This window comes from Paracidovorax anthurii, assembly GCF_003269065.1.
Taxonomy (GTDB): Bacteria; Pseudomonadota; Gammaproteobacteria; order Burkholderiales; family Burkholderiaceae_C; genus Paracidovorax; species Paracidovorax anthurii.
The window spans coordinates 55432-109976 of record NZ_QLTA01000001.1 but is presented as its reverse complement, the minus strand read 5'-3'; the positions used below and the strand labels follow the sequence as shown (position 1 = coordinate 109976).

General features: G+C 70.1%; 54 protein-coding genes and 1 pseudogene (2 of these 55 only partly in view). 31 read left to right on the top strand and 24 right to left on the bottom strand.

What is annotated here, in order from left to right; genetic code table 11:
• From AX018_RS00535 to AX018_RS00500, 8 genes are all read left to right on the top strand, one after another.
• On the top strand, positions 1-763 hold the 3' portion of the coding sequence (locus AX018_RS00535; protein ID WP_111875307.1) for a YoaK family protein. It extends 11 nt beyond the left edge of the window; the window shows 763 of its 774 coding nt (coding positions 12-774); its start codon lies off the left edge, out of view; the stop codon is at positions 761-763.
• A 39-nt stretch (positions 764-802) separates the two neighbouring features.
• A complete protein-coding gene (gene glcF, locus AX018_RS00530) occupies positions 803-2062 on the top strand; it encodes a glycolate oxidase subunit GlcF (RefSeq protein WP_111875306.1) in 1260 nt (419 codons plus the stop codon).
• 167 nt (positions 2063-2229) lie between these two features.
• A complete protein-coding gene (locus AX018_RS00525) occupies positions 2230-3309 on the top strand; it encodes a hypothetical protein (RefSeq protein WP_111875305.1) in 1080 nt (359 codons plus the stop codon).
• A 177-nt stretch (positions 3310-3486) separates the two neighbouring features.
• A complete protein-coding gene (locus tag AX018_RS00520) occupies positions 3487-4278 on the top strand; it encodes a TSUP family transporter (protein ID WP_111875304.1) in 792 nt (263 codons plus the stop codon).
• Positions 4275-5093: an alpha/beta fold hydrolase gene (locus tag AX018_RS00515; protein ID WP_211322338.1), complete on the top strand. Its 819-nt coding sequence runs from the start codon at positions 4275-4277 to the stop codon at positions 5091-5093. The genes AX018_RS00520 and AX018_RS00515 overlap by 4 nt, the downstream gene beginning before the upstream one ends.
• A gap of 196 nt (positions 5094-5289) precedes the next feature.
• On the top strand, positions 5290-6189 hold the full coding sequence (locus AX018_RS00510; protein WP_111875302.1) for a ProQ/FINO family protein: 900 nt from the start codon (positions 5290-5292) through the stop codon (positions 6187-6189).
• A 97-nt stretch (positions 6190-6286) separates the two neighbouring features.
• Positions 6287-6688, top strand: coding sequence for a VOC family protein (locus AX018_RS00505; protein ID WP_111875301.1), 402 nt, complete (start codon positions 6287-6289; stop codon positions 6686-6688).
• Positions 6689-6785: 97 nt separating this feature from the next.
• On the top strand, positions 6786-7520 hold the full coding sequence (locus tag AX018_RS00500; protein WP_111875300.1) for a helix-turn-helix transcriptional regulator: 735 nt from the start codon (positions 6786-6788) through the stop codon (positions 7518-7520).
• Here AX018_RS00500 and AX018_RS00495 read toward each other — a convergent pair.
• On the bottom strand, positions 7478-9094 hold the full coding sequence (locus AX018_RS00495) for a hypothetical protein (protein WP_111875299.1): 1617 nt from the start codon (positions 9092-9094) through the stop codon (positions 7478-7480). The two genes, AX018_RS00500 and AX018_RS00495, sit on opposite strands and share 43 nt — an antisense overlap.
• Positions 9095-9348: 254 nt before the next feature.
• Here AX018_RS00495 and AX018_RS00490 point away from each other — a divergent pair, with 254 nt between their 5' ends.
• Together AX018_RS00490 and AX018_RS00485 are read left to right on the top strand one after the other, a co-directional pair.
• On the top strand, positions 9349-10065 hold the full coding sequence (locus AX018_RS00490; RefSeq protein ID WP_111875298.1) for a hypothetical protein: 717 nt from the start codon (positions 9349-9351) through the stop codon (positions 10063-10065).
• A gap of 14 nt (positions 10066-10079) precedes the next feature.
• Positions 10080-10553 carry a hypothetical protein gene (locus AX018_RS00485; protein ID WP_111875297.1) on the top strand — a complete coding sequence of 158 codons (474 nt, stop codon included), beginning with the start codon at positions 10080-10082 and terminating at the stop codon, positions 10551-10553.
• Between the two features lie 22 nt (positions 10554-10575).
• Here the strand turns inward: AX018_RS00485 and AX018_RS00480 are convergent, their stop codons facing one another.
• The 5 genes from AX018_RS00480 to lplT all read right to left on the bottom strand — a co-directional run bounded on the left by AX018_RS00480 (position 10576) and on the right by lplT (position 15417).
• Positions 10576-11070 (bottom strand): glutathione peroxidase, encoded by a 495-nt coding sequence (locus AX018_RS00480; protein WP_111875296.1) that lies wholly within the window; start codon positions 11068-11070, stop codon positions 10576-10578.
• A 133-nt stretch (positions 11071-11203) separates the two neighbouring features.
• A complete protein-coding gene (locus AX018_RS00475) occupies positions 11204-12064 on the bottom strand; it encodes an isocitrate lyase/PEP mutase family protein (RefSeq protein WP_111875407.1) in 861 nt (286 codons plus the stop codon).
• A 22-nt stretch (positions 12065-12086) separates the two neighbouring features.
• Complete coding sequence (locus AX018_RS00470) at positions 12087-13082, bottom strand: tripartite tricarboxylate transporter substrate binding protein (RefSeq protein ID WP_111875295.1); 996 nt, start codon at positions 13080-13082, stop codon at positions 12087-12089.
• A gap of 97 nt (positions 13083-13179) precedes the next feature.
• Entirely contained in the window at positions 13180-14055 is an 876-nt protein-coding gene (locus AX018_RS00465; RefSeq protein WP_111875294.1) for a DMT family transporter, read from the bottom strand.
• A gap of 81 nt (positions 14056-14136) precedes the next feature.
• Positions 14137-15417 carry a lysophospholipid transporter LplT gene (gene lplT / locus AX018_RS00460; protein ID WP_111875293.1) on the bottom strand — a complete coding sequence of 427 codons (1281 nt, stop codon included), beginning with the start codon at positions 15415-15417 and terminating at the stop codon, positions 14137-14139.
• Between the two features lie 139 nt (positions 15418-15556).
• Between lplT and alr the strand changes: the two genes are divergently transcribed.
• The 3 genes from alr (at position 15557) to AX018_RS00445 (ending at position 19260) form a co-directional block, all read left to right on the top strand.
• Complete coding sequence (alr, locus tag AX018_RS00455; RefSeq protein ID WP_111875292.1) at positions 15557-16663, top strand: alanine racemase; 1107 nt, start codon at positions 15557-15559, stop codon at positions 16661-16663.
• Positions 16663-17523 (top strand): hypothetical protein, encoded by an 861-nt coding sequence (locus AX018_RS00450; protein ID WP_111875291.1) that lies wholly within the window; start codon positions 16663-16665, stop codon positions 17521-17523. The genes alr and AX018_RS00450 overlap by 1 nt, the downstream gene beginning before the upstream one ends.
• Before the next feature lie 156 nt (positions 17524-17679).
• Positions 17680-19260, top strand: a complete 1581-nt coding sequence (locus AX018_RS00445; RefSeq protein WP_111875290.1) for an ABC transporter substrate-binding protein — start codon at positions 17680-17682, stop codon at positions 19258-19260.
• Positions 19261-19383: 123 nt separating this feature from the next.
• Here the strand turns inward: AX018_RS00445 and AX018_RS00440 are convergent, their stop codons facing one another.
• From AX018_RS00440 to AX018_RS00430, 3 genes are all read right to left on the bottom strand, one after another.
• Complete coding sequence (locus AX018_RS00440; RefSeq protein WP_111875289.1) at positions 19384-20010, bottom strand: glutathione S-transferase family protein; 627 nt, start codon at positions 20008-20010, stop codon at positions 19384-19386.
• A gap of 106 nt (positions 20011-20116) precedes the next feature.
• Positions 20117-21094 (bottom strand): 2-dehydropantoate 2-reductase, encoded by a 978-nt coding sequence (locus AX018_RS00435; protein WP_111875288.1) that lies wholly within the window; start codon positions 21092-21094, stop codon positions 20117-20119.
• A 131-nt stretch (positions 21095-21225) separates the two neighbouring features.
• Positions 21226-21528 carry a hypothetical protein gene (locus AX018_RS00430; protein WP_111875287.1) on the bottom strand — a complete coding sequence of 101 codons (303 nt, stop codon included), beginning with the start codon at positions 21526-21528 and terminating at the stop codon, positions 21226-21228.
• A 227-nt stretch (positions 21529-21755) separates the two neighbouring features.
• Here AX018_RS00430 and radA point away from each other — a divergent pair, with 227 nt between their 5' ends.
• The 7 genes from radA (at position 21756) to AX018_RS00395 (ending at position 28301) form a co-directional block, all read left to right on the top strand.
• Positions 21756-23135, top strand: a complete 1380-nt coding sequence (gene radA, locus AX018_RS00425; RefSeq protein ID WP_111875286.1) for a DNA repair protein RadA — start codon at positions 21756-21758, stop codon at positions 23133-23135.
• Between the two features lie 230 nt (positions 23136-23365).
• Complete coding sequence (locus AX018_RS00420) at positions 23366-23827, top strand: glycerate kinase (RefSeq protein WP_111875285.1); 462 nt, start codon at positions 23366-23368, stop codon at positions 23825-23827.
• A 53-nt stretch (positions 23828-23880) separates the two neighbouring features.
• Positions 23881-24819 carry a branched-chain amino acid transaminase gene (locus tag AX018_RS00415; protein WP_111875284.1) on the top strand — a complete coding sequence of 313 codons (939 nt, stop codon included), beginning with the start codon at positions 23881-23883 and terminating at the stop codon, positions 24817-24819.
• Between the two features lie 35 nt (positions 24820-24854).
• Positions 24855-25061 carry a zinc-finger domain-containing protein gene (locus AX018_RS00410; protein WP_111875283.1) on the top strand — a complete coding sequence of 69 codons (207 nt, stop codon included), beginning with the start codon at positions 24855-24857 and terminating at the stop codon, positions 25059-25061.
• 127 nt (positions 25062-25188) lie between these two features.
• Positions 25189-25995: a glycosyltransferase family 2 protein gene (locus AX018_RS00405; RefSeq protein WP_111875282.1), complete on the top strand. Its 807-nt coding sequence runs from the start codon at positions 25189-25191 to the stop codon at positions 25993-25995.
• Complete coding sequence (locus AX018_RS00400) at positions 25995-27293, top strand: O-antigen ligase family protein (RefSeq protein WP_111875281.1); 1299 nt, start codon at positions 25995-25997, stop codon at positions 27291-27293. Before AX018_RS00405 ends, AX018_RS00400 begins: the two co-directional genes overlap by 1 nt.
• Before the next feature lie 33 nt (positions 27294-27326).
• Positions 27327-28301, top strand: a complete 975-nt coding sequence (locus tag AX018_RS00395; protein ID WP_111875280.1) for a glycosyltransferase — start codon at positions 27327-27329, stop codon at positions 28299-28301.
• A gap of 89 nt (positions 28302-28390) precedes the next feature.
• Here AX018_RS00395 and AX018_RS00390 read toward each other — a convergent pair whose 3' ends face one another.
• The 7 genes from AX018_RS00390 to AX018_RS00360 all read right to left on the bottom strand — a co-directional run bounded on the left by AX018_RS00390 (position 28391) and on the right by AX018_RS00360 (position 36654).
• A complete protein-coding gene (locus AX018_RS00390; protein WP_111875279.1) occupies positions 28391-29470 on the bottom strand; it encodes an NAD(P)H-dependent flavin oxidoreductase in 1080 nt (359 codons plus the stop codon).
• Positions 29471-29598: 128 nt separating this feature from the next.
• Complete coding sequence (locus AX018_RS00385; protein ID WP_111875278.1) at positions 29599-30465, bottom strand: branched-chain amino acid transaminase; 867 nt, start codon at positions 30463-30465, stop codon at positions 29599-29601.
• Positions 30466-30505: 40 nt separating this feature from the next.
• Positions 30506-32356 carry a DUF6421 family protein gene (locus AX018_RS25395; RefSeq protein WP_211322337.1) on the bottom strand — a complete coding sequence of 617 codons (1851 nt, stop codon included), beginning with the start codon at positions 32354-32356 and terminating at the stop codon, positions 30506-30508.
• 120 nt (positions 32357-32476) lie between these two features.
• Positions 32477-32692: a hypothetical protein gene (locus tag AX018_RS00375; protein ID WP_146749176.1), complete on the bottom strand. Its 216-nt coding sequence runs from the start codon at positions 32690-32692 to the stop codon at positions 32477-32479.
• Positions 32693-32909: 217 nt separating this feature from the next.
• Positions 32910-34169, bottom strand: a complete 1260-nt coding sequence (locus tag AX018_RS00370) for a HAMP domain-containing sensor histidine kinase (RefSeq protein ID WP_111875276.1) — start codon at positions 34167-34169, stop codon at positions 32910-32912.
• Positions 34170-34483: 314 nt separating this feature from the next.
• On the bottom strand, positions 34484-35203 hold the full coding sequence (locus tag AX018_RS00365) for a response regulator (RefSeq protein WP_111875275.1): 720 nt from the start codon (positions 35201-35203) through the stop codon (positions 34484-34486).
• A 104-nt stretch (positions 35204-35307) separates the two neighbouring features.
• Complete coding sequence (locus AX018_RS00360; protein ID WP_111875274.1) at positions 35308-36654, bottom strand: AmpG family muropeptide MFS transporter; 1347 nt, start codon at positions 36652-36654, stop codon at positions 35308-35310.
• Positions 36655-36841: 187 nt separating this feature from the next.
• On the opposite strand from AX018_RS00360, the gene AX018_RS00355 reads away from it, so the two are divergent.
• Positions 36842-37738 (top strand): M48 family metallopeptidase, encoded by an 897-nt coding sequence (locus tag AX018_RS00355; RefSeq protein ID WP_111875273.1) that lies wholly within the window; start codon positions 36842-36844, stop codon positions 37736-37738.
• A gap of 103 nt (positions 37739-37841) precedes the next feature.
• Here AX018_RS00355 and AX018_RS00350 read toward each other — a convergent pair whose 3' ends face one another.
• From AX018_RS00350 to AX018_RS00340, 3 genes are all read right to left on the bottom strand, one after another.
• Complete coding sequence (locus tag AX018_RS00350) at positions 37842-38804, bottom strand: lactate/malate family dehydrogenase (protein ID WP_111875272.1); 963 nt, start codon at positions 38802-38804, stop codon at positions 37842-37844.
• A gap of 1 nt (position 38805) precedes the next feature.
• Positions 38806-40314: an SLC13 family permease gene (locus AX018_RS00345; protein ID WP_111875271.1), complete on the bottom strand. Its 1509-nt coding sequence runs from the start codon at positions 40312-40314 to the stop codon at positions 38806-38808.
• A 161-nt stretch (positions 40315-40475) separates the two neighbouring features.
• On the bottom strand, positions 40476-41114 hold the full coding sequence (locus tag AX018_RS00340; RefSeq protein ID WP_111875270.1) for an MBL fold metallo-hydrolase: 639 nt from the start codon (positions 41112-41114) through the stop codon (positions 40476-40478).
• Between the two features lie 447 nt (positions 41115-41561).
• Here AX018_RS00340 and AX018_RS00335 point away from each other — a divergent pair, with 447 nt between their 5' ends.
• Together AX018_RS00335 and AX018_RS00330 are read left to right on the top strand one after the other, a co-directional pair.
• Positions 41562-41993 (top strand): hypothetical protein, encoded by a 432-nt coding sequence (locus AX018_RS00335; RefSeq protein WP_111875269.1) that lies wholly within the window; start codon positions 41562-41564, stop codon positions 41991-41993.
• The gene (locus tag AX018_RS00330) at positions 41990-43423 is read left to right on the top strand and encodes an FAD-binding oxidoreductase/lyase (protein ID WP_111875268.1); all 1434 of its coding nucleotides are present in this window, start codon (positions 41990-41992) and stop codon (positions 43421-43423) included. The genes AX018_RS00335 and AX018_RS00330 overlap by 4 nt, the downstream gene beginning before the upstream one ends.
• A gap of 51 nt (positions 43424-43474) precedes the next feature.
• Here AX018_RS00330 and AX018_RS00325 read toward each other — a convergent pair whose 3' ends face one another.
• Complete coding sequence (locus AX018_RS00325) at positions 43475-43858, bottom strand: hypothetical protein (RefSeq protein WP_111875267.1); 384 nt, start codon at positions 43856-43858, stop codon at positions 43475-43477.
• Between the two features lie 126 nt (positions 43859-43984).
• Here AX018_RS00325 and AX018_RS00320 point away from each other — a divergent pair, with 126 nt between their 5' ends.
• From AX018_RS00320 to AX018_RS25565, 3 genes and pseudogenes are all read left to right on the top strand, one after another.
• Positions 43985-44614 carry an NAD(P)H-binding protein gene (locus AX018_RS00320; protein ID WP_111875266.1) on the top strand — a complete coding sequence of 210 codons (630 nt, stop codon included), beginning with the start codon at positions 43985-43987 and terminating at the stop codon, positions 44612-44614.
• A 102-nt stretch (positions 44615-44716) separates the two neighbouring features.
• A pseudogene (locus tag AX018_RS25570) lies at positions 44717-45145 on the top strand (SRPBCC family protein); the annotation flags it as partial.
• 54 nt (positions 45146-45199) lie between these two features.
• Positions 45200-45766 (top strand): flavin reductase family protein, encoded by a 567-nt coding sequence (locus tag AX018_RS25565; RefSeq protein ID WP_170146154.1) that lies wholly within the window; start codon positions 45200-45202, stop codon positions 45764-45766.
• A 560-nt stretch (positions 45767-46326) separates the two neighbouring features.
• Here AX018_RS25565 and AX018_RS00305 read toward each other — a convergent pair.
• On the bottom strand, positions 46327-46995 hold the full coding sequence (locus tag AX018_RS00305) for an epoxyqueuosine reductase QueH (RefSeq protein ID WP_111875264.1): 669 nt from the start codon (positions 46993-46995) through the stop codon (positions 46327-46329).
• Positions 46992-47903, bottom strand: coding sequence for a LysR family transcriptional regulator (locus tag AX018_RS00300; RefSeq protein ID WP_111875263.1), 912 nt, complete (start codon positions 47901-47903; stop codon positions 46992-46994). The genes AX018_RS00305 and AX018_RS00300 overlap by 4 nt, the downstream gene beginning before the upstream one ends.
• A 188-nt stretch (positions 47904-48091) precedes the next feature.
• Between AX018_RS00300 and msuE the strand changes: the two genes are divergently transcribed.
• The 3 genes from msuE to AX018_RS00285 all read left to right on the top strand — a co-directional run bounded on the left by msuE (position 48092) and on the right by AX018_RS00285 (position 50866).
• Complete coding sequence (gene msuE / locus AX018_RS00295; RefSeq protein ID WP_111875262.1) at positions 48092-48673, top strand: FMN reductase; 582 nt, start codon at positions 48092-48094, stop codon at positions 48671-48673.
• Between the two features lie 45 nt (positions 48674-48718).
• Complete coding sequence (locus tag AX018_RS00290; RefSeq protein WP_111875261.1) at positions 48719-49702, top strand: DUF1852 domain-containing protein; 984 nt, start codon at positions 48719-48721, stop codon at positions 49700-49702.
• Positions 49703-49822: 120 nt separating this feature from the next.
• Positions 49823-50866 (top strand): methionine synthase, encoded by a 1044-nt coding sequence (locus AX018_RS00285; protein ID WP_111875260.1) that lies wholly within the window; start codon positions 49823-49825, stop codon positions 50864-50866.
• Positions 50867-50993: 127 nt separating this feature from the next.
• Here the strand turns inward: AX018_RS00285 and AX018_RS00280 are convergent, their stop codons facing one another.
• Positions 50994-51809 (bottom strand): exodeoxyribonuclease III, encoded by an 816-nt coding sequence (locus AX018_RS00280; protein ID WP_111875259.1) that lies wholly within the window; start codon positions 51807-51809, stop codon positions 50994-50996.
• Between AX018_RS00280 and pyrE the strand changes: the two genes are divergently transcribed.
• Both pyrE and AX018_RS00270 read left to right on the top strand, forming a co-directional pair.
• Positions 51808-52548, top strand: coding sequence for an orotate phosphoribosyltransferase (pyrE, locus tag AX018_RS00275; RefSeq protein ID WP_111875258.1), 741 nt, complete (start codon positions 51808-51810; stop codon positions 52546-52548). The genes AX018_RS00280 and pyrE overlap by 2 nt on opposite strands.
• A 16-nt stretch (positions 52549-52564) precedes the next feature.
• Positions 52565-53236 carry a DUF4124 domain-containing protein gene (locus tag AX018_RS00270; RefSeq protein WP_415842078.1) on the top strand — a complete coding sequence of 224 codons (672 nt, stop codon included), beginning with the start codon at positions 52565-52567 and terminating at the stop codon, positions 53234-53236.
• Between the two features lie 213 nt (positions 53237-53449).
• On the opposite strand, the gene gatB is transcribed toward AX018_RS00270, so the two are convergent.
• Positions 53450-54545, bottom strand: the 3' portion of a protein-coding gene (gene gatB, locus AX018_RS00265) for an Asp-tRNA(Asn)/Glu-tRNA(Gln) amidotransferase subunit GatB (RefSeq protein WP_111875257.1). Its footprint extends 356 nt past the window's final position; only the last 1096 of its 1452 coding nucleotides appear in the window; its start codon lies off the right edge, out of view — the gene reads right to left on this strand; it ends in the stop codon at positions 53450-53452.

The following is a 54545-nucleotide window of genomic DNA, read 5'->3' as shown; positions in this document are numbered from 1 at the left end:
GTGGCATCTCACGGGGCGGCACCGCACGCCGGCCACCAACCGGCTGCTGGGCCTGCTGCTGGCCTTCAACGCGGGCGCGGTGAACGCGGGGGGCTTTCTGGTGGTGCACTCGTACACCTCGCACATGACGGGCTTCCTCTCCACCGTGGCCGACAACCTCGTGCTGGGCAACATGGCGCTGGTGCTGGGCGCGGTGGGCACGCTCTGGGCCTTCATGTCGGGCGCGGGCAGCACGGCCATCCTGGTCAACTGGGCGCGCCAGCAGCGGCTGCGCAGCGGCTTCGCGCTGCCGCTGCTGCTGGAGGCGGTGCTGCTGCTGCTCTTCGGGCTCATGGGCGCGATCACGCTGGGCTGGCCCACGCCGTTCTCGGTGCCGCTCACCGTGCTGCTGCTGGCCTTCCTCATGGGGCTGCAGAACGCCGTGGTCACCAAGATGTCGTCGGCCCAGATCCGCACCACGCACATGACCGGCGTGGCGACCGACCTGGGCATCGAGATGGGCAAGATGCTCTACTGGAACCGGCGCGGCACGCCGCCCGAGGCGCACGTGCATGCCAATCGCCAGCGGCTCGTGCTGTTCGCGAGCCTGCTGGGCATGTTCACGGCCGGCGGCATCGTGGGCGCGGCGGGCTTCAAGCACGTGGGCTTCATCTGGGTGGTGCCGCTCGCGGCGATCCTGCTGGGGCTCTCGCTGCCGCCGCTGGCGGCGGATTTCGAGCGGCTCGCGGCGCTGTGGCGCGCGCGGCGCCGGCGCCCCGGCTGAGGCCCGCGGGCCTCCCCACGCAACCCACGAGACACCGCCATGCAAACCCAGCTCGCCCCCGAATTCCAAGGCACCCCCGAGGGCCGCGAGGCCGAGGCCATCCTGCGCAAATGCGTGCACTGCGGCTTTTGCACCGCCACCTGCCCCACCTACCAGCTGCTGGGCGACGAGCTGGACGGCCCGCGCGGCCGCATCTACCTCATCAAGCAGGTGCTCGAAGGCGAGACACCCACGCGCAAGACGCAGCTGCACCTGGACCGCTGCCTCACCTGCCGCAACTGCGAGACCACCTGCCCGAGCGGCGTGCAGTACGGCCGCCTCGTGGACATCGGCCGGCACATCGTCGAGAAGAAAGTGCGCCGCCCGCTGCCCGAGCGCGCGCGGCGCTGGGCGCTGAAGGAGGGCGTGCCTTCGCCGCTGTTCGCGCCCGCGCTCAAGGCCGGGCAGGCCGTGCGCGGCCTGCTGCCCGCCGCGCTGCGCGCCAAGGTGCCGCGCCCGCAGGAGGCCGGCGCCTGGCCGGTGCGCACGCACGCGCGCAAGGTGCTGATGCTCGCGGGCTGCGTGCAGCCGGCCATGCTGCCCAACGTGAACCGCGCCACGGCGCGCGTGCTCGACGCGGCCGGCATCCAGACCGTGATCGCGGCGGGCGAGGGCTGCTGCGGCGCGGTGAAGTTCCACCTCAACGACCAGGAGGGCGGCCGCGCGCAGATGCGCGCCAACATCGACGCCTGGTGGCCGCACGTGGAGGAGGGCGGCGTGGAGGCCATCGTGGTCAACGCCTCGGGCTGCGGCGTCACGGTGAAGGACTATGGCCACCTGCTGCAGGACGACCCCGCCTACGCCGGGCGCGCCGCGCGCGTGAGCGCCCTGGCGCGCGACCTCTCCGAGCTGCTGCCCGACATGCTGCCGGCGCTGGCCGAGCGCCTCGCGGGCCGCGTCGATCCGCCCAAGGCGCTGCTGGCCTACCACCCGCCCTGCACCCTGCAGCACGGGCAGAAACTGCGCGGCGGCGTCGAGGCGCACCTGGCGCGCCTGGGCTTTCGCCTGCGCGTGGCGCGCACCGAATCGCACCTGTGCTGCGGCTCGGCCGGCACCTACTCGCTGCTGCAGCCGGAGATCGCGGGGCAACTGCGCGACCGCAAGCTCGGCGCGCTCGGCGAGGCCTGCGCGGAGGAGGCGCCCGCCGCCATCCTCTCGGCCAACATCGGCTGCATCACCCACCTGCAGGGCGGCACGGCCACGCCCGTACGCCACTGGATCGAGGTGCTCGACGAGGCGCTGCGGCCCGGCGCGGGCTGACGCGGCGCACCCGGGCGGGCCGTGCCCTGGCTGGGTTTTCCCTTAAGGGTTTCTATTATGTTTCGGATAACTTTTGTTTATTAAATGGCATATTGCCATTCAAATAATTGATGATAGATTGCCCGGGCCCGCTGGATGCGGGTTTTTTTATGAGGGTATCTATAAAAATGAGTTTGGTTGTCGAGAATCAAGAACAACAGTCTTTCTCCTCTTCCGTCCAGGAAATCGACACGCTCCGGTTGTCTCCCCAGCAGGCCACCCTGCTGGACCGCCTCGCGGCGGACATCGCCGCGATCGGCGGCATTCAGTCGCCCCAGGCGCGCACCATGGCCGCGCACGCGGCCACCGAACTGCGCTCCACCTTCAGTGCCGGGCAGCAGCGGATCGCGGACCACTATGCCCACGGCGGCATGTCGGCGCTGATCTTCGAGGGCCTGGCCGCCGTGGACGACCGGCCCCTGCCGCCGTCCCTGCCCGCTCCGGAAATGCTGGAGGGCGACCCCGCCATCCTGCGGCTGGGCGCGCGCAGCCAGATCCTGCTGAAGGCGGTCGAGCACCGTGCCTTCGCCTACGACATCGACAACGCCGGCAAGCTCGTGCGCCTGGTCGGCAACTTCAAGGGCGGCGGCCAGGAGAAGCTGGCCCACGAAACCGGCACGGTGGAGCTGAGCTCGCACTCGGGCCTCTCGCTGGGCCCGCACACCGAGGCGCCGTACTGGTGCGCGGTGGAAGACCGCGACGGCCATTCCCCGGCGCCCTCGGCGCTGATCCTCACGGCCCTGTGGAATCCCGGCCAGGAGCCGACCTCGGTCATCCCCCTGCCCGAGATCCTGGAGCGCATCGGCGCGACGAACACCCTGTGCCTCACGTCGCCCAGCTTCAACTTCAGCCGCAGCGATTCGTTCAACGCCGGCCAGGGCGAGGACGGCCGCGGCGTGTCGATCCTCGACTTCGATGCGCGCGTGGGATTCGCGGCCCGCTTCAATTCCTACCGCTTCACGGTGGACGAGGCGGCCTCCCCCCTGGTCAAGCAGGCCTTCGCGGCCTTCTTCCAGGCGGTGGCCGATGCCCGTCCGTTCCAGTACGCGCTGTCGCAGGAATCGACGATCGTCATCAACAACACCCGGGCGCTGCACTGCCGCGACGTCGTGAAGGACAACCGGCGCCTGCTGGCGCGGGTCTTCGGCTACTCGAATGTGGCCCGGGCCGTCACGCTGAATGAATCGCCGCTGATCGTCCAGGGCTGATACGGTTCCGCCATCAAAAGGATCACCGCGTTGCTTCGCTTTTCCGTGCTGTCGCACTGTCTGCGGCTTCGCGCCTTGTGCGCTCTTTGATGGCAACCCCGTAACCCGGAGCGGATCTTTTCCTCCCCATGCTGCCGCGGCCCAGGCGCCGCGGCAGCTTTTATTTTTTGACAGACCATGGATATCGAGACGATTGCGGCGCTGGCGGCGGTGGCCTTCTTCGCCGGCTTTTTCGATGCGATCGCGGGCGGCGGCGGGCTCATCACGCTGCCGGCCCTGTTCCTGGCGGGCGTGGAGCCCGTCAGCGCCATCGCCACCAACAAGTTCCAGGCGGCATCCGCCACCATCTCCGCGACCGCCACCTTCGCCCGCAAGGGGCTGATCGAATGGAGCGAGGGCAAGTACCTCATTCCCTTCGCGATGGGCGGCGGCATGTGCGGCGCGCTGCTGGTCAGCTTCTTCAACAAGCGCTGGCTGGAGGCCAGCGTGCCCGTGCTGCTGATCCTGGTGGCCGCGTACTTCATCCTGGCTCCCCGGCTGGACAACGGGGCCCGCAAGGCCCGGATCTCCATCTTCCTTTTCTCGATGACGGTGGCGCCGCTGCTGGGGTTCTACGACGGCGTGTTCGGGCCGGGCGTGGGGTCCTTCTTCATGGTGGCCTTCGTGCTGCTCTGCGGCCTGGGAACGATGCGGGCGGTGAGCTTCACCAAGCTCGGCAACGCCTCGTGCAACATCGGCTCGCTGCTGGTGTTCATCACCAAGGGCGCCATCCTCTGGCCGCTCGCGATCGCGATGGCCTGCGCCTCGTTCGCCGGCGCCCAGCTGGGCGCGCGCTGCGCGGTGAAGGTGGGCCCGAAGCTCGTGAAGCCGATGATCGTGGTGGTGTGCTGCGTCCTGGCCGCCAAGCTGCTCAGCTCCCCGGGCAACCCCCTGCGCGAGGCCATCGCCGGCGCGCTGTGGCTGCCGTGAACCCCGCCTTCGCCGAATCCCCGCCGGGCCCGGCGGGCTATTTCTCGGAGGACTTCGGCGGCTACCGCCTGGAAGGCCGGGTCCTGCGGGGCCGCGAGGAAGACTCGGCGGCCGCGGGCCCGGTGTTCGCCATCCACGGCGCGCGCTCGGACTACACGCGGCTCAATCCCCTGCTGTTCTGGCTGCAGGGGCAGGGCGTCGGGAGCCTGAGCTTCAACCTGTCGGGCCACGGCCCGTCGTCCCCGGTGCCGCTGCACGCCACGTCGCTGGCGCGCAACCTGCAGGAGGCCGAACGCTTCCACGCGGCGTCGGCGCTTCCCCCGCCGGTGGTGCTGGGCCAGAGCCTGGGCGGCGCGCTGGCGCTCAAGCTCGCCGAGCGCCACGAGGCATCGGTCCGCAAGCTGATCCTGATCTGCCCGGCCGTCTACCCCGAGGCGGCCCATGCCCGCCCGTTCGGGCCGGAGTTCACGGCGGCCATCTCGCGCCCGTTCGGTTTCCTGGATTCGACCTCGCTGCGCTTCCTGGAGCGCTACGCCGGCGAGCTGCTGCTGGTGATGGGCGCATACGACGGCCTGCGCGCCGCGGACCACGGCCAGCCGGCCGGCCGCTCCGCGGGCACGGTGGTCCTGGCGGGCGCGCCGCGCAGCAGCGTGATCCCCCGCGAGGTGGTGGACGCCATCGAGGGCGCCATGGCCCCCTCGCGCCTGCGCAAGATCCTGCTGCCCGGCTGCGACCACGCGGTGTCGCGGTGGCTGCGGGAAGATGCCGCGCGCGTGGACGCGCTGGGCCGCGAGGTCCTGGACTTCCTGGCGTGATGGGCCTTTGCCCCCGTGCGCTTCCCGATGGCCCACCGCATGCATTCCCGACCCGCCCACGCCGCCGCGCCGCCGGGGCGCGTGCCCTCCCGGGCCGCCCGCGCGCGGAGGCTGGCATGATGGCGGGTTTTCCGATCGCCGCCCGGGCCGCGCAGGCCGGCGGCCCGACCGTGCTCCAGGGCCTTCCCTTTCTGCCATGAACGATACCGTGAACGCATCCGATTCCGAGGCCCCAGAGGCCCCCGTGGCCAGCGCCCCTGGCGAGGCGGCTGCCGCCGCCCCCACGCCCGCGGCCGAACGCCGCCCGGCCCGCCGTGGCGGCCGCAACCGGCGCAAGGGCGCGGAAGGCGGCGCGGCCCCCGCGGGCGCGCCCGGCGAGCCGGCCGCGCCGACGGGAGGCGGGCGCCGCACCCACCCGGCGCTCGAACAGCTCGCGGCGCTGTATCCGCGGCTCTTCGGCGCGCAGTTCCTGCCCCTCAAGCGCGGCATCTTCCAGGACCTGCTGGACGCGCATGCCGGCGTGTTCGAGCGCGACGCGCTCAAGGTGGCGCTGGGCATCCACACGCGCTCCACGCGCTACCTGCAGGTGGTGGCCGAGGGCCGCCCGCGCCACGATCTGCAGGGCCGGCCCGTCGAGGCCATGGCGCCCGAGCACGTGCACCACGCGCTGCTGGAGGTGTTCCGCCGCCGCAAGCCGCGCGAGGGCGAGGACCCCGTGGCCAAGCTGCGCCGCCGCATCGCGCAGGCGTTCGAGGCCTCGGGCCTGGACCGTGCCGGCTACGACGCGCTTGTGCGCGGCCGCGACGAGCAGGCCAATGCGCTGCTGGACGAGGCGCTGGCGGAAGTCGCCGAGCGCGATGCGAAGGCCGAGGCCCTGCTGCGCGCCTTCGAGGCCAGCGGCAGCGCCGACGTGGCGCCGTTCGCCGACATGTACGGCATGGACGCGCGGGCGGTGGAGCGTTCGCTGCAGCGTGCGCGCCAGTTGCGCCGCGCCGCCGAGGCCCGCGCCCAGGCGCCGGCGGCCGATGCCGCAGCGGAGTTGGCCGTGGAGGCCGGCAGCGAGGCCGTGGACCGCGGCGCCACGCCGTCCGCCTGATGCGCGGCGGCGGCCGTCCGCCCGGCGCACCCTGCTGACACCACGCTGTCAGCAGGGGCCCCGCACCATGGAGTCCTTCGCAACCCAGGAGCCTTCCATGACCCATAACCCATCCCCCGCCACCGCCGCACGCGTCATCAACTGGTTCGAGATCCCGTGCGCCGACCTCGGCCGCGCGCAGGCCTTCTATGAGCGCGTGCTGGGCCGCCCCATGCGCCGCGAGGATTTCGGCGGCGACCCGATGGCCGTCTTCGCGTACGGCGATCCGAACACCGGCGGCTGCCTGGCGGCGGGGCCCGCGCGCCGCGCGGCCGGCGACGGCGGCGTGCGCATCTACCTCGATTGCATGCCCGGCCTGGATGCCGCCATGGGCCGCGTCGCCGCGGCGGGCGGGGAGGTGATCGACGCCTGCATCGAACTGCCGCACGGCATCGGCTTCATCGCCCACCTGCGCGACACCGAGGGCAATACCATCGGCCTGCATGCCTCCGCGCGCTGAATCGGCCACGGTGGCCGATTGCTATCGAAAACATAGCTAACTATCGAGAAAAACCGGCGACATCCGCCGGTTTTCGATCGGATTCCTCTGCCCGCCCATGCGCCGTGCCGACCGCCTGTTCCAGATCATCCAGCTCATCCGGGGCCGGCGGCTTTCCACCGCCGAATTCCTGGCCGCGCGGCTGGAGGTGTCGGTGCGCACCGTCTACCGCGACGTGGCCGACCTGCAGCGCCAGGGCGTGCCCATCGAGGGCGAGGCCGGCGTGGGCTACCGGCTGGGCGCGGGGTTCGAGCTGCCGCCGCTCATGTTCAGCCAGGGCGAGGCCGACGCGCTCGTGGTGGCCGCGCGGCTCGCGCAGGCGTGGCTCGATCCTGCGCTGGCCCTGCAGGTGGAGGGCGCGCTCGGCAAGATCCTGTCGGCGCTGCCACCCTCGGCCCGGGTGGCTGCCGAATCGCAGGCACTCTACGCGCCTGGCCCCGGCATGGACGAGCGCACCCAGGCGCTGCTCGCACCGCTGCGCGAAGCGGTGCATGCGCGCCGCATCGCGTGCATCGACTACGCCGATGAACAGGGCCGCGCGAGCGTGCGGCGCATCCGGCCGCTGGGCTGCTTCTTCTGGGGCAAGGTCTGGACCGTGGCCGCCTGGTGCGAGCTGCGCGCGGATTTCCGGGGTTTCCGCATCGACCGCATCGCGGCGCTGGAGGTGCTCGGCGAGCGCTTCGCGCCGGAGCCCGGGCGCACGCTCGCGGACCTGATGCGGCAGGTCCGGGGCCGGCACCCGGAGCCCGTTCAGCGGGGCCGTTCCAGCTCTGCGCGGGTGCAGAGGGTGTAGTTCGCGCAGCCGCCCATCACCAGGTACACGCCATCGGCCTCGCGCAGGGTGCCGCGCAGCAGGCCGTCGCGGTCCACCGTGAACTGCTCGATGCGGTAGCGGGTGGCGGTCGTGGCGCCGCTGCCCACGGTGCAGGTGCGCGTGCCCTCCGAGGCCAGTCCGTCGCCGGCCAGGCGGTAGGTGCCCCGGTACTGGCAGAAGTTGCCGGGGCCGTAGGCCGTGGTGTCCATGCGGAACACGTTGTCGCGCGCGACGATGTCGATCAGGGTCTCGACGCCCCCGGTCTGCCAGAGCGGGTACACCTGCGCGCTGTAGGCCTTGTCGAAGCGCACGCTGTGGTCCTCGTACCGGAAGCGCGAGATGCGGCGCGGCGCCTCGCCGGGCAGCGTGACCGTGCCGGTGGTGGGGCTGTCGAAGTCCAGCTGGGCCTCGCCCACGGTGGCGGCCTCTTCGCCGGCCGTGGCCGGCCTGCCGATCGCGGGGCCGTTGCGGAACTCTTTCAGGGTGACGGTGTAGCGCGTCGGCGAGGCGCGGTTCGGCGTGCTGCCCTGCAGGAACAGCGCGGAGCCGTTGGCGCGGTATCCCAGGTAGGACACGATCATCGCGCGGCTGCCCTGCTGGGCGTCGATCTGCAGGCTGCGGCCCGGCCGGCCGTCCTGCTCGTCGTCGAAGCCCCACATGCCCGGCTGCACCGCGACGTCGCTGCGCGAGCCCGTGGCGCAGGTGTCGGGGCTGCCGAGCATGACGGCGCCCGCCAGGCACGGGCCCATGAAGAAGACATCGCGGCCGTCGGAGCGCAGCGTTCCGGCGAAGAGGCCGTTGCCGTCGATGCCGAACCGCTCGGCGCGGTAGGTGCTGCGCTGCTGCGTGCCGGCTGCATCGGTGCAGACCTTCGTGCCCTCGGATTCGATCCCGTTGCCCCGGGTCTGGTAGGGGCCGGAGTAGGTGCACAGCCGCCCGTCGGTGGTGGAGAGCTGGCTCATGCGGAAGCTGCCCTGGGCGAGCCGGATCTCATGGGTCGCGACGGGTGCCGGGATCAGGGTGGTGGAATAGGCCTTGAGGGTGAACCTGTTGCTGAACGGCTCGGACCACAGCGCCTGGTAGGTGAAGCGCGAGATGCGCCGGGGCGCGTCGCCCGGCAGCGTCACGGTGCCGGAGGTGGGCGTGTCGAAGGTGAGCCGGACCGTGCCCGCGCTGCCCGCCGCCTCGCCGTTGCCGGTGCGGCCACCGATCACGGGGCCGTTGCGGAACTCCTGCAGATCGCCCGTGAACGCGGTGCTGCCGGCCGCGCGGAAGCCGCTCGCCTGCAGGAAGAGCGCGGAGCCGTCGGTCCGGTAGCCCAGGTAGGACACGATCATGCCCTGGCCCTGCTGGGTGTCGATCTGCAGGCTGCGGCCGGGCTGGCCGTTCAGTTCGCCATCGAAGGCCCACATGCCGGGCTCGGGCTCGGCGCCCGGGGTGGCCGAGGTCTGGGCGAACACCGGCGCGGCCGCCGCCGCGAGGGCGCAGAGCACGGCCCGGGCCGCATGGCACGGTCCTTGCGGTGTGGTGGAAATCGTGAAAATCGTTGCCATCGGTGGCGCTCTCCCGTGTGAAGTCATTGTGGGTTGTTCGATCGAGGCGCAACTAGACCGCACAGGGCCGCCGCTGGCAACCCTCCCGTGGAGGGGCTTGTGATGCGCATGGCATGGATACCAAAAGACACTTCTTTGACCGGCGGTTGCGGAACGGATGCGGGCACCGCTGGTACGGTCGCCGGACAGGCGCAGCGCGGCCGGAGTCGTCCGCCGCAGAACGGCGCCGTTGCAAAGAAAAGAGGAGAGGAGATATGGCCACAGCCCCCGACAACCCTTCCGACAAGGACCGTTCCGCGTTCGAGTCGGCCATCTGGCTGCTCAAGGTCGAGATGGCCAATGCCGGCGCCTACATGGCCATCGACTCGAATGCCCGGCTGGCCTACACCCGCCAGATCGAGGCCATGGCCAACGAGCTGCGCGCCCAGGCCCTGTCCGGGCGCATCACCTGGCCGCAGGCCGCTCAGCAGGCGCAGGAGGCGCGCAACGTCATCATGGAGGTGATCCGGGGGCGCAGCACGCCGTTCGGCCTGGCAATGGCCCAGCAGCTCAAGGCCGAGGGCAAGACGCTCAACGAACTCGTCGCGCGCAAGGCGCAGCAGATGCACGGGCCGGGCGCGCGGTTCGACCGGCTCACGGCCGCGCAGCAGAACGCGGTGTATGGCGAGATCGTCAAGTCCGCCGGCAAGTCCAATCCGCGCGTGACGCAGGCCATGCGCGGCCTCTCGCGCGCCGGGCGGGGGCTCATCGTGCTGTCCGTGGCGCTGTCGGTCTACAACGTGGCCACGGCCGAGGACAAGGTGGCCGCGGCCGGCAAGGAGGTGGCGGTGGCCGGCGCGGGCATCGGCGGCGGGATCGCGGGCGGTGCGCTCGCGGGGCTGGCCTGCGGGCCCGGCGCGCCGGTGTGCGTGGCCGTGGGGGCCTTCGTGGGTGGCGCGCTCGCCGCCTTCGGCGCCGACCTGCTCTGGTGAGAGAGCGCCGCGCCATGGATGTGCTCTCCGCCGAAGAACTCTCCCTCCACCTCGTACAGGAAGCCAGCGGACGGCAGCGGCCCCGCAGCGAGATCCTGGTGGCCAGCCGCCCCGTGGGCCGCACCGTGGATGCGGCGCTGCTGGAGGCCGCTTTCCACTGCGGTGGCGGCTACCTGCTCTTCACGACCGACGACGTGCCCGGCGAGGAATTCCTGGGCATCCACCTCTACAGCGACACGTTCGACCTGCTCGACACCGCCACCATCGGCGGCATGTACTCCACCGGCAGCTTCCTGCTGCTGGGCGTGGAGGGGACCGACACGGTGCGTTTCCGCTTCATCGGCGGTACCGACTGGCGCCTGCGCGTGCTGCCCCGCCCGCGCCTGCGCGTGCCGCTGCTGCCCGAGGCGCGCGGCGTGTCGCGGCCGCTGGGCTTCTCGCGGCACTTCGAGATCTCCGGCCGGCCGCAGCGCGAGCCGGCCGACTGATTGACGCGCGGCCCGGGGGCGCTCAGGGCGCCGGCTGCGCGAGCGCGGCCTCGATGTCCTGGGCGAGCGATTCGGGCTTGTCGGTGGGCGCATAGCGGCGGACCACCTGTCCGTCGCGGCCCACGAGGAACTTGGTGAAGTTCCACTTGATGGCCTTGGTGCCCAGCAGGCCGGGCGCCTCGGCCGTGAGCCAGCGATAGAGCGGCGCCGCGTCGGCGCCGTTCACGTCGATCTTGGCCATCATCGGAAAGCTGACACCGTAGTTGCGCTGGCAGAAGGCGGCGATCTCCTCGTGCGTGCCCGGGTCCTGGCGGCCGAACTGGTTGCACGGGAAGCCGAGCACCACCAGCCCCTGCCCGGCATAGCGCTGGTGCAACGCTTCCAGCCCCGCGAACTGGGGCGTGAAACCGCAGGCGCTCGCGGTGTTGACGATGAGCAGCACGCGGCCCTCGTACTGGCGCAGCGGCACGGTCTGGCCGTCCATCTGCAGGGCGTCGAAGTCATGGGCGCGGGTCATGGCGGGCATCCTCCGGAAAGCCCCGCATCGCCTGCGCGGTCAGGGGGACCTCGCCACTGCGGGGGCCCCATTGTCGCCAGCCAGGCCGGGGATGGGCATCCGGAGCGCCCCGAGTGCGTGAACCCGCTCCTGTCTATTCGTAGCGGCGGTCCAGGTCGTCCCAGAAGGGCTTGCCCACGAGCCGCTGGCGCTCGGCGAAGGGCGCGACGAGGGCCGGGTCCTCGTCGATGCGGCGGTGGTCGCGCAGGTGGGTCAGGGCCTTCTGCATGCCGGCCACGGCGCCCTGCAGGGCGGCGTTGGCGTAGAGCACGAGGCCGTAGCCCAGGCCGGCCAGTTCCTCCGCGCCGGCGATGGGAGTCTTGCCGCCGATCACCATGTTCATGAGCTGGGGCTTGGCCAGCCGGGTGGGCAGGGCGCGCACGTCCTGGGCGGTGGTGACGGCCTCGACGAAGAGGATGTCGGCGCCGGCCTCGGAGAAGGCCTGGGCGCGCTCGACGGCGGCCTCGAAGCCGTGCACGGCGGCGGCGTCGGTGCGGGCCAGGATGAGCAGGTCGGCGTCGCGCCGGGCATCGCAGGCCGCGCGGATCTTGCCGAGCATCTCCTGGGTGGGGATGACGTCCTTGCCGCTGAAGTGGCCGCAGCGCTTGGGGCTCACCTGGTCTTCGAGCTGGATGCAGTCGGCGCCGGCGCGCTCCAGGGTGCGCACGGCGTGGTAGGTGTTGAGGGCGTTGCCGAAGCCGGTGTCGGCATCCACGATGAGGGGCAGCTCGACGGCATCGCGGATGCGGGCGGTGTGGTCGGCGATGTCGCTGAGGCCCATGAAGGCCTGGTCGGGCAGGCCGAAGGCCATGTTGGTGACGCCGGCGCCGGTGATGTAGAGGGCCTGGAAGCCCAGGTCGGCGGCGATGCGGGCCGAGAGGGCGTTGAAGGCGCCGGGCACGAGGGTGCCGCGCCGGGCCTCGGCCAGCGCGCGCAGTTGCTGCCTGGTGTTCATGGTCATGGGGGTTCCGATCCGATCAATCTTCCTGCATGCGGGCGGCCTTCACGATCTCGCCCAGGCGCTTGCGCTCGGCGTCGGTGAACTGCACGAACTCGGCGCGCGTGCCGCCCACGGGCTCGATGCCCATGCCCTTGAGCTTGGTGGCGGTGGCGGGGTCGCGCATGGCCTTGTCCACGGCGGCGGCCACCTTGTCGAGGATCTCGGGCGGCGTGCCGCGCGGCGCGTGCACGCCCGCCCAGTGCGCGATCTGCAGGTCGGCGAAGCCCTGCTCCACGGCGGTGGGGAGCTGCGGATAGGCCGAGATGCGGCGCGTCCAGGTGGTGGCCAGCGGCTTGAACTTGCCGTCGCGCAGGATGTGCGGCAGCGCGATGATGCTGGCCTCCGACGTGCCCTCCACCTGCCCGCCGAGCACGGCCGTGGTGCTCTCCGAGCCGCTCTTGTAGGGCACGGGCTGCAGCTTGGCGCCGTACTTCACGTTCAGCATCTCGGCCACGAAGTGCGGCGTGCTGCCCGTGCCGGCGGTGGCGAAGTTGAAGCCGCTGCCCTTCCTGGAGGCCTCCACGAAGTCGCGCAGGTTCTGGTAGGGCGCCGACTTGGGCACCACGATCACCGAGGGCGCGAGCCCGATCATGGCCACGGGCACGAGGTCGTCGTCCTTGAACGGCATGCTCTTCTTGATCATGCTGTTGGAGATCACGCCGGCCGCGCTGACGAGGAAGGTGTAGCCGTCGGGCGCGCTCTTGGCCACGATGTCCGCGCCCAGCGTGCCGCCCGCACCGGGGCGGTTGTCGATGATGACCGGCTGGCCGAGCGCCTTGCCGGCGCCCTCGGCCGCGGCGCGGGCCATGAGGTCGTTGGCGCCACCGGCCGAGAACGGCACGACGAAGCGGATGCTCTTGGCGGGCCAGGCCGGCGGCTGCGCCTGCGCGGCCGGTGCCGCCGAAAGTGCGGCCGCGCCCAGCAGGGCCGCGGCCGTGCGGGCGAGCGCCGCGCGCCGATGGATGGGGGTCATGTCGTCTCCTTGGATTTTGTGGGGGTGCGGTTGCGGGCCGCCCGCGCGATGATGGCACGCCGGATGGATGTCGCGGAGGCGACAGCGCCACGCGCCTTCAGCGCCGCCGCAGCGAGGCCAGCAGCGCCGCCAGCACGATCAGCGCGCCGCCCAGCAGCGTGCGCGGCTGCGGCGTGGCGGCCGCGAGCAGCACCGAGGACACGCTGGCGAACACCACCTCCGAGAGCATCACCACCGCCGTGGTGCCGGCCGCGAGGCGGGCCGCGCCATACTGCAGCGCCCAGTTGCCCAGCATCAGCACGCCCGCGAGCAGCAGCGCCGTCACGACCCAGGCGGCATCGGGCGCGGGGAAGGGCTCCACCACCCCCGCCCGCAGGCCGACGGCGCCCGCCGCCAGCGCCATCAGCATGCAGCCGCCGAACATCGCGAACATGCGCGCCTGCCCCGGCACGGCGTGCAGGCGCCGCAGGGTGACGTTGGTCAGCGCGAACATGAAGCCGCCCAGCAGCGCCAGCCCGTCGGCCAGCGAGAGATCGCGCAGCAGGCGCTGCGCCGAGGCGCCCTCGGGCCACAGCACCAGCGCCACGCCCGCGAAGGCGAGCGCCAGCCGCCCGATCGCCTGGGGCGTGGGCCGTTCGCCCAGGATCTTCCAGGCCAGCAGCACCGCCCAGGCGGGCATCAGGTAGAAGAGCAGGATCACGCGCACCACGTCGCCCACCGTCACCGCCCAGTTGAAGGCCACGTTGTTCAGGCCCGAGCTCAGGGCCAGCAGCCAGAGCTGCGGGTGCGCGCGCACCTGCGCCCAGAGGCCCGGGCGCAGCGCCAGCAGCGCGGCCAGCACCAGCGCGTACATCACCGCCGTGGCCCACAGCGGGTGCAGCCCCGCGCCGTGCATCACGCGGAACGGCCACCAGGCCAGACCCCAGACGAAGGCGTTGAACAGCAGGGCGAGGACGGGCAGCGGCGATGTCATGGTGAAACCGGGCCCATGTCGCTGTGCCTGCTGGATTCTTTGCTATTAAAAGAATAGCTTGCGGCCGTGGCGGCGGCAGGCTCAGTGGTGGTGGTCGTGCCGGGCGATGTGCAGCAGGTGCTCCACCTCGTCGGGGTAGCGCGCGCAGTTGTGGAAATGCCAGCGCCGGATGGCCCACATCACGCCGGCCACCACCAGCCCGAAGACCGTGATGGCGCCGAACACCGACAGCCCCAGCTTGAGCGAGAGGCTGTAGAACGCGCCCAGGCCCAGGATGGCGGCCTGCTCGTTGAAGTTCTGCACGGCGATGGAGCGGCCCGCGCCCATGAGGTTGTGGCCCCGGTGCTGCAGCAGCGCGTTCATGGGCACGACGAGGAACCCGCCCAGCCCGCCCAGCAGGATCAGGAAGGGGATGGCGATCCAGATGCTCTTGATGAACACCATCAGGATCAGCAGCACGCCCATGGCGATGCCCAGCGGGATGACGCGGGTGGCCATGTCCAGCCGCATGCGCATGGAGGCCACCACCGCGCCCACGGCCGTGCCGATGGCCACCACGCCCGTGAGGGCCGAGGCCTGCGTGGTGTTGTAGGAGAGGGCCGCCGCGGCCCAGGCCAGCACGATGAACTTGAGGTTGCCGCCCGCGCCCCAGAAGAGGGTGGTGGTGGACAGGGAGATCTGCCCCAGCTTGTCGCGCCACAGCCGGTTGTTGCAGGCCCAGAAGTCGGGCAGCAGCGCGAGCGGGTTGCTCGGCATGGGGCGCATCTCCACGCCGGTGTGCGGGATGCGCGTGTTGAACCACGCGGCGGCAAGGTAGATGCCGATGAGCGCGGCGATGGCCGCCTCGGCCGCGGTGTCCACGCCGGTGTCGAACACGGGCAGGTCCACCGACAGCAGCAGCCCCGAGAGGGTCGGCCCGACGAGCTGGCCGCCCAGCAGCACCCCCAGGATGATGGAGGCGATCGTGAGCCCCTCGATCCAGCCATTGGCCTTCACGAGCTGCGAGGCGGGCAGCAGTTCGGTGAGGATGCCGTACTTGGCCGGCGAATAGGCCGCCGCCCCCAGCCCCACCACGGCGTAGGCGATGAGCGGGTGCGAGCCGAAGAGCATCATGAGGCAGCCCGCGACCTTGATCGCGTTGCTCACGAACATGACCTTGCCCTTGGGCAGCGCGTCGGCGAACGCGCCCACGAAGGGCGCGAGCACGACATAGAACAGGGCGAACATCGGCACCAGGGCGGCGCGCTGCCATTCCGGGGAACCGCTGGTGCGCAGCAGTTCGACGGCTGCGACGAAGAGTGCGTTGTCGGCCAGCGAGCTGCAAAACTGCGCCGACATGATCGTATAGAAACCGCGCTTCATCGAATGGCTGGTGGGTGCATCAGCGGAACTGATGCCCTGTTAAATCTCGGAACCCGCTGCAAGTGACTGGCGGTTATATCACGCGCTTCCTGGGGTCCGATGCCAGAATTCCCCCCTTCCGCCCCGCAGTCCCGCCACCATGCCGCGTCCCATCCAAGCCACCATCCACACTGCTGCACTGCAGCAAAACCTGGCCCGCGCCCGCGCGGCCGTGCCCGATGCGCGGGTGTGGGCGGTGGTCAAGGCCAATGCCTACGGGCACGGCATCGAGCGCGCCTACGAGGGCCTGCGGGCGGCGGACGGCTTCGCGCTGCTGGACCTGGCCGAGGCCGAGCGCGTGCGCCAGCTCGGCTGGCGCGGCCCGATCCTGCTGCTGGAGGGGGTGTTCGAGCCGCGCGACCTGGAGCTGTGCTCGCGCCTGTCGCTCTGGCACACGGTGCACTGCGACGCGCAGATCGACTGGCTCTCGGCCCACAAGACGCACGTGCCGCACCGCGTCTTCCTCAAGATGAACTCGGGCATGAACCGCCTGGGCTTTCCGCCCGGGCGCTACCGGGCCGCCTGGGCGCGGCTCAATGCGCTGCCGCAGGTGGACGAGATCTCGTTCATGACCCACTTCAGCGACGCCGACGGCCCGCGCGGCATCGCGCACCAGGTCGAGGCCTTCGCCACCGCCACGCAGGACCTGCCGGGCGAGCGCACGGTGTGCAACAGCGCCGCCACCCTGCGCCATGCCGGCGATGCGCGCGTGCGCGGCGACTGGGCGCGCGCGGGCATCGTGCTCTACGGCAGCGCGGCCGACTTCCCCGAGCACACGGCCGCGCACTGGGGCCTCGCGCCCGCCATGACGCTCTCGGCGCGCATCATCGGCACGCAGCGGCTGCAGGCCGGCGACACGGTGGGCTACGGCTCCTCCTTCACCGCCGACGCGCCGATGGACATCGGCGTGGTCGCCTGCGGCTATGCCGACGGCTACCCGCGCCACGCTCCCACTGGCACACCGGTGCTGGTGAACGGCGTGCGCACGCGCACCGTGGGCCGCGTGAGCATGGACATGGTCACCGTCGATCTCGCGCCGCTGCGCGCGGCCGGGGTGGACGCGGGCGTGGGCAGCGAGGCCACGCTCTGGGGCCGCGCGGCGGGCGGTGCCGTGCTGCCCATCGACGAGGTGGCCCACGCGGCCGGCACCGTGGGCTACGAGCTGATGTGCGCCCTGGCCCCGCGCGTGCCGGTGGTGGTGGACTGATGGGGGACGGCAAGGCCCGGCCCGGCCAGAGACCGCCCGGCAGGGGCTCCAGCTGGCGCCGCGTGCAGGCGCCCGACCGCGCGCTGGAGCAGTCCCTGCGCCAGCGCCATCGCCTGCAACTGCATGGCTGGTGCATCGGCGCCTTCATGATGGCCTTCATGTGGGCGGTCTCGCACACGCAGATGGTGCTGGGCGTGGATTCGCTCGCCGTGCGCTACCTCGTCACGCTCGGGGCCGGCTATGCGGCGTACCTGCTGGTGCTGCGCCTCTGGGCGGCGCGGCTGGTGCAGCCGTCCGCGCGCGGCGCACAGCGCCGCGATGGCGACGGGGCCGACGCGGATGTCCTGGACGCGGCGGAGCTGATCTACGACGCCGGCGACCTCGCCGCACGCGCGGTGCGCGGCACGGGCGGGCGCATGCCGTTGCCACGGTCCGGCGGCGGGGACTTCGCCGGGGGCGGGGCCGACGGGCATTTCGGCGATGCCCTGGGCGACATGGCGAGCGGCGCGCTCGATGCGGCGGCGGGCGCGGACGAAGGCGCGGTGGTGGTCGTGCCCGTGGTGGCGATCTTCCTGATCGGCGCGGCCGTGCTCTTCGGCGCCGGGGCGCTCGCGCTGCTGTACTTCGGCTTCGACGTGCTGCTGGCCGTGGCGGTGGAGCTGGCGTTCTCGGTCGCCACGGCGCGCGCCGCCATGGGCGTGGAGCGCGCCGGCTGGCTCGCGGCCGCCGTGCGCCTGACCTGGAAACCCCTGCTGGGTGCGCTGCTGTGCGCCGTCGTGCTGGGCGCCACGATCGACCGCTTCTTGCCCGAGGCGCAGTCGCTGCCCGAGGCGGTGCGCATGCTGCGCGCGGCTGCGTGAAGCCGGGGCGGTGTCCCGCGCCCGCGCGCCAATCTTCGCAACCGCGCGCATATCGTTACAACCACAAAGTCGTTCGCCCCGCCCGGGCCGCTTGGCATAGTGGTGGTTTCGCTGCCCCGGCAGCGCCTTCCGTTGTCCGCAAGACCCGAGACCACCATGCGACTTTCCCGCACCCTCCTGGCCGCCGCGATCGCTGCCGCGCTGCCCCTGGCCGCCCAGGCCGCCACCTTTCGCTTCGCCCGCTCGGCCGACATCACCACCTGGGACGTGCATGCCCACAACGTGGGGCCCAACAACGTGCTGCATTCGGCCGTGTACGAGACCCTGGTCGAATACAACAGCAAGACCTTCAAGCCCGAGCCGCAGCTGGCCACCGCCTGGAAGCGCGTGAGCCCCACGCAGCTGCGCGTCACGCTGCGCCAGGGCGTGAAGTTCAGCGACGGCTCGCCGCTGACGGCCGAGGACGTGAAGTTCTCGCTGGAGCGCGCGCGGGCCAAGACCTCCAACTTCGCCGTGTATGCCCAGGGCGTGGACCGCGTGGAAGTGGTGGATGCGAAGACCATCGACATCTTCTCGGACGTGCCCAACCCCGTGCTGGTGAACCAGCTCACCGAGCTGCGCATCATGAGCAAGCCCTGGGCCGAGAAGCACAACGCCACGACCCCCAAGGACATCAAGACCAGCGACGAGCCCTACACCCACCGCAACGCGCTGGGCACGGGCCCCCTGGCGCTCAAGTCGTGGACGCCCGACCAGCGCATCGTGCTGGCCGCCAACCCGCACTGGTGGGGCCGGGGCCAGTTCCCGGGCAATGTGACCGACGTGGTCTACACCCCCATCAAGTCCGACGCCACGCGCACGGCGGCGCTGCTCTCGGGCGAGGTGGACTTCGTGCTCGACCCCAGCCCGCAGGACATCGCCCGCGTGCGCCAGACCCCGGGCTTCCAGGTGCTGGAAGGGCCCGAGAACCGCACGCTGTTCCTGGGCCTGGACCAGTTCCGCGAAGAGCTGCCCGGCTCGAACGTGAAGGGCAGGAACCCGCTGAAAGACCTGCGCGTGCGCCGCGCGCTCTACCAGGCCATCGACATCAACACCATCCAGCGCGTCACGCTGCGCGGCCTCGGGCAGCCCACGGGTGCGCTCATCGCGCGGCAGGTGAACGGCTGGACGCAGAAAGCCGACGCGCGCTGGCCCTACGACCCCGCCGCCGCGCAGAAGCTGCTGGCCGAGGCCGGCTACGCGCAGGGCTTCGATGTCGATTTCGCCTGCAGCGCCGGCCGCTACCCCAGCGACGAGGCCCTGTGCCAGGCGATCACCGCGCAGTGGGCGAAGGTGGGCGTGCGCGCCAAGCTGCGCACCCAGCCGTTCACCACGTATTTCCCGATGATCCAGCGCAACGAGGCCAGCATCTACCTGCTGGGTTGGGGCGTGCCGACCTTCGACGCCTTCTACACGCTGCAGTCGCTGGTGCGCTCGCCGGGCGCGGGCGGCGACGGCAACTTCAACCTGGGCCGCTTCTCCGATCCGCAGCAGGACGCGCTGATCGAGCGCATCAAGAAAGAGACCGACACCGCCACGCGCAACGGCCTCATCGAGCAGGCGCTGCTCAAGGACCACGAGCTGATCTCGCACATCCCGCTCTACAACCAGATCATCCCCTGGGCCGCCACGCAGAAGGTGAACCTGCCGCACCGCGCCGACAACCGCATCGACTGGCGCGCGCTCAAGGTGAACTGATCGCCGGCCCTGGCGCGGGAGCGGCCACGGCCCCACCCGCCCGACGGCCGCGCAGCAGGCCACGCCGGCGGGCGCCGTGGAGCGGGCCCGGCCCGGCCACCGGCGCCCACGGGGGTGTGAAGGTCAGTCCATCATCGCGCGCTGCACCGCCGGCCGCGCGGCCACGCGCTGGTGGTGCGCGTGCACCTTCGGGAAGCGCGCGATGTCCACGCCGTCGCTCTGCAGCCAGCCGCCCACGGTGAACAGGTAGCCGTCGCTCACCGAATAGTCCTCGCCCAGCACCCAGGGGCCCTGCAGGTAGTGCTGCTCGATGAGCTCGAAGCACTCCACCATGTTGGGGCCCACCTTGCGCTGCAGGGCGGCGATGGCCTCGGGCTCGTCCGCCCAGCGGGCCCCGCGCCGTCCGTGCGCATGGGCCACGTGCACCGTGGAGGCGAGGTAGCTGTGGAACTCCTGCATGCGCGCGAAGGCGTGCGGCGCCACGGGCGCGAGCCGCGCCTGCGCGAAGCGCTGGGCCACGTAGGCCAGCAGCGCGGGCGTCTCGGTGAGCACGCCGGTCTCGGTCGCGAGCGCGGGCACGCGGCCCTTGGGATTGATGGCGAGGTATTCGGGCGAGCGCTGCTGCCCGGCCGGCAGGTCCAGCCGCGCGAGCGTGTAGTCCGCGCCGGCCTCTTCCAGGGCGATGCGCACCGCGAGGGCGCAGGTGCCCCGGGCGTAGTGGAGCGTGAGTGCGGGCTGGGAGGAGGTCATGGTGTCCTTTGGCGGGTTGAAAGGGTGTTGAAGGCCGGATGTCGGCGTTTCCATTGGGCTCTTTGCTACTGTTTTAATAGTGTGCACGGGATGGCCGCCGGGCCGCTCAGTACAGCCCGCGCGTGCGGCCCATCAGCCGCGCGAGGCCGAACAGCGCATCGGTGGCGGGCGTGGGCGTGTGCGTGAGGCGCCCGAGCTCGTGCACCGCGCCCACCAGCGCGTCGATCTCCAGCGGCTTGCCGGCCTCCACGTCCTGCAGCATCGAGGTCTTGAACGCGCCCAGCTTGCGGGTGACGGCGTGGCGGTCCTGCGGTTGCTGGTCGATGGGCAGGCCCAGGCGCTCTCCGATGGCCTTGGCCTCGCGCATCACGTCGGAGACGAAGGTGAGCACGAGGTCGTCGTCCAGGATGCGGTCGGTGGTGGCGCCGGTGAGCGCGCTGATGGGGTTCATGGTGAGGTTGCCCCAGAGCTTGAACCAGATGTCCTGCTGGATGCGCTCGGACACCTCCACCTCGATGCCGCCGCGCGCCAGGGTGTCGGCCAGGCCGCGCACGCGGGGCGTGGGCGCGCCGCCGGCCTCGCCCAGGATGAGCCGGTTGCCGAAGTGCTGCCGCACCACGCCGGGCGCGTCGAGCGAGCAACTGGCATGCACCACGCCGCCGACCACCCGGGCCGAGGGGATGGCGCGCGCCAGGGCGCCGTCCGGGTCCACCGCGCGCAGGGCCTGCCCGCGCGCGGGGCCCTCGCAACCTTCCAGGAACCACCAGGGCACGCCGTTCATGGCGGTGAGCACGGCGGTGCCGGGCCCGATCAGCGGGCCGATGCGCGCGGCCACGTCGGGCAGGGCCGGGGCCTTCACGGCCAGCACCACGGCGTCCTGCGCGCCGAGCGCGGCGGGGTCGTCCGCGGCGGCCACGCGGGCGCTTTCCTGCGTGCCGTCCGGCCGCACGCAGCGCAGGCCGTCCTCGCGCAGCGCCCGCAGCGTGGCGCCGCGCGCCACGAAGGACACCTGCGCGCCCGCGCGCGCCAGCGCCATGCCCAGCCATCCGCCGATGGCGCCCGCGCCATAGATCGCAACTCTCATCGCCTCTTGCCTCCTTTGCCTGACCGCTCGCGCGCACGAAGAAAGGCCCCGCGCATGCGCCGCAGGGGCGCGCGGGGCCGGGGAGGGCTATTGTCACGCGCGGGCGGCGGGGCCGCCCGGCAAGGGCGCGGTCAGCGTGCCGCGCTGGCGGCGTCGGAGGCGGCCGGCGTGGGCGGCGGGGACGGCCGCGTGGCCGTGCCGCCGAAGGTGGCGCCACCCGAGGACGGGGGCATGGTGACCGCGCCGCTGCCGGCCGGGGCAGGCGCCGTCGCCGGGGCCGGGGCCGGGCTGCTGGAGGGCGCGGTGTTCACGTTGCTCTCCTTGTTGCGGTCGCAGGCGGAAAGGGCCAGCACCGACGCCAGCGCGATCGGCGCGGCCACCATCCAGCGGCGGGAAGCCAGGGTGGAAGCGGGGGCTGCGGTGTTCTCGGACATGGATTGTTCTCCGTTCAAGGGGCGCGGCACGATGCCGCAGGGGTGCCCATCCTAGGAAGCGCGCGGCGGCCGCGGAGTAGGATAGGACCGACGACGCATTTGCTTACCGCTCGCCCGCCGGGCGGCCCGCCGCGCCGGAAAATCCGGCCCCCGCGCATGCGCGCCGCGCCGCCGGCGCTGCCCGCACCGTCCGCGCCCCTCCGCTCAACGAACCCGCTCTCCCACCCATGGCCAAGGACAAGACCGTTTTCACCTGCTCCGAATGCGGGGGCACCAGCCCGCGCTGGCTCGGCAAATGCCCCGCCTGCGGGGCCTGGAACACGCTGGTGGAATCGGTGCCCGAAGCCGGCCCGGGCAAGAACCGCCTGAGCACGCCGCAATACGCCGGGCTCGCGCAGGCGCAGGCCGTCACGCCGCTCGCGGCCATCGAGGCGGCGGACGTGGCGCGCACGCCCAGCGGCATCGAGGAACTCGACCGCGTGCTCGGCGGTGGCATCGTGGAGGGCGGCGTGGTGCTCATCGGCGGCGACCCGGGCATCGGCAAGTCCACGCTGCTGCTGCAGGCGCTGGATGCGCTGCAGCGCGCGGGCCTGCCCACGCTCTACGTGACGGGCGAGGAGAGCGGCGCGCAGGTGGCGCTGCGCTCGCGCCGGCTGGGGCTGGACCACAGCCAGGTGAACGTGCTGGCGGAGATCCAGCTCGAAAAGATCCTCGCCACCGTGGAGGCCACGCAGCCCGCCGTGGCGGTGATCGACTCCATCCAGACCGTGTATTCGGACCAGCTCACGAGCGCGCCGGGCTCGGTGGCGCAGGTGCGCGAGTGCGCTGCGCACCTCACGCGCGCGGCCAAGTCCACCGGCGTGGCCATGGTGCTGGTGGGCCACGTCACCAAGGAGGGCGCGCTCGCCGGCCCGCGCGTGCTGGAGCACATGGTGGACACGGTGCTGTATTTCGAGGGCGACACGCATTCGAGCTTCCGCCTCGTGCGGGCCATCAAGAACCGCTTCGGCGCCGTCAACGAGATCGGCGTGTTCGCCATGACCGAGAAGGGCCTCAAGGGCGTGGCCAACCCGAGCGCGATCTTCCTCTCGCAGCACAGCGAGCCGGTGCCGGGCTCGTGCGTGCTGGTCACGCTGGAGGGCACGCGGCCGATGCTGGTGGAGATCCAGGCGCTGGTGGACGAGGGCGGCCCCAGCCCGCGCCGCCTCTCGGTGGGCCTGGAGCGCGACCGCCTCGCCATGCTGCTGGCCGTGCTGCACCGCCACGCGGGCGTGGCCTGCATGGACCAGGACGTGTTCGTGAACGCCGTGGGCGGCGTGCGCATCAGCGAGCCCGCGGCCGACCTGGCGGTGATGCTGGCCATCACCAGCAGCCTGCGCGGCAAGCCGCTTCCCAAGGGCTTCATCGCCTTCGGCGAGGTGGGCCTGGCCGGCGAGGTGCGCCCCGCGCCGCGCGGGCAGGAGCGCCTGAAGGAGGCCGCCAAGCTGGGCTTCACCATGGCCGTGGTGCCCAAGGCCAACGCGCCGAAGAAGCCGATCGAGGGCCTGGAGATCCATGCCGTGGAGCGCGTGGAGGAGGCCATGGACGTGGTGCGGGGCATGGGCTGAAGTGGAGGCCCCCTGAGCCGCCTGCGGCGCCTTCCCCCAGGGGGGAAGGCGCCGGTGGCCTGGCCGAGCCAGATCCAGAGCGTCCGCGGGCATGGCCTGCTCCGCGGCCTTCGGATGGGTGGCGCAGCGCCGGTTGCATGCCTCGCGGATCATGACAGCCGTGGGTGCGGACACGCCGGTACGCACGATCCACAGCCGGCCCGTGCCGCCGCCCGACGACAATCGGGCGCATGAATCTGCGCCGCTTCTTCATTCCCGTCCTCATCGTCCTGCTGCTCTTCACGGCGCACCGCGTCTACGGCTGGCAGGGCATCTTCGCCGTCGGCGGCGGGCTGCTCATGTGGGCGCTGCTGCATTTCACGCGGCTCATGAACGTGATGCGCAAGGCCGCCGACCGGCCCATCGGCCACGTGGGCAGCGCCGTGATGCTCAACGCCAAGCTGCGCGAGGGCGTGAACCTGATGCACGTGGTGGCGATGACCCGCGCGCTCGGGCAGGTGCTGTCGGCCGAGGGCGAGGAGCCCGAGCGCTACCGCTGGACCGACGGCACGGGCTCGCACGTGACCTGCGAATTCCGGGGCGGCCGACTCGTGTCGTGGGAACTGGTGCGGCCCGCGCAGGACGAGGGCTCCGGCGGGGCGCCGGGCGATGCCGGGGCCCTTCCCCCGGGCGCGAGCCCCGCAGGCTCGTAAAATCGCGGGTTTTGCGGCCGCACCCGGTGGCCGAGGCCCCGAAAAGGATTTCCATGAGCCCCGTAGTTCCCTCGATAGCCGACCGCGACGGCAAGATCTGGATGGATGGCCGGATGGTGGAATGGCGCGACGCCAAGGTCCACGTGCTCACCCACAGCCTGCACTACGGCTGCGGCGCCTTCGAGGGGGTGCGGGCCTACGAGACGCCCCGGGGCCCGGCGATCTTCCGCCTGCAGGAACACACCGAGCGGCTCTTCAACAGCGCCAAGATCCTGCGCATGCGCATCCCCTTCACCCAGGACGAGGTGAACGAGGCCCAGCGGGCCGTGGTGCGCGACAACGGGCTCGCCTCGTGCTACCTGCGCCCGCTCACCTGGATCGGCTCGCAGAAGCTGGGCGTCAGCCCCAAGGGCAACCCCATCCACCTGATGGTGGCCGCCTGGGCCTGGGGCGCCTATCTGGGCGAGGAAGGCCTGCAGCGCGGCATCCGCGTGAAGACCAGCAGCTACACGCGCCACCACGTCAACATCACCATGACGCAGGCCAAGGCGGTGAGCAACTACACCAATTCGATCCTGGCCAACATGGAGGCCGTGGACGACGGCTACGACGAGGCCCTGCTGCTCGATGCCTCCGGCTTCGTCTCCGAGGGCGCGGGCGAGAACGTCTTCGTGGTCAAGAACGGCGTGGTCTATACGCCCGACCTCTCGGCCGGCGCGCTCAACGGCATCACGCGCAACACGATCTTCCACATCTGCCAGGACCTCGGGATCGAGCTCGTGCAAAAGCGCATCACGCGCGACGAGGTGTACATCGCCGACGAGGCGTTCTTCACCGGCACCGCGGCCGAGGTCACGCCCATCCGCGAGCTGGACCGCCTCGCCATCGGTGCGGGCGGCCGCGGCCCCGTCACCGAGAAGATCCAGGGCGCGTTCTTCGACATCGTGAACGGCCGCAACCCGAAGTACGCCCACTGGCTGACCCCGGTCTGACCCCCTTCTCCCTTTCCACCAGCGAAGCCCCCACCATGCCGCAAGCCCCCATCGAACTGCTCGCCAAGGACCTGAATCCGCAGGGCGGCGTCTTCTGCCCCAGCCCCAAGGCCGACATGAAGCTCTGGAACACCCACCCCAAGGTGTATCTGGACGTGGCCCACACGGGCGAGGCCAAGTGCCCGTATTGCGGCACCGTGTACCGCCTGAAGGCGGGCGAGCACGTCCACGCCGGCCACTGATCCTGGTTGATACCACTCGCAATCCAAGCTACCACGGCGTTGCCTTCGCCGTGGCCCGCAGACAGCACAGTCCGGGCCTCGCATCCACTTCCTGCTTCGATTGCCCATGGGTATGACGATTCCTCCGATGCCGGCTGACCGCAGCGGCGACGCCGCGCCGCGCCCCACCCTCACGGTGGCGGTGCTCACCCTCAACGAAGGCCACCGCATCGCCGCCTGCCTGGAAAGCGCCGCTTTCGCCGACCAGATCGTCGTGGTGGACAGCGGCAGCACCGACGACACCGTGGCCGAGGCCCGGCGCCTGGGCGCCGAGGTGCACGTCCATCCCGACTGGCAGGGCTTCGCCGTGCAGCGCAACCGCCTGCTGGCGCACGCCACGGGCGACTACGTCTTCTTCCTCGATGCCGACGAGGTGATGACGCCCGGGTTCCGCGAGGAGCTGCAGGCCATCGTCGCGTCGAATGCGCGGGCCGTGTGGAAGATCCGCTGGCGCATGGTGGCCTTCGGCCACGAGCTGCGCCACCTGCGCACCACCTCGGCCATCGAGCGGCTCTTTCGCCGCGACATGCTGCGCGAGTACATCGGCGTGGTGCACGAGGAGGCCGTGCTCACCGAGCCCGAGGCCCCGCGCCACGTGATGCGCGAACCGCTGCTGCACCACTCGCGCGAGACGGTGCGCGGCAGCCTGGAGAAGCTCACGCAGTACGCCATGCTCGGCGCCGCCAAGCGCGCGTCGCTGGGCAAGCGCGGCGGCGTGCTGCGCGGCCTCGCCTCGGGGTCGAGCATGTTCGTGCGGCTCTACGTGCTGCGCCTGGGCTTCCTGTGCGGCGGCGCGGGCTTCCTCTACTGCCTGTTCGTCGCGCTGGAGGCGTTCTTCCGCTATGCCGCGCTCGAATACGATCGGGCCCGTTTGACCGAGAGCGTTCGCCGCTGATGGCCGCTTCCCCGCTGTCTCCGCCGCGCGCGGAGTTCTTCACACGGCTTTCGTGCGCCGCCGCGTTCATGGTGCCGGGCATCGCCCTCTGGGTGCGCTCGGGCTATTCCTGGGGCGCGGCCCTGCTGCTGCTGGCCAGCCTGGCCACGGCCGCCACGTGGCTGCGCCGGCCGCCGGGCCGGCAGGCGTGGTGGCTCTTCGCCTCCATGGCGCTCATGGGCGCGGTGTGGGGCCTGGACTTCAATGCCGCCATCGGCATCGGCACGCTCGACCGGCCCGTGAAGTACCTGCTCGCGCTGCCCTGCCTGTTCTACGTGCTGGCCTATCCGCCGCGTGCCGCGTGGCTGATCGGCGGCGTGGGCGTGGGCGCGGCGGGCGCGGGGCTGATCGGCATCCACCAGACGCTGCCCGCCGCGCACGGCTGGTTCCTGTCCCCCGGCCCGTACTTCCCGCGCGCGTCGGGTTTCACCAACCCCATCCAGTACGGCGGCATCAGCCTGCTGCTGGCGCTCATGGCCTCGGTGGCGCTGGTCGCGCTGTGGGAGCGCTGGAAGCCCTGGCAGCGCGCGGCCTGGATCGCCGCCGTGCTGCTGGGCGTGGAAGGCGCGCTGCTGTCGGAGTCGCGCGGGAGCTGGGTCGTGCTGCCGATCGCCCTGCCGGTGTGCGTGTGGCTGCAGGCCCGCTGCGGCCGGCGCCGCGTGGCGCTGGCGGGCGCGGCGCTGGTGATCGCGGGCGCGGGCGTGCTCATGGCACTCAAGGCCGACGAGGTGCGCACCCGCGTCACCAAGGCCCAGGAGGAAGTCACCCAGTTCGAGGCCAGCGGCGAGGCCGAGAACTCGGTGGGGCAGCGGCTCGCGCACTGGAAGCTCGCCTGGCAGATGGGCATGGACCGGCCGCTGCTCGGGTGGGGCCGCTACGGCTACGAGGTCGAGAAGCGGCGCCGCGTGGAGGCCGGGCTGGCCCATCCGTACCTGCTGAACTTCAGCCATGCGCACAACGAGGTGCTGGACATCTTCGCCAAGCGCGGGCTCATGGGCGTGGGCGTGCTGCTGCTGTTCTACGGCGTGCCGCTGGCCCTTTTCTGGCCCACGCGCCGCCGCGTGGGCTGCGCGGCCGCCGGGCCGGCCGACAGCGAGGCCCTGTGCCTGCGCATGATGGGCGTGCTGGTGCCGCTTTCCTACATGGGCTTCGGCGTCACGCAGGTGTTCCTGGGCCACAACAGCGGCACCATGTTCTACCTGTTCATGAACATGGTGCTGCTGGCCATCCTGCAGGGCCGCGAGCGCCGTCCCGCCTGATCGAACCCGTTTCCCTTCCGAGGGCCTTCCGCCATGCACGTCCTGCTCGTCAACAACTCCCCCATCCCGGTCTATGGCTACGGCGGCACCGAGCGCGTCATCTGGGATCTGGGCCAGACGCTCGTGCGCCTGGGCCACCGCGTGAGCTACCTCGTGCCCGAGGGCTCCACCTGCGACTTCGGCCGCGTGCTGCCGATCCGCCCCGATGCGCCCTGGGAGCCGCAGATCCCGGACGACGTGGACATCACCCACTTCCAGTTCAACCCGCGCGCCGAGATCGCCAAGCCCTACCTGGTGACCGAGCACGGCAACGCGCGCAAGCCCAAACCGCTGCCGCGCAACACGGTGTTCCTCTCGCGCGACCACGCGCAGCGCTACGGCTCCACCGAATACGTGCACAACGGCCTGCTGTGGGAGAGCTACGGCGGCGTCGATTTCGCGCGGCCGCGCAGCCACTACCACTTCCTGGGCAAGGCCGCGTGGCGCGTGAAGAACGTGAGCGGCGCGATCCGCGTGGCCAAGCTCGCGGGCGTGGAGCTGGACGTGCTGGGCGGCGACCGCATCAACTTCCGCCGGGGCTTTCGCTGGACGCTCTCGCGCCGCATCCATTTCTTCGGCATGGTGGGCGGCACGCAGAAGACCGATCTGCTGGGCGCCTCGCGCGGGCTCATCTTCCCGGTGCGCTGGCACGAGCCCTTCGGCCTGGCCGTGATCGAGAGCCTGTACTTCGGCTGCCCCGTGTTCTCCACGCCCTACGGCGCGCTGCCCGAGCTGGTGCCCGGCGACTGCGGCGTGCTGGCCGACAACGCCCCGGCGCTTGCCGAGGCCGTGCGCGCCAACCGCTTCGATCCGCGCGCCTGTCACGACCACGTGGTGCGCCACTTCGGCGCCGAGCGCATGGCGCGCGACTACCTGCGCATGTACGAGCGCGTGCTGGCCGGCGAGACGATCAACGCCCAGGCGCCGGTCATCCAGGGCGAGGCGCGCTCGCTGCCCTGGAGCCAGTGACATTCGCCCGGGGCTCCGGTAGGGGCTGAAACCCCGATTTCAGGCCCCGGGAGCCTCCACGTCGGCGATTTTGCTAGAGAGTTTGCTATCTAAATAGTAGCAACCGGTGGCAAGGCCAGGCCGGCGGTGGCCGCGTGCCATTCGCCTTCGAGCCGCTCCACGAGCGCCGCCGCGGGCAGGGGCCGCGCGAGGGTCACGCCCTGGCCGGCCCAGAGGGAGAGGTATTGCGCATCGCCGTGCGCCGCCGCGGCCTTGCGCAGGGCGCCGGTGAGCGCGTTCTGCACGGGGTAGGCGGGCACGTCGGCTTCCGCGCCGGCCAGGGCCTCCATCATCGCGTTGACGATGCCCCGCGCGGGGCGGCCCGAGAAGATGCGCGTCGTGCGCGTGCCGGTCTCGCGCGCGCCGGCCAGCGCCTGGCGGTAGGCGGGGCCGATGCCCGACTCGTCGCACACCAGGAAGGCCGTGCCCATCTGCACCGCCTGCGCGCCCAGCGCCAGCGCCGCGGCGATGCCCCGGCCATCCATGATGCCGCCGGCCGCGATCACCGGGATGGAGAGCGCGTCCGCGCACTGCGGCACGAGCGCCAGCGTGCCGACCATCGAGGCGTCGAAGTCGCCCAGGAAGGTGCCCCGGTGGCCGCCGGCCTCCGGCCCCGAGGCGCAGACCGCATCGGCGCCCACCGCCTCCCAGGCGCGGGCTTCGGCCACCGTGGTGGCGGTGCCGATCACGGTGCAGCCCGCAGCGTGCAGCCGCCCGACCTGCGCCGCCGTGAGGATGCCGAAGGTGAAGCTCGCCACCGCAGGCCGGGCCTGCAGCAGCGCCTCGAACTGCTGCGCGAAGTCCTCGCACCACTGCGCGGGCACGGCGGGCTCCAGCCCGAAGCGCGCATACAGCGGCGCGAGCCGTGCGAGCGCGGCCTCCACCGTGGCGGCGTCGGGGCGGGGCGTGTCCTGCACGAAGAGGTTCATGCCGAAGGGCCGGCTGGTGGCGCGGCGCACCTCGGCCGCGGCCTGCGCCATGGCGTCGGGCGAGCGCATGCCGCAGCCCAGCATGCCCAGGCCGCCGGCGGCCGATACCGCGGCGGCCAGCGCCGGCGTGTCCGCGCCCGCCATGGGGCCCTGGATCACGGGCAGGCGCAGGCCGAAGGTGGAGGGCAGGGATGCGGGCATGGTGTGTCTCCTGGGGGGCTCGATCGGGTCCACCGGAGTATGTCGGGCCCGGGCGCGCGCATCCAGTCCGGTGGACTACGCACCGGCGCCGCGCCGCCGGGTGGGGCGCGGGACGGTGCGCCGAGTGGTCAGGCGCCCACCAGGGCCCGGTAGCGCTCCGACACGGCCCGGGTGATTTCGCCCACGGCGAAGGCGTGCGCGTCGATGGCGCGCACGGGCTGGATCTCGTACGCGGTGCCGCACAGGAACACCTCGTCCGCTGCCCACAGCTCCTGCGGGGCGATGGGGCGCTCTTCCACCGGGATGCCCAGCGCCTGCGCGATGCCGAACACGGTCTGGCGGGTGATGCCGTTGAGCACGTAGTCGGGCGGCGGCGTGACCAGCATGCCCTGGCGTGCCATGAACAGGTTGGCGCCCGTCGATTCCGCGACGTTGCCCTGCGCGTCCAGCAGCAGCGCATCGTCGGCGCCCTTGCGCTCGGACGAATGCCGGCTCAGCACCGCCAGCGCGTAGTTGCCGGCGCACTTGGCCTGCACGGGGGTGGAGGCGGGGCCGGGGCGCAGCCATTCGGACACCGAGAGGGCGATGCCCTCGCTGCGCGCCTTGGGGCCGAAGATGTCGGGCCAGTCCCAGGCGGCGATCGCCACGTGGGGCGTGGCGCCCGCCGGCAGCATGGACAGCGTCTCGCTGCCCAGCCACGCCACGGGGCGGATGTAGCCGGTGCGCACGTTCTCGCGGCGCAGCAGGTCCAGGGTGGCGTGGTCCAGCGTTTCGGCATCGAAGGGCAGATCGAAGCCGATCAGCCGCGCCGAATCGATCAGCCGCTGGTTGTGCTCGCGCAGCCGGAAGGGCGCGCCGTGGTACACGCGGATGCCCTCGAACACGCTCTGCGCATAGTGCAGCCCGTGGCTCAGCACGTGCAGCCGGGCCTGCTCGCCCGCCACCACTTCGCCGTCCAGCCAGATGTGCCGGACGGTCCGGGCCAGGTCGCTCATCGTTGCGTTCTCCTTGCTGTCGGGATGGCGTTCACGCGGGTCAATACGCGAGGTCTGCGAACTGCAGCTCGCGCTCGGGCCGGTGCGCGGCGTCCAGCACGGCCCGCATGCGCGGCGGGATGTCGAAGCGGTCGCCCTCCTGGCTCGGCGGGCGCAGGTAGCGGTACACGAACTGCCGCGCCAGGGCCTTGTAGTCGTCGCCGCGCGCGGAGCGCTCCAGCGCCTCGATGGTCTCCACCAGCGAGCGCAGCGCGCCGTAGATCGCCTCGCGGCCGAAGGCGGTGATGCGCCCGCCGTCGAGCGCGATGGCGCCGTGCTCCGCAAGCCACTCGAACAGGAACACGCCCGTGCCGGAGTCGAAGTTGCGGCACACGTCCACCTGCAGCGGGTAGCGGAACAGCCGCTCCAGCAGCACGAACTCGATGACCGAGGCGCCGTAGGCGATGCGCGGGTCGAGGCATTCCAGCACCACCTGGCTGTCCACCTTGATCTCCTCCAGCAGGCCGGCGTGCCAGTTCAGCTTGAGCTGCAGGTTCGTGTCCAGCGGCATCGGGCCGCGGTGGTGGTAGTAGTCGTGCAGGTAGCCCCACACGCAGCGGGCGCGGTAGCAGTCCTCGGGCGCCATCCCGCGCGAGGCGCCCATCCAGGCCTCGGCCAGGTCGGCGCCGATGAAGGTGGTGGTGTTGCGCAGCGTGATCTCTTCGTAGATCTTCTGGAATTTGTTGAAGAAGAACAGCGCGTACTGCTGGTGGCTGACCTTGTCGCGCGCGCGGATGTTCTCCGGGAAGAAGACGATGCAGTTGCCTTCCATGAAGCCGGCGGAGGCGGCCAGCAGGCGGGCGGATTCGCACTTGTTCTTGGGGTGCGGATAAGTCCATTCGAGATCGCTCACCTCGGGCGGGTCCTCGCGCCGCGCGATGAAGAATTCGAGGTGGTAGCCCCGGGGCGGGGGGCCGTTGGCGGTGATCACCGGGCCGATGAACAGGCCGTCCAGGCCGTTGGGCGGCGGCTGGTATGCATCGCGCACCCGGTCGAAGCAGGGCGGGGTGTCCAGGCCGGCGGCCAGCCAGGCGGCGATGTCCTGCTCCCACGCGCCGATCATGCGGGCCTGCCCGTAGCGGGCGTGCAGCAGGGTGCCGGTGGCCTGGATGCGGCCCAGCGCGGCGATGTCTTGCGGTGTGGGATCGGGAATGCTGCCGTCGAACGTCTGCCGCTGCCGGAAGGCGTTCAGCTGGCGTTCCAGCGACTGCACGGTCTTGTCTTGTTGGGTGGTCTTCATCGGGTCGAGGAGGGCGAGGGTCGGGCCCTGGGGATGGTTTTCCTGCCGCGCACCGCGGTGCGGGCGGGCCCGGGCCGGGGCGGTTCGGTGGGCATTCATGCGGTGGCGTGGAATCGTGAAGCCCATGGCCACCGGGCCGAAATCGCGCACCGTCTTCAGGCCCAGCGACCGGGCGGCCTTGGCCGTCGTCACGCAGCCCTCGGTCTTGCCGAGGTGGCAGTCCAGGGCGGCCTGCGCGTTGCTGTTGGCGAACGAGAGCTGCGCGCCGGCCGGAGCGAGGTTCTGCGGCGCCGGGTGCGTGGCGACGGTGGCGGGCGGCTCGCCCGTGCGCGAGGCGAGGATCATGTTGAACGTGGGCATCACGAAGATGTCCAGCATCTGGAAGCGTTCGAGGTTGGAGAACACCAGCGTGTGCAGGTCCGGGTAGGCCACGCACCCGAGCAGGGCGATGCGCGGGTCGTCCTTGAGGGACTCGACGGCCACCTCCAGCGTGGGGTGCAGGTGCACGGCGCCCTGGCGGCCCTGGCGCCGGAACCACTCGTGGGCCGCGGCCTCGCAATTGGTGCCCGCGGGCCCCAGTGTGTGAATGACTTCAATGTGCTCGATTGCCATGTCAGTTCCTTGTGAAGGCCGCGCGCGGCGCGGCCGGGGGGCCATGCGGGTTCGCCATCGGCGGGAGGGGGGCGCTGCGTTGCTTCGGCCCCGCCCGGCCTCCCCGGCGGTGAACCCGCGTCAGTCCGGAGCGTGGTCCGGCCGCGCGCAGGCCGGCCAATGCGTGTGGGTGATCAGGAAGAGCGGCGAGCGCGGCGCGGGCCGGACGGGCGGCTGCACGGGCGCCGCGCGTTCCGGCATGCCCTTGCCCCGGGCGGCCATGGCGGCCACCGCCGCCGCCAGCGCATGGAGCCGCTGTCCTGGCCAGGGGGGCATGTCTGCGCGGAGTTCACTCATCGGATGCTTCTTTCCCGGCCGGGCCCCGCGGGGTCCGTGCCGCTGCGTGCGGGAGTGCCCAGGGGTGTTCCGTAGGGCGGAAAGTAGCATACGGGGGAAGCGGCTAATTCGGGCCCCTGGAAACCGTCGGCGTTCTGAAATCGGTGCCTAACGATTGTTTATGTGTAACCGGATGGCACGGCGCGGCGGCCGGGACCGCCAGATCGTGAACACGTTCTCAGGGTGCGGGCGGGTGCGCGGCTGTGCCCGCCAGCGGCAGCGTGAGCACGAAGCAGGCGCCGCTCTGGCGGTCGGGCCGGTCCTCGCAGCGCACGCTGCCGCCGTGCCGCTCGGCGATGGAGCGCACCAGCGACAGGCCCAGCCCCACGCCGCCGGCGCGTTCGCTCGCGCCCGGCAGGCGGTAGAAGGGCTCGAAGATGCGCTCGCGCTGCGCGGGCGGCACGCCGGGGCCGTGGTCGCACACGCGCACCTCGGCGTAGCGGCCCACGCGCCGCAGCACCACGGTGATCTCGCCCTGGCTGTAGCGCCGCGCGTTCTCCAGCAGGTTGCGCAGCGCGCGGCGCAGCAGCTTGGCCACGCCGCTCGCCTCCAGCGTGTCGCCGGTGGTGCCGGCGTCCAGCTCGGCGTCCACGCGCACGCATTCCTCGGCGGCCAGGCCCAGCAGGTCCACGGCCTCGACGGTGCCCATGTCGGCCTCGCGCGCATCGAGGCGGCTGGCCAGCAGGATCTCGTCCACGAGCTGGTCCAGCTCGGCGATGTTGCGCAGGATCTCCGCGCGAAAGGCGGGCGAGGGCGTGCTGCCCTGCATCAGCTCCAGCCCCATGCGGATGCGCGTGAGCGGCGAGCGCAGCTCGTGCGAGGCATTGGCCAGCAGCGACTTGTGCGAGGCCACCAGCGTCTCGATGCGCGCGGCCGCGGCGTTGAACTGGCGCGCGAGGTCGGCCACCTCGTCATGGCCGTGCTCGGCCACGCGCACCGACAGGTCGCCCTCGCCGAAGCGCTGCATGCCGCGCTGCAGGTTCTCCAGCCGCTGGAGCAGCCGGCGGATGATGGGGAACACGCCCACGGCCACCGCCACGCCCACGAGGCCCAGCATCCAGAGGAAGCCGAAGGGCGGGCGCGTCCAGAAGGCGGCCTCCGGGCCGCCGCCGCGCCGGTCGTGGCCCGGCGGGCGGATGCGCGGCGAGAACTGCAGGGTGTAGGGCAGCTCGGCGCCCTCGGCCTCCACGCGGAACTCCAGCCCCTCGGGCGGCCCGCCCGCCGAGGGCGGCACGCGGATCGCCAGGCCGCGCAGCACCGGCTGGCCCGAGGGATCGAGCAGCACGATCTCGCGCGGCGGTGGCGCGGGCTGCGTGAGCGCGTTCTGCTCCGCCGCGATGCGCCACGCCCAGCCCACGGCCAGCGTGAGCACGGCCACGCCGCCGACCACGGCAAGCCAGATGCGCAGATAGAGGCGGCGGGAGAACGGATTGGACATGGGTTGATTTCAGGCGCGGTTTGCGCCGGCTCGGTGGTCCATTGCGCTGCGCCATGCGCGCAGCCCGCGAATCGCGCACGGCGGCCGCCGGTCCGATGGCCGCGGAGCAGGCCACGCCAGCGGACGCCGTGGAGCGGGCTCCGCCCGGCCACCGGCGTCCAGCCCCTTGCCAGAGGCAAGGGGCGTTCGGGCCGTCCATGCCCGCGCAGGCGGGCATGGAGCCGCGGCCCTCACTCCGCCCTTCCCGCCGCGCGCAGCGCGGCGAGAGAAGGGGGAAGCGGCGCAGCCGCTCAGGGGGATGCCCATCATCATCATCAGTCCTGCTGCTTGGCGAACACGTAGCCCACGCCGCGCACGGTGAGGATGCGGCGCGGGTTCTTGGGGTCGGCCTCGATGGCCGCGCGGATGCGGCCCATGTGCACGTCGATGGAGCGGTCGAAGGCCTCCAGCTCGCGGCCGCGCACGGCCTCCATGATCTGGTCGCGCGTGAGCACGCGGCCCGCGCGCTCGGCCAGCGCCACCAGCAGGTCGAACTGGTAGGAGGTGAGTTCGGCCGGCTGGCCGCCCACGGCCACCGAGCGCGCGTCGCGGTCGATCTCCAGCGTGCCGAAGCGCAGCGCCTGCGAGGGCGCGGCCGGGCCGTTCTCGCGGCGGCGCAGGATGGCGCGGATGCGCGCGAGCAGCTCGCGCGGCTCGAAGGGCTTGGGCAGGTAGTCGTCGGCGCCGATCTCCAGGCCGATGATGCGGTCCATCGGGTCGCCCTTGGCGGTGAGCATCAGCACCGGCACCTGCGCGGCCGGGCCGGGCAGCGAGCGGATGCGGCGGCACACGTCCAGCCCGTCCATGTCGGGCAGCATCAGGTCGAGGATCACGAGGTCGGGCAGCGGGCCGGCATCGTGGCCCTGCAGGCGCGCCATGCCGCTCTGGCCGTCGGCCATGTGCGCGACCTCCAGGCCCGACTGGCCGAGGTATTCGATGACCATCTGCGCGAGGCGGAAGTCGTCTTCGATCATCAACAGTTGGGCGGTACTCATGGGCTGTGGTTCTTCTTCCGCGAAAGGCGGAGGCTTTATGCTCGCCCCGGCGCTTCTCGGGGCGTTGAAGTCTCCGTAAAGTTAGGTAAACCGGCGTCCGGGCGTCATGCTCCCTGGCGCGCGTGCACCCGCGCCGCCAGCGCCACCAGCACCAGCACGGGCAGGCCCAGCACGGCCGTGGCGATGAAGAAGTCGCCGTAGCCGAAGGCGTCCACGAAGCGCCCCGAGAAGCCCGCGATCCATTTGGGCAGCAGCAGCATCATCGAGCTGAACAGTGCGTACTGCGTGGCCGAATACTGCACGTTGGTGAGCCCCGAGAGGTAGGCGATGAAGGCCGCCGAGGCGATGCCGCCGGCCAGGTTGTCGGCCGACACCACCAGCACCAGCCCCACCGGATCGTGCCCGCGCAGGGCCAGCCAGGCGAACAGCAGGTTGCTCAGCGCCGAGAGCACTGCGCCCAGCATCAGCACGCGCATCACGCCCAGCCGCATCGACAGCACCCCGCCCACGAAGGCGCCCGCGAGCGTCATCAGCACGCCGAAGACCTTGGTCACGGCGGCCACCTCGTCCTTGGTGTAGCCCATGTCCACGTAGAACGGGTTGGCCATGATGCCCATCACCACGTCGCTGATGCGGTAGACGGCGATCAGCGCCAGGATCAGCGCCGCCTGCCAGCGGTAGCGCCGCACGAAGTCCGCGAAGGGCTCGACCAGCGCGCCGCGCAGCCATTCGGCCGGCGTGCGCGCGGGCGGCAGCGGGCGCGGCGCGGGCTCGCGCGAGCACAGCACCGTCACCACGCCCACCAGCATCGACGCGGCCATGGCGAGGTACGCGAAGCGCCAGGCGCTGCCCTGGTAGCCCGCCGCATCGGGCACCTCGGCGCGCGCGGCCAGCCACAGCACGCCCGCGCCGGCCCAGATCATCGCGAGCCGGTAGCCGGTCTGGTAGGTGGCGGCCAGCGCCGCCTGCCGGTCGGTGTCGGCGGATTCGATGCGGAAGGCGTCGAGCGCGATGTCCTGCGTGGCCGAGCCGAAGGCCACCGCCAGCGCGCACCACACCAGCGGCGCGAGCGCCACCCGGGGATCATTGAAGGCCATGCCCACGAGTCCGCCGATCACCATCGCCTGCGCCAGCAGCAGCCAGCTGCGCCGGCGCCCGAGCGCGCGCGTGAGCAGCGGCAGCGGCATGCGGTCCACGAGCGGCGCCCACACCCACTTGAACGCATACGCCAGCCCCACCCAGCTCAGGTAGCCGATGGTGGTGCGGTCCACGCCCGCCTCGCGCAGCCAGAACGACAGCGTGCCCAGCACCAGCAGCAGCGGCAGGCCGGCCGAGAAGCCCAGCGCGAGCATGCGCAGGCTGGCGGGCTCGCGATAGACGCGCCAGGCGGCGCGCCAGGAGCGGGAAGGCGTCGAGGCCGGGGTCGGGGCGGGGGAGGGTGCGTGGTTCATGGACGTTGGAGCGGGCGGGGCGGCCCGCCGGGCATTATCCGCACCGCCGCCCGAGCCCCGGGGGCTTCGCGCCGGTCGCCGTTTTTGCGCGCCCGCCTACAGCGGCCCCGGGGCGGGTGCACTAGAGTGCGTGATGCACTTTTGCGGGTACGTCAAAGTGCATCACGCACTCTAGCTCGCTCCCACCATGCCGAACGACCTCCTGACCCCCCCTCTGGCGACCGCCGCGTCGCCCCACGCCGATGCCGGATGCCGTTTCTGCAGCGCTCTGCGCGCGGGCCCCTGGCAGGCGCGGCGCGGCTTCCTGCTCGCGGCCGGGGCGGCCGCGGCGGCGCCCGCGCTGGCGCAGGTGGACGTGGGCTCCGCCTCGTCCATGCGCCGCCTGGTGCCGGCCGAGCAGCTCGAAGCGGCGGCCGACCAGCAGTACGACCAGATGCTCGCCAAGGCCAAGGCGCAGCGCGCGCTGGCGGGCGACGGCCACCCGCAGCTGCAGCGCCTGCGTGGCATCGGCCAGCGCCTGATCCCGTTCACGCCGCAGTGGAACGACCGCGCGCGGCAGTGGAAGTGGGAGGTGAACCTGATCGGCAGCAAGCAGATCAACGCCTTCTGCATGCCCGGCGGCAAGATCGCCTTCTACACGGGCATCCTCGACCAGCTCAAGCTGAGCGACGACGAGGCCGCCATGGTCATGGGCCACGAGATGGCCCACGCGCTGCGCGAGCACGCCCGCGCGCGCCTGGCCAAGTCGCAGGCCACCAGCATCGGCCTGTCGCTGGGCGCGCAGCTGCTGGGGCTGGGCGACCTGGGCAACGCGGCCGCCAACCTGGGCACGCAGTTGCTCACGCTCAAGTTCAGCCGCGGCGACGAGACCGAGGCCGACCTCGTGGGCCTGGAGCTGGCCGCGCGCGGCGGCTTCAACCCCGAGGCCTCGGTGAGCCTGTGGCGCAAGATGGGCGATGCCACGGGCGGGCAGGGCGGGCTGGCGTTCCTCTCCACCCACCCGAGCGGCCCGGACCGCATCCGCGAGCTGGAGCAGAACGTGCCGCGCGTGCAGGGGCTCTACCAGGCCGCGCGGCGGGGCTGAGGGCGGTATGGGAGCAAAAGGCCGTCCATGTCGCCGTGTTTATTGAATAGTTTGCTATTGAATATGTAGCAATCGGCGGTGCGGGTCGCGGCCCGCGTCCGCCTCATCCCGGGCCGGTGCCCGCCAGCGCGTCCATGCCGCCCGCGATCGTCTCGGCCAGCACGGCCGCGCTCGCGCGCAGCGCCCGGGCCTCGGGCGGCGCCAGCGGCGGCACGAAGGGCCGGGAGGCGCCCCCCGCGCCCACCACGTGCGGCAGCGACACGCAGGTCTGCCGCACGCCCAGCAGCTCGGGCAGGAAGGTGGAGACGGCGAACACGCTGCGCTCGTCGCCCACGATGGCGCGCACCAGCCGCGCGATGCAGCCGCCGATGCCGAAGTTCGACACGCCCTTGCCCGCCTTGATGCGGTAGGCGGCGGTGCGCACGTCTTCCGCGATGGCGCCCTGCAGCGCCTCGTCGATGGGCCGGCCACGCTGCGCGGCGAAGTCGAGGATGGGCACGCCGCCCACCTGCGCGCTGGACCAGTGCAGCACCTCCGAGTCGCCGTGCTCGCCCAGCACGTAGGCGTGCACCGAGCCCGGCGCCACGTCCAGGTGGTGGGCCAGCCGGTCGCGAAAGCGGATGGAGTCGAGCGTGCAGCCCGTGCCGATGGCGCGCCCGGGCGCCACGCCCCAGCGCTGCACGGCGATGGCGGGCATCACGTCCACGGGGTTGGTGGCGAAGAGCAGCACGGCTTCGGGCGCGGCGCGCAGCACCTGCCCGACGATGCGGTCCACGATGCGCAGGTTCTGGTGCAGCAGCTCCAGCCGCGTCTGGCCGGGCTTCAGGCTCGCGCCGGCCGTGATGACCACCACGTCGGCGCCGGCCAGGTCGGCATGCGAGCCCTCGCGCACGCGGGCCGCGGTGCCGAAGGCGGCGGCGTGGCCGATGTCCGCCGCCTCGCCCGCGGCGCGGGCGGGGTCCAGGTCCACCAGCACGATGTCGCTCACGCCCGGCGTGGACGACAGCAGGTAGCTGGCCGCGGCGCCCACCTGGCCCGCGCCGACGACGCCGATGCGCGCGCCCATGTCAGAGCACCCCCATCAGGGGCCACAGAGTGACCGACAGCAGCAGGATCAGCGCGAAGCCGGCCAGCGTCACCAGCAGCCCCACCTTGGCGAACTGCGGCGTGCCGAAGGCGCCCGTGCCATGGCACAGCATGTTCTGCGGCGCGTTGGTCGGCAGGATGAAGCCGAACGAGACCACGAAGCTCTGGATGAGCACGACGCCGAAGGCGGTCTCCTTCGACACGGGCAGCGTCTGCGCGAAGGCGATGAAGATCGGGATCAGCGTGCTCGCGAGGCCTGTGGCCGACGCGAAGCCCAGGTGCAGCACGATGCTGAAGAGCGAGAGCGCCGCGATCACCGACACCACGGGCAGGGCCGAGAGGCCCAGCTGCCCCAGCGTCTGCTGCGCCAGCCAGCCGGCCGCGCCGGTGCGCTGCAGCAGCGTGCCCAGCGAGATCGAGGCGGCGAACAGCACCACCGTGCCCCAGGGCACGAGCTTCTCGGCCTGCGACCAGTGCATCACGCCGATCTTGGGCATGAGCAGCAGCGCGATCCCCAGCTGCGTCGTGGTGGTGGTGTCGAAGGGGTGCAGCGCGCCCTCGGTGGACCAGAGCACCAGCAGCAGCAGCGCCACGGCGATCAGGCGCTTCTCGGGCGCGGTCACCGGGCCCAGGGCGCGCAGTTGCTCGCGCAGGCGCTCCGCGGCGTTCTCGGCCACGGGCACCTCGGGTCGCAGCAGCCAGAGCGAGACGAGGAACAGCACGAGGCCCATGCCGATGGTGAAGGGCAGGGCCGTGAGGAACCATTCGCCCCAGGTCACCGTGTGGCCGAAGGCGCCCTGCATGAAGTTCAGGCTGATGAGGTTCTGCGCGGCGCCGGTCTTCACGGCGATGTTGAAGATCGAGCACGCCTGCGCCGTCACGATCATCAGCGTGGCGCCCAGGCTGCTGCCCACGGGCAGGCCCAGCGCCGCCGTGATGCCCACCATGATCGGGATCACCGCGCCCACGCGCGCCGTGGCCGAGGGGATGAAGAGGGCCAGCACGAAGCCCACCAGCATCGCGCCCACCGTGAGCCGCGCGGGCGAGAGGCCCACCCGGCTCATCACCAGCAGCGCCACGCGCTTGTCCAGCCCCGTGTGCTTGAGCGCCACCGCCAGGAACAGCGCGGCGGCCACCAGCAGCACCGCCGTGGACGAGAAGCCACCCAGCATCACCGTGAGCGCGTCGGACGAGCCCATGGGCTTGGCGCCGGGCGTGAGCGGCTTGCCCATCAGGCCCACCACCGCCATGCCGGTGAGGATCACGGCGCTGTTGGCCGGCGAGACGCATTCGCTGATCCACAGCGTGATGACCAGCGCGAGCAGCGCCAGGGCCACCTGGCCGGACGACGAGAGCCCGGCGGGCGTGGGCAGCGCGAGCACCAGCGCATAGAGGCCGAGCGCGAGCAGCAGGAAGCCGAACTTGCGGTTGGAGCTGGGCTCGGGCTGCGAGGCGATCGGCGGAACGGGAAGGGGAGCGGACGTCGTCATGGAGGATGCTTTCACGGTCGAAGGCCGTGGGGCGCGGCACCCTGGGGAAACTCCCGATTGCGCCGCGCCTCAACTCATGTGAAAGCATGCCCGCGGGGCCGCCGCGGGATATTGACGGGCATCAAGGCGGCACGGATGGCCCGCCGCCCGCCCGTGCCGGGTCAGGTGCCGCCCACGTAGGGGTTGCTGCGCCGCTCGCGCCCGAACGTGCTCTCGGGCCCGTGGCCGGGGATGAACACCGTGGCGTCGCCCATCGGCCAGAGCCGCTGCGTGATGCTGTCGATGAGCTGCTGGTGATCGCCCATCGGGAAATCGGTGCGGCCGATGCTGCCCGCGAACAGCACGTCGCCCACGAAGGCGCGCTCGATCTGCGGCGCGTGGAACACCACGTGCCCCGGCGTGTGCCCCGGGCAGTGGCGCACGTGCAGCGTCTCGTGGCCGACCTGCACCGTATCGCCGTCGTGCAGCCAGCGCGCGGGCGTGAACGGCCGCGCGGGCGGGAAGCCGAACATCGCGCTCTGCTGCGCCAGCCCGTCGATCCAGAACTGATCGCCCGGGTGCGGCCCGGTGACCGGCAGCGACAGCCGCTCGGCCAGCTCGCCCGCGCCGCCCGCGTGGTCGATGTGCGCGTGCGTGAGCCAGATCTGCTCCAGCCGCAGGCCGCGGCGCTCCACCTCGGCCAGCACCTGCTCCAGATCGCCTCCGGGGTCGATCACGGCGGCGGACAGGGTGGCGTCGCACCAGACGAGGGAGCAGTTCTGCTGGAAGGCGGTGACGGGGATGGTGTGGTAGTGGAGCATGGGGGGACGCAACGGAGTCTTAAAGGCCGAAGCACAGTTTTGAAACTGGCGGGTGCAGCCTACATTGCCCGGAGAGCAGCGTTTCGAAAGGCATTGATCTGGCTTGGCTTGATGGGGCAGTGTGTGGTTTGGGCCCGAGTATGGACTCTCGGCATTCCAAAGGGAGGGCCTGCGCGTGTCGTTGCCATCGGCCCGTGGAGGCATGCGGAAAAGTTCTGCAATTGGGTGAGGAGCGTGACCACGGATGGTTCGGTGTGTTTTGCGAAGGGGTGATTTACTCTGGGTAAATGAAGCCGTAAGCACTGAATCACCCCGGCTTTCGTGGAGACCGGTTGGTGTGAGTCAAGCTGACACGGCCTGACTCTCTGCCTGAATGCATGAGCTCGTGCTCATCATGAATGTGCATTTGCCATACTCGACGGGCAAAGCAACTCAGGGAGGTGATTAATGGATGAACTTGAGCGGGCGCTCGCCGAGTATTTGGAGAAGAATTTCAGCCATGGCGACTCTGTAGCCGTCAGGCAACTGCGGGACCAGGTCGCTGCGCGGTATATCTCCGAGGCATTGCCCTTGTCTGTTGCGCTTGCTGTCGTGAGGCGGTTCGTCAGCGGGATGGTCCGTCGGCGAATGCTGGAACGCGTCGGATCCGGCGTCTACGCCTACTGGCCTGAGGGCCGGACATCTCTGGACGATACGGTCGTCTTCGACCGTAAGGTGGTCGGCCGTGAACTGGTGCCGCCACCCGCATTCCCATTCTTCCGTCCCAACGCACTGTCCGCTTTCGAAAGCGTCCAAGCCTTGGCACGCAGTAGCCAGTTCCTCGTCCAGAGCGATCTTGCGGACGTGAACATCGAAGCGATGCAGGGATTCAGTCTGTGAGCCCCGCGATCGGTGCTTTGAACCAATATGGTGAGGACGGACTTGCCATTCTTGCCTTCAAGATTCAGGCGTTGCAGTTCGATCTGAATCGCGATCTGAAATTCATCAGCATGAAGGATCAACTCATTCGTGGGCGAACCTTGATGCTGGCCGCGTATCAGGCCGGACTCATCGGGCCGATCCCTCTTGCCGAGCCAGACACCTCCAATGTCATCGTCATTGGTGCGGGCGTTGGGGGCGTGTCCGCCGCCCTGATGGCCTGTGAGCTGGGGTTGTCAGTCACGCTTGTCGAGTCTGACACGGCGTGCTTTCCACTTCTGGGTTTGGGCAGCGATCGTCTCTTCAGCGCGACGGTGTATGACTGGCCGCACCTTCACAGTGGCAAGCACAAGTTTCCATATGTCGAGGTCCTGCGCGATGATGAGACTGTCAAAGGTTTGCGAGGAGATGCAGCGACCCTGCGATTTCCCTCGACAGCGCGGACGGCCAGTGAACTTCGGGCCGAATTCCTTGGCCAGTTGGACGCTTACAAGACAAAGTTTGGCGCCCGATTGAAGATTCTCTGTGGCTACCGGCTCGGTCTCATGAAAGACATCAGCGCGAACGAGCCAGGCAACGTCGTCGCCGTGAAGGTGAGAGATACCAAGAGCCCCGACAGCAAGCTGCATTTGGAAGGCCAGATCGCGGTCTTCGCGTTGGGATTTGGCTTGGACAAGGACATCCAGCAAACGGAAGCGGCAAAGGATTTTTTCTCCTATTGCGACCTGAAAAAGGACATTGAAGCGGCCGTCGCAGGTCCGGCGGCAGGTATTGTGCGTATCGAAGGCGCTGGCGATGGAGGCTTGCAGGAGGCCTTGCGGTTCGTGCTCCAAGACGAGTGGCACGATCTTCACCGATGTGTGAGTCGGCTGGAGGAAATACTGTTGTCTGACGGGCTCGGCACTGAGTGGTTGCAGCTTTGCAGCCGACTCCAGTCAGCGGAAGATCAGGCGCTTCGCTCCTTGATGTGGGGATACACCGACGAGCGCATCTATTCGGAGCTTCATGCGCTGTACGAGCGCGAGACGGCCGCGCTGCTGGCGGTCGCGGCCCCTTCAGTCCTTCAGTGGCACAACGAGGTCGTGCGACAAGCGCCATTCAAGGTCCAACTGCTCGATCGTGCTGCCTATAGCATGAAGGCCTACAGCCTCAATCGTTGGTTGGTGGGCTTGCTCTTGCATGTTGCCATGAGCCCCGGAGGTGCCCCGGGCTATGTCCGGATTGAGCGGGTCACCCCTGCCACCGCGGATCCAAAGCCCAATGTCACGTTGAGGCGGTACGGCTTCGCAGGCAATACCAAGCCAGCAATGGTGGGAACTGCTGGCGAGGTTGACCTGCTGCGCCGAATTGCCTTCCAGGCCATCCCGATGAATCTGGATTCCGTCGTTTGAGCCCGAACGCTTCACGATTGATCCGATCCATCAAATGCCGGGACTGAACACCTAGCGGCAGATTTTCAGCGCCACCGCATCGAGCGCCCGGTCGTAGCTGGCGCGCTCGGCCGCGCTGAGGAAGCCCTGCTGGCGGACGAAGCGGTCGGTGTCCTTGCGGACCTTGTCGACCCGGTGCCACAGCCGCTCGGCCTGCCGCTCGGAGATGCGCCGTGCCTTGCGCGCGGTGCCGATGTCGGCCTGGAGGATGTTCGCGCGCACGGAGATGTGGGCCTGCAGCGGGTCCGTGATGGTCCCTCCGGTCTGCCCGGTGAGGTTTCGCTGCGCCGGCAGGTCGCAGCTCGGGTAGTCGTGCCGCGGGTCCTGGGCGGCGGCGCCGGTGGCCGCCAGTGCGAGGGCCAGGGCCGCCAGGGGGGTCAGCAGGGGGTGTTTCATACAGGTGCCTTCGTCGGTGGGTGAAGTGCTGCCCGGAGGATAGGCCATGCGTGTGTCGGCGGGAGGACGGCGCCCCGCGCAGCGGTTACCGTACGGCTTTGGCCCCTCGGGCCGCAGGATTTCGCGATGAGACTTCTCCTTGCCGGATCGACCGGGCTGGTCGGTCGCCAGGTGCTGGAACAGGCGCTGGCCGACCCGCGCGTCGATGCCGTGGTGGCGCTGACGCGCCGCGCGCTGCCCGCGCATGCCCGGCTGCAGTCGGTGCCGGTGGATTTCGACCGCCTGCCCGAGGCCGCGCCCTGGTGGGCGGCGGACGCCGTCATCTGCACGCTGGGCACCACGATGCGCGTGGCCGGTTCCCGGGAGGCCTTCCGCCGCGTGGACCATTGCTATCCTCTCGCCATCGCGCGGCACGCCCGGCGGCATGGCACGCCTACCTGTGTGCTGAACTCGGCCATCGGCGCCGACGCGGGCTCCCGCTTCTTCTACAACCGGGTCAAGGGCGATCTGGAGCGGGATCTCGCCCTGCTGGGATTCCCGTCGCTGGCGCTGGTGCGGCCCGGCGCGATCGGCGGGCCGCGCGAAGCATCCCGCCCGGGCGAGCGCGTGGGGGTGCTGGCCCTGTCGCTGCTGGGGCCGGTGCTGCCGAAGCGCTGGCGCGTCAACCCCGCCCCGCGCATCGCGGCGGCGCTGATCGATGCGGCGCTCGCGCCGCATCCGGGGCTGCGGGTGGTCACGTCCGATCGCCTGGTGTGATCTGAAGCGGCCCATGGTGGCGCGCCGCGTCCGCGTCGCGCCGTGTTCCTGGCAAACCCTGGTGGGACGGTGTCCGGCGCAAAGGCCGGGCGCCGGAAATGGATGGAGGTATCGGGCATGCCCATGGTGGAGTATTCCGCGCTGATCGACGGCGATGCCGGGCGCGTATGGCAGGTCTTGCGGCGGTTCGGCGAGATCGGCGCGTGGCATCCGGCCCTGGCGGGCAGCGGGATCGAAGGCGACCTGCCGGAGGGCACGGTCGGCTCCGTGCGCTGGCTGGCGCTGCCGGACGGCGGGCTGGTGCGCGAGCGGCTGCTGTCGCTGGACGATGCGGGCCGCGCGCTCTCCTACCGCTTCGAGGCGTCGCCGATGCCGGTGGACGACTACGTGGCGACCGTGCGCGTGCTGCCGCTGTCCGACCAGGCCCGGGCGCTGGTCCACTGGTCGGCGCGCTTCGAGGCGCGCGCGCCGCACCCGGGGGCGGAACACGCGCAGGCCCTGCGCGATCTCTTCGCCGCCGGGCACGGGGGGCTGCAGCGCCTGCTGCGCGAGGGGGCGCCGGGGGCGGATGGGGCCGCCTTCTCGGTGGCGCACGTCGCCTCCGTGCCGCTGGAGAAGGCGTACCGGCTCCTCAACCATGGCCCCACGGTGCTGGTGTCCGCGCGCCATGGCGGCACCGACGACGTCATGGCCGCGGCCTGGGCGTGCGCGCTGGATTTCGCGCCGCCGAAGCTCACCGTGGTGCTCGACAAGACGACCCGCACCCGCGAGCTGGTCGAGGCCAGCGGCGCTTTCGTGATCCAGGTGCCCACGGTGGCGCTGCTCGCGCTCACGCACCGCGTCGGGCACCGCAGCCTGCACCGCGAGCCCGGCAAGCTGGCGGAGGCCGGCGTGCGGCTCTTCGGCATCGATGGCCACGACCTGCCGTTCGTCGAGGGGTGCTCCGCCTGGCTGGCCTGCCGGCTGGTCGCGGAGCCGCACAACCAGCAGGCCCACGACCTGTTCATCGGCGAGGTGGTGGGCGCGTGGGCGGATGACCGCGCGTTCCGCGAAGGGCACTGGCTTTTCGAGTCGGCCGACCCCGCCTGGCGCAGCCTGCACTACATCGCGGGCGGGCGCTTCTATGCCATCGGGGACGCGGTGGACGCATGAGGACCGGGCCCGGCCGCGGCCCCGTGCCGGCAAAGGCTGGAGCGCCAGGTCGTATAGCCCACCGTGTCGCGGCTATTGTCAAAGCCAGGCCATCTATCAAGCCCGTGATGCGTTATCGAGGCGTGGGTGCTCAGTGCGAGCGCGGTACTGGTCTATCCAGTTCACTGACGGTGCGATGCCCCCGAATGGGAAGCAATGCAGACGCATCTTTCCATGTGCTTCTGTCAGGCCGGCGGCAAGACGATCCACGAAAAGATCCGGCCCCGCCGTGCCAAATTTCGTTGTTCTCGCTTGCCAGGTCGGGAATGGAAACGGTTGACGCGGGCGGCATGCGAGGCGCCGCTGGGGTCAGTGCAGGAATGTCCTTCGCGCTGACTTCCAGCGAGTAGCCGTCGGTGATGTCGTCTGCGGCCCTGGGCTTTTCGGGAGGGATCAAGGGTCTTGCCATACTTGGCGGATGTGGGGGGAAACCTCGGCACGCCCGCTCTGATCGAGCGGGCCGGACGCCGTTGAACACGTTCTGAAAGCCAGGGGTGGCGTGGCTCCCCCCACAAGGCGCATCAGTCTTTTGCGGGCGCCTCGTCACCGTAGAACATCACTCCCAACTGGATGCGCTCGCGGCCGCTTTCCACCCGGTGCCGGTTACTGTCGCGCAGCGAGTAGACGCATCCGCAATACTCCTGCTGGTAGAAGTTCTCGCGCTTGCTGATCTCGATCATGCGGGCCGAACCACCGCCCTTGCGCCAGTTGTATTCCCAGTACATCAGCCCGGGATACCTGGCCGCCGCGCGCACGCCGCAATCGTTGATCTGCTGCATGTTCTTCCAGCGCGAAATGCCCAGAGAGCTGGTGATCACCGGAAAGCCGTGCTCATGCGCATACAGCGCCGTGCGCTCGAAGCGCATGTCGAAGCACATGGTGCAGCGCACGCCGCGCTCGGGCTCGTGCTCCATGCCTCGGGCCCGCTCGAACCAGTTGTCCCGGTCGTAGTCCGCATCGATGAAGGGCACGCCGAACTGCTCGGCGAAGCGGATGTTCTCGTTCTTGCGCAGCTCGTATTCCTTGAGCGGATGGATATTGGGGTTGTAGAAGAAGATGGTGTAGCCGATACCGGTCGCCAGCATGGCCTCCATGACCTCGCCCGAGCAGGGCGCGCAGCAGGAATGCAGCAGCACCTTGTCGTGGCCGCCGGGCAGCGGAAGCGGTTTGCGTTCGACGGTGGTGTTCATCCGTTGGCTCCTTGCGCAAGGGTGGCGGCAGGCTGACGGGCCAGTTCGATGAAGGCCCGCACGTAGTCGATGGCGGTGTCCGCCTCGCGTGCCCCCAGGAAGATCTGCTTGGCGATGCCGCGCACGCCCAGCCGCACAGGCACCACGTCCATCTTGGCCGCGTACTCCTCGACCAGCCAGCGCGGCAGGGCTGCCACACCGCGGCCGCTGGCCACCATCTGCAGCATGATGTCGGTGGTTTCGATCGCTTTGTGGCGCTTGGGCGTGACACCGGCCGGCAGCAGGAACTGGTTGTAGATGTCCAGGCGCTCGATGTCCACCGGGTAGCTGATGAGCACTTCCTGGGTCAGCTGCTGGGGTTTCACGTAGGCTGCCGAAGCCAGGGCGTGGCCCTTGGCCACGACGAGCACCTGCTCGTAGTCGAACACGGGTTCGAATTTCAGCCCCGGCTTGAACAGCGGATCAGGTGTGACCAGCAGGTCGATCTCGTAGCCGAAGAGCGCGCCGATCCCGCCGAACTGGAACTTCTGCTTGACGTCCACGTCCACGTCGGGCCATGCGGCCAGATAGGGCGACACCACCTTGAGCAGCCATTGGTAGCAGGGGTGGCATTCCATGCCGATGCGCAGCGCACCGCGCTCGCCCTGCGCGAATTGGCCCAGGCGCTCTTCGGCCAGGTCCAGTTGCGGCAGCACGCGGTTGGCCACCGCCAGCAGGTACTGGCCGGCCTGCGTCAGGCGCAGGCTTCGCCCTTCGCGCAGCCAGATGTCGGTGCCGAGTTGCAGCTCCAGTTTCTTCATGCTGTGGCTCAGCGCTGACTGGGTCAGGTTCAGCACGCCCGCGGCGGCCGTCAACGACCCTTGCTTCTCGACCTGCCGGACGATGCTGAGGTGTAGGCGCTCCAACATTCAGATGATTCCTGCTCATGGGTGAATGAGATAAAACCATTTTACTTCATTGATTCTCGTCAATACCATCCGCTCCTATTGACGTCGAGCGTGGCCTGAGGATCTGCGCGAGTCATGGCGGAGGACCTCGGTGATGCACTCCGTCAACGTCTCTGGCACTGCGCAGATCAATCCATACGAAAGCAACAATGACACGTCCACTCCGATTAGTCGCAGTTTCCGGCGGGCTGCAACGCCCCTCCAAGTCTGCTGCCCTGGCAGAGCATCTGCTGGACCTGATCTCGGACGGAGTGCCGTGCGAACAGCGCCTGGTCGAACTGGGTCAGCTCGCACCGCAGCTTGCCGGCGCGGTCTGGCGATCTCAACTGCCCGATGCCGTGGAGCGGGAACTTGCCGCGGTCGAGCAAGCTGACGTCCTGGTGGTGGCAACACCGGTCTACCGCGGCTCCTACACGGGGCTGTTCAAGCACTTCTTCGACTTCATCCATCAGGACGCCTTGATCGACAAGCCGGTCTTGTTGGCCGCCACCGGCGGCAGCGAGCGCCATGCCCTGGTGATCGACCACCAGTTGCGGCCGCTGTTCAGTTTCTTCCAGGCACGCACGCTGCCATTGGGCGTCTACGCGACCGACAAGGATTTCGTGGATTACCGCCTGCGGGACGAGGCCTTGATCGAGCGGGCCGGACTGGCGGTCCAACGGGCACTGCCACTGGTGGATCTGGCTCGCTACGCCCGGCACTCTCTGGCCGATGAAGCGGTTGCGGCCTGAAACAAGAACCCGGCTTTCTTTCAAAAATTAGTTCACTGGATTGCGATGAACCAAGAACTCACCTTCAACCTCAAGAGCATTTGCTTCGATGAGAACTACCAGCCATCGGACAGCACGCGCATCACCACCAACTTTGCCAACCTGGCCCGGGGAGCGAGTCGGCTACAGAACCTGCGCAATACGCTGAGGATGATCGACAACCGCTTCAATGACCTGGCGCATTGGGACAATCCGACGGGCGATCGCTACTCTGTCGAACTCGAGATCATCTCCGTCGAGATGGGCATCGATGCCAAGAGCAGCACCGATGTATTTCCGTTGATTGAAATACTGAAGACAAGCATTCACGACAAGAAAGAAAACAAACGCATCGACGGTATCGCGGGGAACAACTTCTCCTCCTACGTGCGCGATTACGACTTCAGTGTCTTGCTTCCGGGCTACAACTTGAATCGAGCGGAATTCAGCATTCCGGAAGATTTTGGCGACTTGCATGGAAAGCTGTTCAAGCAATTTGCCAGCTCGAACACTTACAAGGAGCGCTTCAGCAAGCCGCCTGTCATCTGCATCAGCGCCTCCACCAGCAAGACCTATCAGCGGACGGGCAACCAGCACCCCGTGCTGGGTGCCGAGTATCAACAGAATGAACTGTCCTCGACCGACCAATACTTCGCAAAGATGGGGATGCAGGTTCGATTTTTCATGCCTCCGAACAGCGTTGCACCGTTGGCTTTCTACTTTCACGGCGACCTGCTGGGCGACTACACGAATCTCGAGCTGATCGGCACCATCAGCACCATGGAAACCTTCCAGAAGATTTACCGCCCCGAAATCTACAACGCCAATTCTGCCGCCGGGAAGCTCTATCAACCGAGCCTGAAGAACCAGGATTACTCGTTGACGCAGATTGTCTATGACCGGGAAGAACGCAGCCAGTTGGCGGTCAAGCAGGGGAAATTTGCGGAGGAGCACTTCATCAAGCCGTACAAGAACGTCCTTGAGCAGTGGGCTGCCGATTTCGCGCTCTGACCACTCGCATCGGCGGCGCCTGCCGTCATGTCCCCGGTAACACTCCCTCCCTTGGCTGCTTGGGCACCACAGTCCCGAAATACGCTCGCCCCCCCATTTCTGCTTGAAAGGAATCCTCAGATGTTTGAAACCTCCATCGCCGGCAGCCTGCCGAAGCCAGCCTGGCTGGCTGAAACCAACAAGCTCTGGCCTCAGTGGAGAGCTGAAGGCGAGGCGCTTCGCCAGGCCAAGGCCGACGCGACCCTGCTGTGGATCAAGGCCCAGGAAGACGCAGGCCTGGACATCGTGTGCGACGGCGAACAATCGCGCCAGCATTTCGTGCATGGCTTCCTTGAGCAGGTCGAGGGCATCGACTTCGAGCACAAGGTGAAGATGGGCATCCGCGACAACCGCTACGACGCGATGGTGCCGCAGGTGGTGTCGGCCCTGCGCCTGAAGGGCCGCGTGCATGCCTTCGAAGCCCAACTGGCGCGAGCGCACACGAAGAAGAAGCTGAAGTTCACCCTGCCCGGGCCCATGACCATCGTCGACACCGTGGCAGACCGCTTCTACGGCGACAAGGTCAAGATGGCCTTCGCGTTTGCGGAACTGCTCAACCAGGAAGCGCTCGCGCTGCAGGCCGATGGAGTGGACATCATCCAGTTCGACGAACCCGCCTTCAATGTCTACATGAAGGACGCCGCCGACTGGGGCGTGCAGGCGCTCGAGCGCGCGGCGCAGGGCTTGACCTGTACGACGGCGGTGCACATCTGCTACGGCTACGGCATCAAGGCCAATACCGACTGGAAGAGCACCCTGGGCGACGAATGGCGCCAGTATGAGACGGTGTTCCCCGCGCTGGCCCGCAGCCGCATCGACCAGGTGAGCCTGGAATGCATCCACTCCCATGTGCCGCCCGACCTGATGAAGCTGCTGGCCGGCAAGGACGTGCTGGTCGGCGTGATCGATGTGGCCAGCGACGTGGTCGAGACACCCGAGGAAGTGGCTGACACCATCGGCCGGGCGCTGGAGTTCGTGCCGAAGGAGCGGCTGTTCCCGTGCACGAATTGCGGGCTGGCACCGATGGGGCGGGACGTGGCGTGGCGCAAGCTGCAGGCGCTGGCAGAAGGCACGAGACTGGCAAAGGAGCGGTTCACTGCACCTGGGGCGCGCCCCGAAGCCTGAGCGTCAGCATCCAATGCGCCTTCTGCATTTCAGGCGGAAAGGACGATGTGGGCAGGCTCCTCCACCAGCCCACCTGCGGGCGATGGGTGGCCGCTTTGGGCGCAAAGCGAACCGGAGCCTCGTCTGATCAAAGGTTGAAGTCGTAGTCAATTGTCAGCGGCGCGTGGTCGCTGAACTTCACGTCCTTGTAGATCGTCGCGAGGCGGGCGGTGTTGGCCAGGGTTGGCGAAGCCAAGTGGTAATCCAGGCGCCAGCCCACGTTGTTCGCGTAGGCCTGGCCGCGGTTGCTCCACCAGGTGTAGGCCGTGTCGGTGGCGGTGGGCTGCAGCATGCGGTAGACGTCCACCAGCCCGCCGCTCGCGTCGGTTTTGTTCAACAACTTTGTCATCCACTCGCGTTCCTCGGGCAGGAAACCGCTGTTTTTCTGGTTGCTGCGCCAGTTTTTCAGGTCGATCTGCTGGTGGGCGATGTTGACGTCGCCGCAGAGGATGAATTCGCGCTCTTCCTTCACCCGCATCAGGTGGACGTGGAATTCGGCCAGGAAGCGGAACTTGGCCAGCTGGCGCTCGGGCCCGGAGGAGCCGCTCGGGAAATAGGCGCTGATGATCGAGAGCTTGCGCGCGGGCGTGTCGAAGCGCGCCTCCACGTAGCGGCCCTCGGCGTCGAATTCGGTCGATCCGTAGCCGATGCGCACGTCGCTGGGCTCGCGGCGCGTGTAGATGCCCACGCCGGAATAGCCCTTCTTGGCCGCGAAGTGGAAATGCCCCTGGAGGCCGGCCAGCACTTCGAAGCGGCCGGCCATGTCGGCCGACTGGGCCTTGATTTCCTGCACGCAAATACAATCCGGCCGCGTTTCGGCGATCCAGGCTTCCACCCCTTTCGAGGCGGCGGAACGGATGCCGTTGAGGTTCAGGCTGGTCAATTTGAAAAGGGAAGCATCCATGGTGGCAGACGGCGCGCGGCAGCAGCAGACGGGAACGGAAAAGGCGGAAGAAGGCGTGTCGCCGGACCGCCTCGCACAGGACTTCGTGCACTTCGCCGTAGAGGCGGGCGTGCTTCGGTTCGGCGAATTCAAGACCAAGGCGGGCCGCATGAGCCCGTATTTCTTCAATGCCGGGCTCTTCGACGACGGCGCCAAGATGGGCCGGCTCGCGGGATTCTATGCAAAAGCCCTGCTGGCGAGCGGCATCGAATTCGACATGGTCTTCGGCCCGGCCTATAAAGGCATTCCGCTGGCCGCCACCGTGGCCGTGGAACTCGCGCGCCATGGCCGCAACGTGCCCTTCGCCTACAACCGCAAGGAGGCCAAGGACCACGGCGAGGGCGGCACCCTCGTGGGGGCTCCGCTGAAAGGCCGGGTGCTGATCGTGGACGACGTGATGTCCGCCGGCACGGCCGCGCGTGAATCCATCGCGCTCATCCGCGCCGCCGGCGCGGTGCCGCATGCCATGGCGATCGCGCTGGACCGCCAGGAAAAGGCCACCGAGAACGGCCGCGACGTGGAGCACAGCGCCGTGCAGTACGTGCGCGGGCAACTGGGCATGCAGGTGTGCACCATCGCCAAGCTGGCAGACTTATTGCATTATCTGCAGGATTTGCAGAATTTGCAGGATTGCGGGGGCTCTGAAATGGCCTCGCACCATGAGCGGGTGCTGGCCTATCGCCAGCGCTACGGAGTCTGATACAAGGAACCATCGGGTGAAGAAACAGGCCATCTGGAGCGTGGGGTATGCGGGGGTGCTGGTTGCGCTGTGCCCAGGCCTCGCGGGCGCGCAGTCGCAGCCCGGTCCGGGTGGCATTTACACCTGCGTGGACGCCAAGGGGCGCCGCCTCACGGCCGACCGCCCCATCGCGGAGTGCACCGACCGCGAGCAGCGCGTGCTGGGGCCTTCCGGCACCGAGCGCGCCCGCGTCGGCCCCACGCTCTCTGATCACGAGCGCGCCGCGCAGGAGGCCCAGCGCCGCAAGGAGGCCGAGGAGCGTGCCCGCATCGCCGAGGAGCGCCGCCGCGAGCGGGTGCTGGTGACGCGCTACCCCGACCAGGCCGCGCACGATGCCGAGCGCGCCGCGGCCATCGCGCAGATCGACGATGTCACGTCCGTGGCCGAGAAGCGCATCTCCGAGCTGCACCGCCAGCGCAAGGCGCTCGATGCCGAGATGGAGTTCTACCGCCGCGATCCGGCCAAGGCCCCGCCGGTCCTGCGCCGCCAGATCGCCGAGCAGGAGGAGTCGCTGGCCGAGCAGCGGCGCTTCATCGCCGCGCAGGAGAAGGAAAAGCGCCGCGTGCACCAGCGCTTCGATGCGGAACTGGCCCAGTTGCGCCAGCTCTGGGCCGAGCAGCAGCGCGCACCCGTGTTGCCGGGGTCCTGACCGGGCCGCCCTGCCGGGCGGCGGCACATCCGTGATCTATTGCGCCGCGTCAACCGTGACGCATGAAACCGGCGCTGCGCCCCCCGTCCGATGGCCGCGGAGCAGGCCACGCCAGCAAGCGCCGTGGAGCGAGCTTCGCTCGGCCACCGGCGTTGTCCCCCTTCCCGCAGGAGAAGGGGGAGGGCGCGAAGCGCCACAGGGGGTTGTTTTCCTTTATGCCGACGCGAGCCGCGCGCGCAGCATCTCGTTGACCTGCTGCGGGTTCGCCTTGCCCTTGCTGGCCTTCATGGCCTGGCCCACGAGCGCGTTGAACGCCTTGTCCTTGCCGGCCTTGAACTGGGCCACGTTGTCGGGGTTGGCGGCGATCACCTCGTCGATGATCTTCTCCAGCGCGCCGGAATCGTTCATCTGCCTGAGGCCCTTGGCGTCGATGAGCGCATCCACCTCGGCGCCCTCGCCGCTCCAGAGCGCGTCGAACACCTGCCGCGCGGCGCTGTTGGAGACGGTGCCGTCGGCGATGCGCCCGATCAGCGCGGCGAGCTGCGCCGCGCTCACCGGCGCCGCCTCGATCGCCGTCTCGCCCGCGTTCAGCCGGCGCGACACCTCGCCCATGATCCAGTTGCTGGCCAGCTTGGGCTGGCTGCAGGCGCGGGCCACTTCCTCGAAGTAAGCCGCCATGGCCTTGCTTTGCGTGAGCGTGGTCGCGTCGTACTCGGGCAGGCCGTAGTCCGCCACGAAGCGCGCGGCCATGTTGCGGGGCAATTCGGGCATGAGTCGGCGTTCCTGCTCGATCCATTGCTCTGAAATTCGTAGCGGCGGCAGGTCCGGATCGGGGAAGTAGCGGTAGTCGGCCGCGTCCTCCTTGGTGCGCATCGCGCGGGTCTCGCCCGTGTCGGGGTTGAACAGCACCGTGGCCTGCTGGATCGCGTGGCCGTCTTCGATCTGCTCGATCTGCCAGCGGATCTCGTAGTCGATCGCCTGCTGCATGAACTTGAAGCTGTTCAGGTTCTTGATCTCGCGGCGCGTGCCCAGCGGCTGGCCCGGCTTGCGCACCGAGACGTTGGCATCGCAGCGGAACGAGCCCTCCTGCATGTTGCCGTCGCAGATGCCGATCCAGGTGACGATCTTGTGCAGCTCCTTGGCGTAGGCCACGGCTTCCTCGCTGGAGCGGATGTCGGGCTCGGTCACGATCTCCAGCAGCGGCGTGCCCGCGCGGTTCAGGTCGATGCCCGACTGGCCGATGAAGTCCTCGTGCAGCGACTTGCCCGCGTCTTCCTCCAGGTGGGCGCGCACGAGGCGCACGGTCTTC

Bases quoted from the DNA above. Each gene is read 5' to 3' on its own strand.
- alr (WP_111875292.1), top strand. From the start codon at position 15,557: ATGCCGCGTCCCATCCAAGCCACCATCCACACTGCTGCACTGCAGCAA.
- AX018_RS00470 (WP_111875295.1), bottom strand. From the start codon at position 13,082: ATGACCCCCATCCATCGGCGCGCGGCGCTCGCCCGCACGGCCGCGGCC.
- AX018_RS00440 (WP_111875289.1), bottom strand. From the start codon at position 20,010: ATGACCTCCTCCCAGCCCGCACTCACGCTCCACTACGCCCGGGGCACC.
- glcF (WP_111875306.1), top strand. From the start codon at position 803: ATGCAAACCCAGCTCGCCCCCGAATTCCAAGGCACCCCCGAGGGCCGC.
- AX018_RS00510 (WP_111875302.1), top strand. From the start codon at position 5,290: ATGAACGATACCGTGAACGCATCCGATTCCGAGGCCCCAGAGGCCCCC.
- AX018_RS00300 (WP_111875263.1), bottom strand. From the start codon at position 47,903: ATGTTGGAGCGCCTACACCTCAGCATCGTCCGGCAGGTCGAGAAGCAA.
- AX018_RS00335 (WP_111875269.1), top strand. From the start codon at position 41,562: ATGGATGAACTTGAGCGGGCGCTCGCCGAGTATTTGGAGAAGAATTTC.
- AX018_RS00290 (WP_111875261.1), top strand. From the start codon at position 48,719: ATGAACCAAGAACTCACCTTCAACCTCAAGAGCATTTGCTTCGATGAG.
- AX018_RS00465 (WP_111875294.1), bottom strand. From the start codon at position 14,055: ATGACATCGCCGCTGCCCGTCCTCGCCCTGCTGTTCAACGCCTTCGTC.
- AX018_RS00450 (WP_111875291.1), top strand. From the start codon at position 16,663: ATGGGGGACGGCAAGGCCCGGCCCGGCCAGAGACCGCCCGGCAGGGGC.
- AX018_RS00430 (WP_111875287.1), bottom strand. From the start codon at position 21,528: ATGTCCGAGAACACCGCAGCCCCCGCTTCCACCCTGGCTTCCCGCCGC.
- AX018_RS00285 (WP_111875260.1), top strand. From the start codon at position 49,823: ATGTTTGAAACCTCCATCGCCGGCAGCCTGCCGAAGCCAGCCTGGCTG.
- AX018_RS00325 (WP_111875267.1), bottom strand. From the start codon at position 43,858: ATGAAACACCCCCTGCTGACCCCCCTGGCGGCCCTGGCCCTCGCACTG.
- AX018_RS00480 (WP_111875296.1), bottom strand. From the start codon at position 11,070: ATGACCCGCGCCCATGACTTCGACGCCCTGCAGATGGACGGCCAGACC.
- AX018_RS00405 (WP_111875282.1), top strand. From the start codon at position 25,189: ATGCCGGCTGACCGCAGCGGCGACGCCGCGCCGCGCCCCACCCTCACG.
- AX018_RS00370 (WP_111875276.1), bottom strand. From the start codon at position 34,169: ATGTCCAATCCGTTCTCCCGCCGCCTCTATCTGCGCATCTGGCTTGCC.
- AX018_RS00495 (WP_111875299.1), bottom strand. From the start codon at position 9,094: ATGGCAACGATTTTCACGATTTCCACCACACCGCAAGGACCGTGCCAT.
- AX018_RS00340 (WP_111875270.1), bottom strand. From the start codon at position 41,114: ATGCTCCACTACCACACCATCCCCGTCACCGCCTTCCAGCAGAACTGC.
- AX018_RS00345 (WP_111875271.1), bottom strand. From the start codon at position 40,314: ATGACGACGTCCGCTCCCCTTCCCGTTCCGCCGATCGCCTCGCAGCCC.
- AX018_RS00375 (WP_146749176.1), bottom strand. From the start codon at position 32,692: ATGAGTGAACTCCGCGCAGACATGCCCCCCTGGCCAGGACAGCGGCTC.
- AX018_RS00520 (WP_111875304.1), top strand. From the start codon at position 3,487: ATGGATATCGAGACGATTGCGGCGCTGGCGGCGGTGGCCTTCTTCGCC.
- AX018_RS00415 (WP_111875284.1), top strand. From the start codon at position 23,881: ATGAGCCCCGTAGTTCCCTCGATAGCCGACCGCGACGGCAAGATCTGG.
- AX018_RS00490 (WP_111875298.1), top strand. From the start codon at position 9,349: ATGGCCACAGCCCCCGACAACCCTTCCGACAAGGACCGTTCCGCGTTC.
- AX018_RS00435 (WP_111875288.1), bottom strand. From the start codon at position 21,094: ATGAGAGTTGCGATCTATGGCGCGGGCGCCATCGGCGGATGGCTGGGC.
- pyrE (WP_111875258.1), top strand. From the start codon at position 51,808: ATGGTGGCAGACGGCGCGCGGCAGCAGCAGACGGGAACGGAAAAGGCG.
- AX018_RS00445 (WP_111875290.1), top strand. From the start codon at position 17,680: ATGCGACTTTCCCGCACCCTCCTGGCCGCCGCGATCGCTGCCGCGCTG.
- AX018_RS00385 (WP_111875278.1), bottom strand. From the start codon at position 30,465: ATGAGCGACCTGGCCCGGACCGTCCGGCACATCTGGCTGGACGGCGAA.
- AX018_RS00420 (WP_111875285.1), top strand. From the start codon at position 23,366: ATGAATCTGCGCCGCTTCTTCATTCCCGTCCTCATCGTCCTGCTGCTC.
- AX018_RS00360 (WP_111875274.1), bottom strand. From the start codon at position 36,654: ATGAACCACGCACCCTCCCCCGCCCCGACCCCGGCCTCGACGCCTTCC.
- AX018_RS00320 (WP_111875266.1), top strand. From the start codon at position 43,985: ATGAGACTTCTCCTTGCCGGATCGACCGGGCTGGTCGGTCGCCAGGTG.
- msuE (WP_111875262.1), top strand. From the start codon at position 48,092: ATGACACGTCCACTCCGATTAGTCGCAGTTTCCGGCGGGCTGCAACGC.
- AX018_RS00390 (WP_111875279.1), bottom strand. From the start codon at position 29,470: ATGCCCGCATCCCTGCCCTCCACCTTCGGCCTGCGCCTGCCCGTGATC.
- AX018_RS00365 (WP_111875275.1), bottom strand. From the start codon at position 35,203: ATGAGTACCGCCCAACTGTTGATGATCGAAGACGACTTCCGCCTCGCG.
- AX018_RS00355 (WP_111875273.1), top strand. From the start codon at position 36,842: ATGCCGAACGACCTCCTGACCCCCCCTCTGGCGACCGCCGCGTCGCCC.
- AX018_RS00500 (WP_111875300.1), top strand. From the start codon at position 6,786: ATGCGCCGTGCCGACCGCCTGTTCCAGATCATCCAGCTCATCCGGGGC.
- AX018_RS25395 (WP_211322337.1), bottom strand. From the start codon at position 32,356: ATGGCAATCGAGCACATTGAAGTCATTCACACACTGGGGCCCGCGGGC.
- AX018_RS00280 (WP_111875259.1), bottom strand. From the start codon at position 51,809: ATGGATGCTTCCCTTTTCAAATTGACCAGCCTGAACCTCAACGGCATC.
- AX018_RS00350 (WP_111875272.1), bottom strand. From the start codon at position 38,804: ATGGGCGCGCGCATCGGCGTCGTCGGCGCGGGCCAGGTGGGCGCCGCG.
- radA (WP_111875286.1), top strand. From the start codon at position 21,756: ATGGCCAAGGACAAGACCGTTTTCACCTGCTCCGAATGCGGGGGCACC.
- lplT (WP_111875293.1), bottom strand. From the start codon at position 15,417: ATGAAGCGCGGTTTCTATACGATCATGTCGGCGCAGTTTTGCAGCTCG.
- AX018_RS00400 (WP_111875281.1), top strand. From the start codon at position 25,995: ATGGCCGCTTCCCCGCTGTCTCCGCCGCGCGCGGAGTTCTTCACACGG.
- AX018_RS00305 (WP_111875264.1), bottom strand. From the start codon at position 46,995: ATGAACACCACCGTCGAACGCAAACCGCTTCCGCTGCCCGGCGGCCAC.
- AX018_RS00505 (WP_111875301.1), top strand. From the start codon at position 6,287: ATGACCCATAACCCATCCCCCGCCACCGCCGCACGCGTCATCAACTGG.
- AX018_RS00395 (WP_111875280.1), top strand. From the start codon at position 27,327: ATGCACGTCCTGCTCGTCAACAACTCCCCCATCCCGGTCTATGGCTAC.
- AX018_RS00525 (WP_111875305.1), top strand. From the start codon at position 2,230: ATGAGTTTGGTTGTCGAGAATCAAGAACAACAGTCTTTCTCCTCTTCC.
- AX018_RS00410 (WP_111875283.1), top strand. From the start codon at position 24,855: ATGCCGCAAGCCCCCATCGAACTGCTCGCCAAGGACCTGAATCCGCAG.
- AX018_RS00485 (WP_111875297.1), top strand. From the start codon at position 10,080: ATGGATGTGCTCTCCGCCGAAGAACTCTCCCTCCACCTCGTACAGGAA.
- AX018_RS00475 (WP_111875407.1), bottom strand. From the start codon at position 12,064: ATGAACACCAGGCAGCAACTGCGCGCGCTGGCCGAGGCCCGGCGCGGC.